Source organism: Arcobacter suis CECT 7833, assembly GCF_003544815.1.
GTDB classification, from domain to species: Bacteria; Campylobacterota; Campylobacteria; order Campylobacterales; family Arcobacteraceae; genus Aliarcobacter; species Aliarcobacter suis.
Window position 1 is genome coordinate 2,476,665 of the sequence record NZ_CP032100.1, and the last position, 57,671, is coordinate 2,534,335.

The following is a 57,671-nucleotide window of genomic DNA, read 5'->3' on the forward strand; positions in this document are numbered from 1 at the left end:
GAACCTTTTAAAAAATAGTAATGATTGATGAAGCAAAAAATGCGTGCATATAACAAGTTTATAGTAGTTGCCCTATTTTCTTTAGTGCTAACTATTTATCTTTCATATCACGCAACTAATGTTCTTTTTGGGGATAACTCTTTACAAGTTTATAATTCTTTGAAATATAAAAAAGAGTATCTCGAAGAAGAGATTTTGAGATTGCAAAAAGAAAATGCTTATTTACAAAAAGAGTATTTTGAATTAAAAAACTTGGAGCCAGAAGAATGAAAACTTTATTTTTATTTGTATTAACAGTTATTTTAGCCTTAAATCTAAATGCTAGAGAGAATCCATTTGAACCAACTGATGCTTTTGAAGATGAAGTTGGAAAGATTGTGGGAATGGATGAAAATGCAGTAAGAAAATCTATGGAAGAAACTCCTTACATTAAAGAAATGCAAGAAAAAATGTCTAATGTTTCTGGGCAAGGTGAGAGTAAAAATAAAGTTGAAGAGAATATAAATAAAACTGTTCCAACAACTGGTTATTCAAAAAAAGAAGTTGATTCTTTAATTCAAAAAACACAAAAACAAACTGAACAAAAAGCAAAAGAATTAGTTAAAAAAGAAGTTCAAAAAACAACAGAACCAACTCAGGTTGTTTATGTGAAACCAAGAGCTGATGTTACAGATGAAGAATCTTTATTAACTAAAAATATTTTACCTTACTTGAAAGTTGAATACAATGATAATAAATTTATAATACATTCTGAGCATAAAGTTTCAAAAAAGTTTTCTGTTGATAAAGAAAATAAAATTATTATTGATTATAAGGGAATTGTCGAATTTAATACAAAAAAAGAGAATTTAGAATCTCAAACTTTTAAAAAGATTGCCGTTGGAAATCATAAAAAAGAGGGATATTATAGAATTGCAATTGAGTTAATTGATAAACCTTCAAAATTTGAAGTTGATTACAAAGATGATCTAATCACTATTACGAAAAAAAACTAATTTAAAAAAGATAGATTAAAAAAATATAATCTATCTTTTTATTTAAAAACTACTATCTACTTTTACAATCAAGTGCAATTGTGTAACCTAAAGCTTCAATAGCATCAATATCTTCTTGTGCAGTTTTTCCAGCTGTTGTTAAATAATCTCCAACAACTAAAGCATTTGCTCCATATTTAAATACATCATACTCTTGCTCTTTAAACATCAATTCCCTACCACCAGCAATCATAATCATTTGATTTGGTAAATACTCTCGTGAAAGCTTGATTAAGTCAAATGCTTCTTCTCTTGTAATTGAATTTTTAACTATAGGAAGTGCTTCATTTGGGTGGAAAAAGTTAATTGGAACTGACATTGGTTCAAGTGATGCGATTGATTTTAACATTGAAATTCTATTCTCTTGAGTTTCTCCAAGTCCAAAAATTCCACCAGTACATAATTGAAGACCAGCTTCTTTTGCATTTAGACAAGTTTGGTATCTATCTTCCCAAGGATGTGTTGTACAAATTTCATTATAAAACTCTTGAGCCGTTTCTAAATTGTGATTGTAGTTTTCAATTCCATGTTTTTTTAGCTCTTTTAATTGATCTAAAGTAGCAATTCCATTACATGCAATTAGTGATAACTCATCACCAAGTTCTTTTTTAATAGCACTTGCCGCTCGACAAACATAATCTAATCTTTTATCATCAAGTCCAGTTCCTGCTGTTACTAAACAAAAACCTATTGCTCTATTTTTTCTTGCAATTATTGCTTCTTTTACAATATCTTCAACTTCTTTTCTTCTGTATCTTTGAATATCTGCTTTATATTTAACACTTTGTGTACAGAATTTACAGTCTTCGTTACAAGTACCACTTTCTATATTTGATATTGCACATAAATAAATTTTATTTTCGCTCATATTTATACTCTTCTTTTTGGAATAATTTTTCATTAATATTTTTAAAAAAACGCGTGATTATATACTCATTTTCTTTAATCTCTAGTTGTAAACACTCTATTAGAGGTTTTTCTCTTGCACACACTTCTCCTGGATTTAAAAATAGAGTTTTATTTTTATAATCACACTCAAAAATATGTGTATGACCAAAAATAATTACATCACTATCGGGGGTTAAATGATAAGGTAAATGCATAAGTTTGAAAGTTATATCTTTGATTTTAAAATAATAAGGTTCTTGTTTGATATTGTATTTAGATGATAAATGAAGTAAGTTTCTATCATTATTTCCAAATACTGCAATATATTTTAATCCTGATTCTTCTAAATGTTCAAGATTTTTTTCAATACAAAAATCACCTGCATGCACTAAATATTCGCTATTGATTTCTTTTAAAAAATCAATAACTTCTTTCGTATAGTCACTTTTTAGGTGACTATCTGATAATATGCCAATTTTCATGATTTATTACTTAACACTCTTTTTTGTTGTAGTTTTTTTAGCTGTTGTTTTTTTTGCAACAGGTTCTTTTTTTGTAGTAGTTTTTTTAGAACTTCCTGCTTTGGGAGATTTTGAATCTTTTGCTATTATTTCTAAACATTGCTCAAGAGTTAAATCATTTGCTTCAGTTCCTTTTGGAATTTTAAAGTTTTTTCTACCTTGTTTAATATATGGTCCATATTGACCTATTAAAATTTGGATTTTTTCTTTATCAAACGATTTAATTGTTGATTTTTCTTTTACTTCATCTAAATCTTTTATAATCTCTAAGGCTCTATTTACATCTACAGTATATGGATCATCAGTTTTTAATGAATAATATTTTGTTTTAACTTGTAAATATGGTCCAAATCTTCCAATATTTGCTTTAATTTCATCACCATTTTGATCCATTCCAACAACCCTTGGAAGTGTAAATAAAAACATTGCTTCTTCAAATGTAATTGTGTCCATATTTAAGTGATCCGGAATTGCTACAAATTTCGGTTTTTCTTCATCATCTTTTGTTCCAATTTGAATAAATGGTCCAAATCTTCCAACTCTTGCACTTACAGGTTTTCCTGATTTTGGATCAGTTCCAATTTCTCGCACTTGCAAATAATCTTCTTTATTTACGCTAGTCTCTTTTTCATCAATAGTTTTTTTGAAATTTCCATAAAAATCTCTCATCACTTCTTCCCAAGCAATTTTTCCAAGGGCAATTTCATCAAACTCTTCTTCGATTTTTGCTGTAAATCCTAAATCTACAATATCAGAAAAATGATCAACTAAAAAACTATTTACAACTTCACCTGTTGGTGTTGGAATCAGTTTTTTATCTTCTGTTTTTGTTACATATTCTCTTGCTTGAATTGTTGAAATTGTTGGAGCATAAGTTGATGGACGTCCAATTCCTTCACTTTCAAGTTTTTTTACAAGTGATGCTTCTGTATAACGAGCAGGTGGTTTTGTAAAATTTTGTTCTGATTCTAAGTTTTCTAACTCTAAAATTGTTCCAACTTCTACATTTGGTAAGATTTTTTCAGTACTATCAAGTGCAGCTTCTGGATTATCACTACCTTCTGTATATGCTTTCATAAATCCAGCAAAAATAATTCTTTGACCTTTTACTTGAAATTCAAACTCTTTATTTTTTCCTGCTTCAATTTTGTATGTTGTATTTGCAATTTTTGCAACTGCCATTTGAGTAGCTAATGTTCTTTTCCAAATTAAACTATAAAGTTTATATTGAATATTTTCAACATAAGATTTAATCATACTTGGTCTTAAAGCTAAATTTACAGGTCTTATTGCTTCATGGGCTTCTTGTGCACCTTTTGCTTTTGATTTGTAAACTCTTGGTTTTGGAAGAGAATATTCTTTTCCATATTCTTCTTCAATTACTGCTTTTGCAGCACTTGTAGCAACTGTTGAAAGGTTTAATGAGTCAGTTCTCATATAAGTAATCAAACCACCCGTATGACCTGGGATATTTCCTACATTTCCTTCATAAAGTTGTTGAGCTACAATCATTGTTTGTTTTACTGAAAGTCCAAGTTTTCTACTTGCTTCTTGTTGCAGTGTTGAAGTTGTAAATGGAGCAGCTGGATTTCTAGTGCTATCTTTTTCTTCAATATCTATAAGTTTGTAAATACCTTGGTTTAATGAAGCTTCAATTTTTAAAGCTTGTTCTTCATTTGAAACTTTTGATGTTTTTCCGTCTATTTTTGCAAGTTCTGATTTTAATTCAGGATTCATAAAATCAGCTTTTACTCTCCAATACTCTTCTGGAATAAAAGCTCTTATTTCATTTTCTCTGTCAACTATGATTCGAACAGCCACAGATTGAACTCGACCTGCGCTTAAACCATATCTTACTTTTTTCCACAAAAGTGGTGAAAGTTCATATCCAACGGCTCTATCTAAAATACGTCTTGCTTGTTGAGCATCAACTAAATGTTGATCCACATCTCTTGGATGAGCAAGTGCTTCTAAAATTGCATCTTTTGTAATTTCATGAAATACAATTCTTTTTATAGGATTTTTTTCGATTTTTAGTGCAGGAATTAAGTGCCAAGCAATTGCTTCCCCTTCCCTATCCTCATCGGCCGCTAGGTAAATGGTTGTATCTTTATTTATATGTTTTCTTAAATCACTTATTACTTTTTTCTTATCTGTTGATACTAAATATTTTGGTTTAAAGTTATCATTTGGATCAAACCCTAATTGAGATTTTGGTAAGTCTCTTACATGACCCATTGAGGCCATTACTGTATAATCACTACCTAAAAATTTCGATATTGTTTTCGCTTTTGCTGGGGACTCCACTATTACTAAATTCTTCACTAAAAAACCTTACATTATTTTTAAAGCCTGCATTCTAACATAAATAAATTAATTTTACTTGTAAATAATAATCTCTTCTTCTATATCTATACTAAACTCTTCTTTTATTTTTTTCTTTGCTTCTGCTATCAGATATATCGCATCTTCAAAAGTTCCATCACCATAATTTACTAAAAAATTTGCATGTTGTTCTGAAAAACTCATATCACCTTGTTTTATACCTTTAAAACCAATTGCTTCAATTAATCTTCCTGCAAAATCGCCTTTTGGATTTTTAAAACAAGACCCAGCACTTGGAACATGAGGTTGATTATCTCTCATTTTATTGAACTCTTTTAGCATCTCTTTAGAAAATCCATATTCAATATTAAAAACAACTTCATAAACTATTGTTTCTATTTTTGTTTCTCTATATGAGAAAGTTACATCTTCTTTTTTTATATATCCATCTTTTGTTTTTATACTATTTATATAATTAAACATTTCCCAAGATTTAAGTCCCGCATTCATTTTTACTAAACCACCCAAATTTCCAGGTAATTTTGCTAAAAACTCTAAGTTCGCGATATTATTATTTCTTGTGTATGTAAGAAGTTTACCTGAAGTTGTAGCACATCCAACATAAAGTAAATTTCCCTCTTGTTTTATATAATCAAAGGCTTCACCTAAAACTGCAAACTTTTTATTTGTATTTGGTGAAATTAATAAATTATTTGCTCGACCAATGATTTCATATTCACTATAATTGCCTATTTCATTTATTTCTAAAACTTCTAAAACAGGTCCTATTTTTATTGAAGAATATTTTTTAAAATCTATTGTTTTTATATTATTTAACATAAATTATTTTGCTCTTAACTCTTCATATTCAGATGGAATTAAAAAATCTTGCGATTTTACAAGATTTTCATAAAAACCATTTTTGTATCCTAATTCATATAACTTATCTAAAGCTTTATACTGAATATCACTCATTTTTACTGAATCATCATTTGCATATAAATCTAAATATTTATCTAAAGTTTCAGCATTTACTCTTATTAGTCCTTTTTCAAGAAGCATTTTTGATAGAACTTTTCTATTTTTATTTGCAACATCAACAGCTTTTATTAAAGTATTTTCATAATCTATTGCATCATGAAGTGGAATTGAACGACGTAAACACATTCCACCAAGGGGAAGTGGTAAATCTGCGCCACTTAATTCAACCCAAATATCCCACATTTCCCTTTCAACTTCTAACTCTTGATTATATGTCAGAATTGATTCATGGATTAAAACACCTGCATCAACTGTTCCATTTAAAACAGCCTCTTCAATTTCTAAAAAATTCAAATAAGTAATTCTTGCATCTGGATAAGCGATTTTAAATAATAAAGCATTTGTTGTGAACTCTCCACTAAGAGCTACTTTAAAGTTTTTCTTTAAAACTGTCCCTTTTTTCTTTATCAGTTTTGGACCATATCCTTGGCCAAAAGAAACAGCTGTTTTTAATAGTGCATAATCATCTTTAACAAATGGGTATAAAGCAAAAGAGATTGCACAAATGTCATATTGACCTTTTAAAGTTGCTTGATTTAAACTCTCTATATCATCGGCTATATTTTCAAATTTAGCATCTTTAGCAGTTACCCAACCAAACTTAATGGCGTAATACATAAAAATATCATCAGCATCTGGTGAATGAGCAACACTTATAGTTTTCAATTTTTTTCCTTCATTTTTTCTTGGTGGATTGTAACAAGTTATGGTTTATTTTATGGTTATATTGAATTTCAATTCAATAGGAATTCTAATCATTTTTAATTAATGATTAGAATTCTTATAAATTAAAACCCTGAGTTTGATACAAGAGTAGAAATTATATTTAAAAGTGGGTCTATTAATAAAACAGAAATTATTATTAAAAAAACTGCAAATCCAACTATAGATTTTGTTGGTGTTGTAGCATTTTGCATAAAATTAGGATTTGCTCCTTTTTCTACATCCCTTAAAAACATATATGAAATTGGTCTTAAATAATAATAAGCTGCAATTACAGAATTTAATACAATAATAATAGCTAAAGCAATATGCCCAGCATTAACAGCACTTGATATTAAATACATTTTCCCCCAAAATAAAGCAAAAGGAGGAAGCCCTGTTAGAGCAAATAAAAACATGGCTAAAATAGTTGCAGTAAATGGTGAGATTTGTGCAAGTCCTGAAAACTTATTAAAAGTATAAGGTGATTCATAATCTTTAAACTCTTTTCCTCTATTAAGCCATAAGATACCAAAAGCACCAAAATTTGTAATTGTAAATAAAATCCAATATAAAAATAGTGCATTTGTTGATTGTTGTGTTCCAATTACAATTGCAGCCATTGCCATACCTGCATTTGATATAGATGAATATGCAAGCATTCTTTTAATATCTTTTTGCTGTAGTGCAATTAAGTTTGGTATAGTCATAGTTAAAATTACTGTAACATATAGTATTGTTTGAATTATAATATCATTAGCATGGATAAATATCTCAAAAAATCTTAAAGCAACTACAAATCCAGCCATTTTAGGAATAACCGATATAAATCCAGCCATCGCAGAAGTTGATCCTTGATAAACATCTGGAACCCAAACATGATATGGAAATAAAGATAATTTAAATCCAATTGCCGCAAACATAAATACAAAACCAACTAATACTAAAACATAATTAGAGTAGTTTTCCCTTGATAAAAATCCATCTTGCGACAAAATTTGAGCCATTTGACCTAATTCTACAGTTCCTGTAATTGCGTAAAAAATCATTGAACCAAATACAAAAAATGCAGCTGCTAATGCACCCATTGTAAAATATTTAATAGCAGCTTCAATTGATACCATTCTATTATGCATTGCTATCATGGTATATAATGCAAGTGATGATGTTTCAAGTCCTACAAATATTAAAATTAAAGAGTCAGAACTAACCATAAATTGAAATCCTGCCACAGTAAATAAATAAAGTGCAAAATATTCAGCATATCTAAATTCTTGAAGTCTTAATTTTGATAGGCTTAATAAAATAAATAATATAGAACCTCCAATAATAATACATTGAGATAAAATTGAAATTCCATCAAGTAACATCAAATCAAATAAGCCTCTTGGCTCTCCATTAAATGCTAAAAGAGTAAATAAGTCAAAAATCAGAAATAAAACAACTAAAATTACATAAAGCGATTTATGTTTATTTTTGTTAAATATATCTGTTAATAAAATTCCTAAAGCTCCAATAATTGCTATTGATACTGGTGCAATTGTTCCTAAATTTAAACTATCTAAACTTATGTTTATAGGCTCAAGCATTATTTAACCTCCCCAATAGAGTTTAAAGCTCTTAATTTTTCTTTTGTATCTTCATTAACTGCTTTTATTTCCATTACTTTAGTAAGTTGAGTTACAGTTGTATTTAAAGGGTCTAATAATACTTTTGGATAAATTCCAAGAGCTATGATTAAAACTACTAATGATCCAAGAGCTACTACTTCTCTTCCAAAAATATCTTTCATACTTTTATTTTCTAGTTTTACTAATTTTCCAAAAAAAGTTCTTTTATACATGGCCAACATATAAACTGCACTTAAAACAATAGTTAATGCACCAAGGAATGTTAAAAATGGTGAGTATTTAAAGAATCCTAATAATGATAAAAATTCACCAATAAATCCAATAGTTAAAGGTAATCCAATAGAAGCCATTAAAACAATTCCATAAACAAGGGCAAACACTGGCATATTATTAGCTAAACCACCAAACTCTTTTATCATTTTGGTTTTTCTTCTATCATATAACACTCCAACACACATAAAAAGTGCTCCTGAAACAATACCATGACCAATCATTAAATAAACAGCACCAGAAATTCCCTCAACATTTAAAGCAAATACTCCAAGAGTGATAACTCCCATATGTGAAATTGATGAATATGCAACCATTTGTTTCATATCTTCTTGGGCATAAGCAATCATTGCGGTATAAATAATCGCAATTAATCCTAAGGTTGCCATGAATCCCACAAAATAAACACTAGCATCGGGAAATAAAGGAAGTGAAAATCTAATAAATCCATAAGTTTCCATTTTTAATAAAACAGCTGCAAGAATAATAGAACCAATTGTTGGCGCTTGACCATGTGCTAAAGGCAACCATGTATGAAATGGAAACATTGGAACTTTTACAGCAAAAGCAATAAAGAATGCTATAAATAACCAAAGCTGTAAATCAAATGGAAGAATTATACTATTCCAATCTAGGAAACTAAAACTCCAAACACCTGTTGCTTGATTAAAAATATATCCAAAATATAAAATTCCAATAAGCATTATTAAAGAACCTGTAAAGGTGTATAAAAAGTATTTAATTGCCGCATAAAATCTTTTTTCTGCTCCCCAAAATCCAACAACATAAAACATTGGAATAAGAGTAAATTCCCAAAATACATAAAATAAAATTAAATCTAAAGAAACAAAAACTCCAACCATTGTCATTTCTAAAAATAACATTGTGATAATCAAGTTCTTTACACCTTTTTTTTCTGTTAAACCTATAACTGCAATCATTGTCATAAAAGTAATCATTACTATTAAAAATAAACTTACTCCATCAACTCCAACTAAATAATTAATTCCATAAGTACTTATAAGAGGAAGACTTTGAACAAACTGCATACCAGCAATACTTGGGTCAAAATAGTACCAAAGAAGTAATGATAAAACAAATTCAACTACAGTAACAACAACTCCAAATTGTCTCATAGAATCTTTATCTATTAAAAACCCAACAATCGCTGCTGCTGCAGGGAAAAATATCAACATTGATAAAATATGTTCCATTTACATAACCCCTTAAAGTACTGATAAAACTAAAGCAAAAATTAATCCGAAGATTAATCCAACTGCCATAAGTCTTAAAGATGATGATAAATTTCCAGATTGAATTGGTCTTGCTTTTACACCTAATTTATTAAAATAGTGAGCTAAACTATCAACTGTTGCATCAATTAATTTTATTTCAATTGTTTTCCACATCCAAACAGAAACTGCATAATATGGTTTTGAAATAAATTTTTCATAAATTTTTGGAATAAAATATTGGTTAATTAACAATTTATAAATTGCTTTATCTTCCCAAGATTTACTAAATCCACCTTTTTTGTATTTAAATACTGCAACTAAAATTCCGCCAATTGCAACAGCACTTGTTACAAGAATTAATATCCATGCTGTTGAATGATTAAGATTAGAAGCTTCCCATGTTGGTAGAGTTTTTGTTACAAACTCAACAAATGAGTGTTCAAACCAACCAGCAATAACAGCTAATACGGCAAGTGGAATCATTGCTGCGATTACAAAATTTTTAGCTTCATGTGGATGAAACTCTTCATTTGAATAATTTTGTGGTCCAAAGAAAATTTTCATTACAAGTCTAAATGAATAAAATGCTGTTAACCCAGCTGTTAGCCATAATATTGCCCATAAAACAACTGCATCAGCATTAAATGCGGCTTCTAAAATTTTATCTTTTGAAAAGAATCCAGCTAATGGGAAAATTCCAGCTAGTGCTAAAGATGCAATAGTCATAATAATTGAAGTTGCTTTCATTTTATTATGTAATGCTCCCATTTTTCTAATATCTAATTCATCATCCATTGCATGCATAACATTTCCAGCACCTAAAAATAAAACTGATTTAAAAAATGCGTGAGCAGCTAAGTGAAAAAGTGCGACCCAATAAGCTCCAAGACCAGCGGCAACAAACATATATCCAAGTTGTGACAATGTTGAATAAGCAATAATTCTTTTCATATCATTGTTTACTAATGCCATAGAAGCTGCAAAAATTGCTACAAATGCTCCAAGAGCAGCTATTGCATATCCAACTTCTGGAACTAATGTATAAAGTTCATTTACTCGTACAACTAAATAAACTCCTGCTGTTACCATCGTTGCAGCATGAATTAATGCAGAAACTGGTGTTGGTCCTTCCATCGCATCAGCAAGCCAAGTATGAAGTGGGAATTGTGCTGATTTTCCCATTGCACCTAAAAATAATAAAGCAGCTATCCAAACTAAAGTGCTATTTTCTAAAGTAGAAATTTGAGCAAATACAATTTCATATTGTAAACTTCCAATATGCCAATAAAGTAAGAACATTCCAAGAAGTAAACCTAAATCTCCAACTCTATTCATAATAAATGCTTCATTTGCTGCCCAAGTTGCAGACTCTTTGTGATACCAAAAACCAATTAGCAACCAAGAACAAACTCCAACACCTTCCCATCCTATAAATAAAACAGCAAAATTATCAGCCATTACAAGAACTAACATTGAAAACACAAACGCAGATAAATATGAAAAATATCTGTTAAATCCCTTATCGTGTTCCATATAACCAATTGAATGAATATGTACCATTGTTGAAACAACTGTTACAACACTCATCATTACAACACTAACTTCATCAACAATAAAACCAAAAGGAATATCTAAATTTCCAACTACAATCCAATCAAATAGATTTACATGTAATATTAAATCTGACGTGTAAACAAAATATAATAAATATAAAGATGCATACATAGAAACAGCTAACATAAAAGATGTAAATACCCCAGTAAATAAAGTCTTTTTTTGCATTGAAAATAAAGCAGCAACTAAAGAACCTACTAGTGGGGCAAAAAGTGCAATATATATATATTTTTCCATACTTACCCTTTCATCCTAGCTATATCATCCAAATTAATAGAACCTGTTCTTTTGTACCATAAAATAAGTAATCCAAGCCCAATTGCAACTTCACTTGCGGCAACAGCAATAATAAAAAATGCAAACATTTGTCCAGTTAGATCTCCATGAAATTTTGAGATAGCTGCAAATCCAATATTTACAGCATTTAACATGATTTCTGTTGAAAAAAACAACATTAATACATTCTTTCTTCTAATCGCACCTATTAAACCAATACAAAACAGGATTGTTGAAAGTATTAAATAAGCATTAAGAGTCATTTAACATCCTTTGAAGATGCTTCATCAAGTCTAATTTTTTCATCTATTTCTTCTTCTTTCATTTCTGAATATGATTCATTCATTTTTTTCCCTGCAAGTACAATTCCACCAACCATTGCAACAAGAAGCATAATAGCAGCTAGTTCAAATGCAATTAAATATTTTGTAAAGAGTATAAGTCCAACATCAGCAGAGTTTCCGTATTCAGGATGAATTGGATATTCAGCTTCAATATTTTGTCCAATAATTGGAGCAATTAAAACTATAACTACAATTAAAGCAATCATTCCAGAAAGTAAAAATACTAATCTTGGGTTTTTTATTTTCTCTTTTACTTCTGATAATGAGTCAAAAAACATCATTCCAAAAGCATATAAAGCCATAACTGCACCTGTGTAAACCACAATTTGAACGGCTCCAAGGAAATCAGCATTTAATAAAAAGAAAAATGCTGAGATAAAAATCATTCCAGCAGCAAGTGAACTTAATGCATATAAAGCATTATTTGTTAAAACTGTAATACTAAACATACTAATAGTTAATACTGAAAATATTATAAAAGCTATAACTTCAAACATCTAGACTCCTCTTAGTATGATAATGGTGTTTTTTTAATTTTTTTGTCTGCATCTGGTGACACCGAACCATATCCATCAAATTCAAGTTGTACACCTAACCCATTTGCTGATGTTAAAATATCTTCTTTTAGTGAAAAATGTGCTCTTTGTTCACTTGAATTTTCATATCTTCCACCATGAACGATTGCAAGTTCAGGACAAACTTCTGCACAATATCCACAGAAAATACATCTTCCCATATTTATCGTATATTGCATCACTTCTTTTCTTGAATTTTCATCAATTCTTGTTTCCATTCTAATACAATTTGATATACAAATCTTTTCACAAAGTCCACAACCAATACATCTCTCTTCTCCTGACTCTAAAAGTCTTAGAAGTTTATGTACTGCTCTATATCTTGGACCAATAGGAAGTTTTTCTTTTGGGTATTGAACTGTTGCCATTTCACCTTTGAATAAAGCTCTATACATTATTCCAAAAGTGATTTTCATACCAACAAAAAGTTCCCCTTTTATTGACCTAGCTAAAACTTGTTTGAACATATCCCAAGAAGTTTTAGGGTAATCATCTTCTTGAACTGTTACATATCCATCTGATACATTTCTATTTTTAAAATCTTTTAGTTCCATCTTAACTCCTAAAACATCATCACAAAACCAGTAACTAAAATATTTAGTACTGCAAGTGGCATTAATATTTTCCAACATAACCACATCAATTGATCAGGTCTAATATGAGGCCAAGAAGCTCTTGTCCATAAGAAAACAAAAATCAAACACATAACTTTTAATACAATAGCAAATCCACCTGGGATAAACCATAAATCGTTAAATCCACCTAAGAAGATAAGTGTAATTAAAAATGAAATTGTAAAAAGGTTCGCATACTCTCCAATAAAAAACATCCCCCATCTCATACCTGAATACTCCGTTGCATAACCAGCAACTAATTCAGCTTCATGCTCAAGTAAGTCAAATGGAGTTCTATTTGTTTCAGCAAATCCAGCAATTGTGAATAAAATAAATGCTAATGGTTGAGACCAAATAATCCAATCACTAACGCCTCCTGATTGATAGTTATTAATATCAATTAAAGATAAACTTCCTACCATCATAAGTGGTGCTAAAAGTGAAAGTCCTGATACAACTTCATAAGATAAAAGTTGGATTGCAGTTCTTGCACCTCCTAGTAATGCCCATTTATTAGCACTACTCATACCACCAAGTAACGGTCCATAAAGTCCAACTGCTCCAACTGACATTACAAATAAAACACCCACATTAATATCAGAAATAATTGGTCTTACTGTATATCCAAACATTTCAAATTCAGGTAAAAAAGGAACGGCACTCATTGCTATAAATGCAGTTGCAGCTGTAATTAGAGGCGCAACCATAAAAATTGGTTTACATGCATTTGCAGGAATAAAATCTTCTTTTGTAAATAGTTTAATTCCATCTGCTGCAATTTGAAGTAATCCATAAGGACCAACATTTGTTGGCCCCAATCTTCTTTGCATAAATGCTAAAACTTTTCTTTCAATATAAGTTGTAAATCCAGCAAGCGCTGAAAAAACTGCAAGAACAACTACTACTTTTATTATTGTTTCAATTATAATACTTGTTTCCATTTTATGCCTTTACCACTTTTGCTTTATTAAATCTATAAGTATTAAATAAAACATTTGATGCACTGTTTTTCATAAAAGTTGATACATAAGGAATATTTCCTTCAATTTGAATATCAACAAAAGCATTTAATACTAACTCTTGATTATTAGCATTTACTTTAACTTTATCACCCTCAGATAATTCAAGTTTTTCAAAAGTTAATTTTGAGAAGAAAATTCCATCTTGAAAATTCTCTTTAAATTCATGTGAAATTGATGTAAACTCATTAAATTGATTAATTGGATTTGCTTTATAAATCAAAATTTCATCTTCTTCTAAAGTGATTTTTTCAACATTATTTTGTTTTATTGTATCTTGAGTCGTCATTTCACTAGAAGTTAATTCATAACCTCTATATTCAACTTGGTCATTTCCAAATCTATTTGGCAAATCATCAAATGCAACTGATTTATAACCTTTTTCACTTGGAAGTTTTGCTGTATATTCTATTGTATATTCAACATCTTCATTTAAAAGTTCATTTGCAATTTCATTTAATGTGTAACCATTAAATCCTATTGCTGCATTTGTAGGAATTACTTTTTTATCAATATTTGTAAAAGTTCCCTCTTGTTGATTAAGTGCTGGAATATCTAAATCTCCATCACCTAAAGCTGATAATTCAAAATCTGCTTTTACATTATAACCCACACTATATCCAGAAACTTCACCAGACAATGTACAGATTTGAGAAACACCTAAAGTGTTTGTTTGTGATGGAATAATTACAACATCAAAAGCTGTACACTTATCAATCAAACCGCAAAGTTTTGCTAAATTTTCAGCATTTGGATGAGTTATTAAATCTTCTCCAATAATTAAAGAAAATGTATCTTTTTTAACTAACATCTCATCAATTAAATCAATAAATTTTTCATCTTTTCCAAAATCAGCCAATAAAGAAATGTATTCATAAGAAACTTCTTTAGAAACATTTTTTGAAATGATTTTTTTAACTTCTTTTTCTTCGCCAGTTGCTTCATCAACAACTATTTCTACAATATTTTCTTTTACAACTTCAATTAAAGTTTTTGTTTTTGTTTCTTTTAAAGAATCAATATATGCTTGAATATCAGTAGGTAAATCTTTCCCAAATTTATATAATATAAAATATAAAATTGATTCTTCAACCATCGCATCATGATAGATAAACTCTGTTGTTTTTCCTTTTTTCCCGATTTTTTCCATAATTGGATCTGCTAGAGGATGAAAATATAAACCCGAACCTTTATTTATAGAAACTGAGTTATTAAAGGCATATCTAGCATTTGGTAAATCAGATTTTAAATAAGAACCCACAGAAATTACAAAGTTTGCATTATGAACATCTGATAATTTTGAAGAATAAAGTGATTTTCCAGATATTTTAGAATAATTCTTTAAAAATTCTTGGTATCTTCTGGCATCTTCATTTACAAGATTAGCTCCCATTTTTTGAGCAATTTTTTGTAAAATAAATGCTTCTTCATTTGTAATATACGAGTTGAATTTAATATTTTTAGCTTTTTTGAAAGCTTCTAGTGCTTTTGAAAAAGCAATTTTATCTTTTGATTGAACTTTATTTTCAAAATCATAAGCAAATCTTCCTGCTCCATTTACAGTTGAATAATGAGGTTCACTATTTACTCTATAAATCTTTTTAGTTGCATGATTGTCTATTGATTCATGTTTAATTTCATAATACATAAATGCACAATCAGATGAGTGAGGATTTGCTGCTGGTATTTTTTTAAGTTCCCAAGCATTTGAAGTATATTGGAAATCATGTGATACTAAAGCTCCAACGGGACAGGCAGATATACACTCTCCACAATTTGTACAGGCATCTGCATCATATCCAATAAGTGATTTATTAAGTTTATTCCACATAGCATAAGCATCTTTTGGCATCTCATCTTTAAATACTTTTTCAATATTATCAGAATCTCTTTTTACAGTGCTAAGAGCATTTGAACCCACCATATCTTCACATACAGTTACACATCTTTCACAAACGATACATAAAGCTGGGTCATAATTCATAACTCCCCAATGTTGAACGGGTCTATGAATATCTTTGATAGTATAGTTTTGAGAATCAACTTTCATATACAAAGAGTAATTTTGCAGTTCACACTCTCCACTTTGATCACAAACACCACATTGTAAAGGATGATTTACATCGTAAACTTCCATCATCGCACGTCGTTCTTTTGATATATTTTCTGTAATAGTTGAAATATTCATATCAGCTTTTACTTTTGTATTACAGCCATAAACTTGTTTTCCATCTGCTTCTACTAAACATAATCTACAGGCAAGTGTTGGGGAACATCTTGTTAAGTAACATATAGCTGGTACAAATACATCATTTGCTCTTGCCACATTTAAAATAGATTCACCATCTTTGGCTTGAACTTCTTTACCATCAATTGTTAGTGTAATCATATCGCTCATTATGCTTCAACCTTTTCAATTTTTACTTGTTTATAAATATATCCATTAAAAATATCTTCATCGATTTTTGTTTTTAATATAGCAATAGTTCCATGTAAATTTTCATCGATTTTTAATACTCTTTTGATTTTTTCATTTTTTGATATTACAAAAATTTCATTACCATTTGATACTTTTGCTATATTTGCAAAAGTTTGGCTTGCTATTAACTCATCATTTTTTTCATCTATTAATTTATAAACTAAAGTTCCATTAAATGATTTTAATTCTTCTAACTCTTCTAAATCAAAATCTATGCAAGAATCGATTTTTTGTTCTAATTGTTCATTTAAAACAACTAGATTTAAATCTGAATATTTTTTTATTAAAGCAATTAATTGAATGATATTTTCTACTCTTTCGTGATTTATTAAGTCGTTTCCAATAATTAATGTTTTAACTTTTGCTTCTTGTGAGTTTTCAAAAGCCTCATCAAACTCTTCTTCCCCTGCACTACTTTCAGCACTTATATAACCTAAATCTAAATCATCTAGATAGTTTTTAGTTTTTTCATCACAATTTGAAGCAAAAGTATTTAATAATAATGCACAAATTCCTTCTTCACTTCCAACTTCATATTTAATAAGTTGAGAATAAAAAGATTTTAAATTTGCATTATCAACTGGATGCATATAAATAAATTTTGCATCGTTATTTTTTACAGCTTTTAAAATAGAATTTTTAATTTTTTCATCTTCAATAAAAGTTGCAAAAGAGATAATAAAATCGCTATTTGAAATTTGTTCTGTTTTATTCATCGTCATCATCTATTTCACTTTTTTTAGTTTCAATAATTTTTTCTTCTGCTTCTATTTTTGGTTCAGGTTTTACTTTTTTTATTACTAATGTCCAATCAACTTCATTAAATTTAATTGAGTTCATTAAAGTATAACCCGCTTCATAAATCACATCTGCACTTTTTTGGATATTGCTAAAATCTCCAATTTCAAACATAATAATTGCTGTTTCTTCAGGAGCAATTTGTTTATCAAGTAGTTCTAACATTCTTGTATAGAAGTCGTTTTTCAAATGTCTTAAATCAAATCTTTTCATAACTTCTCCTATCTATCTATTTCGCCAAAAACGATGTTTAAATTACCAATAATAGTAACAACATCGGCTAACTGGCATCCAACTAATAACTCTTCTAAAATCGCTGTATGTTGGAAACTTGGAGTTCTAAGTTTCATTCTATAAGCATAAGGGCTTCCATCACTTACAACAAAATATCCCAACTCACCTTTTGGTGATTCAGTTGCCACATAAACTTCTCCAACAGGTGGTCTCATACCTTGAGTTACTAAAACAAAATGTTGCATTAAAGAGTAGTTTTGAGTCATTATTTGCTCTTTAGCAGCTGAGATATAATTTGGAGCATGAGCCATAAGTTGAGTATCTGACTCTTCATACATAGGAACTAACTGTTTTAAAATTTTTGAAGATTCTCTCATTTCAGCAATACAGATTTTATATCTTCCATAAGAGTCATTAGTATGTGAAATAGGAATATCAAAATCAAGTTCAGGATAGATTCCATACGCCATCTCTTTTCTTAAATCCCATTTGATTCCAGAACCTCTTAAAATAATTCCTGAACAGCCCCAATCTTTTGCCATTTCTTGTGTAATAACTCCAACATTTTCAAGTCTCATTTTCCAGATTCTATTTTCTGTCAATAATCCCTCATAAGTTTTAAGTTCTGTTTCTAATACATCTAAAAATGATAAACAATCTGCTGTCCAATTAGCTGGTAAATCCAAAGGAACTCCACCAATTCTAACAGCACTGTGTGTAAGTCTTGCGCCACAATAGTCTTCAATTAAGTCCATTGCATATTCTCTTTCTCTAAAACAGTAAAGGAACATAGACATTGCTCCTACATCAAGAGCGTGAGTTGCAAGCCAAAAAAGATGTGAAGTAATTCTATTTAGTTCTAAAAGCATAGTTCTAATAATTTCAGCTCGTCTTGGAGCAACAATGCCTAAAAGTTGCTCAATTGCTAAGGCATAACCGTAGTTATTTGAAGTTGCAGCGATATAATCCATTCTATCTGTTGTTGGTAAGAATTCATTATAAATCATATTCTCAGCCATTTTTTCCATACCTCTATGAAGGTATCCAATCATTGGTCTTGATTTTACAACTTCTTCACCTTGAAGTTCTAAAATAAGTCTTAATTGACCATGAGCCGATGGATGTTGAGGACCAAAATTTACCATCATAGTATTATCTTCACGCTCGAAGTGAATATTTTCAAAAAAAGGTTTTAGTCTATTTGGTTGTTGCATATTCTTACCTTCTTCTTTTTAAAACAACTGATTCTTCAGGTTTTAATTTTTTCATGATTTTTGAAGTATTCTCTTCTTGATAAGAAATATTAGTTTCTGGTTCAAACTCAGAAATATCTGTATCAAATGGAACTTCATGTCCAAGTCTTGCAAATCTAGTTGTATCGTATCTGTCAATTGCAGCGGAATCTCGTTGTTCTGGTCCAATAATACTTCTTGCTTCTTTTCCAAAAATTTTATCAACTTCATACCAAGAAGCTGTTTCATCACCTTGAAGTGGGTACGTTTTTTTCAATGGATGGTCATACCAATCATCTGGCATAATAAGTCTTTTTAAATTAAAATGATTAACAACTTTTACCCCTAACATATCATACATTTCTCGCTCAGACCAGTTTGCTGATTTAAAAATTGAAGTTACAGAATCTATTGATTCATCTTTTTGAACAAAACATTTAACTCTTAATCTTTTATGTTTTGAAATTGATAACATCTCATAAAAAACTTCATAACCATCTTTTAAAGCTAAATAATCAATTGCCGAAAGCTCTATTAACATATCATATTCAAGTTCATTTTTTAAATATTTCATAGTTTCAACAATGACATTTTTATTGATATTTAGAACTAAGTGAGTATGTTCAATATAAGCTTCTTTGATTTCTATTATTTTAGAAATATTTTCAAAATCACTTAAAAATATTTCATCTGAATTTATTTCAAATCTAGGAACCGATGGAGATACAAAAAATCTATCAGAAAAATATGCTTGTTTTTGAACATTATCTTTTGGCGTATATTTTCTCATTATACTAACCTCTTCTTTTTAGTAGCTCTAAAAATTGATTCTTTTCGGATTTTTTGTTGAAGTGTCATAAGGGCATATTGTAAAGTTTCAGGTCTTGGTGCACATCCTGGAAGATAAATATCAACAGGAATTATTCTATCAGCCCCTTGAACTGTTGCGTAAGTATTAAACATTCCGCCTGTATTTGCACATGATCCCATAGAAATTACCCATTTAGGATCTGGCATTTGGTCATATAATCTTCTCATAAATTCAGCATGTTTTTTTGTAAGAGTTCCAGCAATTATTAAAACATCTGATTGTCTTGGACTTGCCCTAAAAATTGTACCAAACCTATCAAAATCGTATCGAGATGCGCCGGTTGCCATCATCTCGATAGCACAACAGGCTAATCCATAAGTCATAGGCCACAAAGAGTTAGAACGACCAAAATTAACCAACTTATCAATAGTTGTTAATTTAACAGCAGCCCCATTATCTTGTAAATAATTTATTTTATGCTGTGCCATTCAAGCGCTCCTTTTTTCCATGCGTATAAAAATCCGATTGCTAATAAAGTAATAAATAAAATCATCTCCACAAAACCAAACCAACCTAAAATTTTGAAGTTAATTGCCCATGGAAACATAAATATAATTTCAACATCAAATAAAATAAATAATAATGCTGTTAAATAAAACTGAGTAGAGATACTATTAGGTTGTTTAGTAACTTCAGGTCCACACTCATACAGAGTTGTTTTTAGTTTTTCAGTATCTAGTCTTGCTATTTTTCTACTAATATATCTTGAAAGCCATACTGTTGCACCAAATGCACCAAATGTTACAACAAACATTACAAATGCACCAAAATAGGGATGTGCAAATTCCATATGCGTCATTTAATTTATCCTTTTAAAAGCTAAAAAGTTTATTTCAATCTACAAATATAATATCTAATTTGTGATAAATAGCCAATTATTAATAATGTAAGCAATAATATTGTAACCTAATAAAATTCAGCTTATTATTTAATCTTTATCTAAGGATTAAAAGCAAACTGGTACAAAAAGAAACATTAATAAAAAGTTAACCATTTCTAAAAAAATCCAACTTTTGTTTCACTATCAAATTGACCTTTTTGCTCTTTTGTAATTTGCTCTTTAAAATTCTCAACTTTGAATAATGGTTCATCACTAACAGCAATTTTGTATGCTGTATTTTTAATTACTAACTCAATTTGTCCACCAGTTAATTCATATTTTGCTAATTCTTCAATATCAAAATTTGTTTCAAGTGGTAAATTTGTTGGTAATAGTTTTTTCCAAAGTTCGATTCTTTGGGCTTTATTTGGTTTTACAAACTCAATTTTGTAATTAAACCTTCTTGAAAATGCTTTATCTAAATTTTCAAGTAAATTTGTAGTTGCAATTAGGATTCCGTCGAACCGTTCTATCTGCTCTAAAAATATATTTTGCATTTGATTATGCATTTTATCACTACTACTTACACCACCTGAAGATCTTGCACTTAAAAATTGATCTGCTTCATTTAAAAGCAAAACTGGTTCTGATTTTGTTTGAGTTCTTAGTTCATAATATTTATCAAAAATGCTTCTAACATTTTTTTCACTCTCACCAATGTACATTGATAAAATTTTTGAACAGTCAAAACTTAAAACATCTTTTTTAAGTGATTTTGCCAAAGCAAGTGCTGTTAAAGTTTTCCCAGTTCCAGCAACCCCATAAAAAATTATTTTTGCTTCAATTCCTCTTTTTTTATCTTTTATTCCCCATTGTTTTAAACGATTTATTACATTTTTATCAACTTGTTTTAAAAGTGCATCTAATGTCTCTTTTGTTTTTTCATTTAAAATAACATCATCTAAAGATTTTGTAGTTGAAATTAATTCAAACATATCTTGTTCTTTTATAACCGTATCAAGCTTGATTTTTCCAACATTTGTACTTTTTTTAGTTGGATGTGAAATTTTATATAAAACCTCATCAGGAATATAAAAATTTCTATTAATCCCACCAAAGGGAGTTAAAACTTCATCATAATCAATCAAAGCTTTTGAAACTAACGTTGAACTCTCTTCAAGTAAACTTCTATATTTGATTTTTTCATAATCATCACTTGAAATTAATTCAATCAAAGAATTCATATCCCTTAAACTACCATCTCCACCTGAATATTCCTCTTTTAAAAGGGCTAAAAATAGAGTTTGTTCTTGTTCATTTAAATCATTGTCTTTGAAAAAATCTTCAAGCATAATAGAATTAGATGTAACTTTGATTCTTTCTTTAATTCTATTTTCCAATAAAATAAGTTTTGATTTTAATCTATTTGAACTAGGACTATTTACATCAAAGTTTTTTCTAACTACATTTAATTGTTGAGCTAAATCTATTCTAAAAAATTGGTCTTGTAAGTATTCTAAGTGGTCAGAATAGTTTTTAATTTCAGGAAGTACAAAATCATTACTTCCATTTTCTAACATTTTTAAATAAGCACTTGATAATGAAACACTTGAATTTATAAGTTCAAGTTTTGAAACTTCACTTAATTTTACTTGATCAAAAGATACTTGAACTAACCAACCAAATTCTAAAAGAGATTTAATTAAGTCAAGTTTTTCTAAATGTTTATAAGTTTTTAAATCATAAAACTCTCCTAAAACATCAATAACACCTAAAGTATCTCTGCCATTCACATACTCTTTTGACATATATTGTAAGATTTTTGCCTCTTCAGCTGAACATTTTAATTGTCCAAAAAAGTTTGTTTTTTCAACATTTTGTGCTTTTATAAAATTAATTACTTCTTTCATTCTTCTTTGATTATCCTACTTATTTATTTTTTCTTTTAATTTTTCATAAAGTTTATCTAAATCTTCTTTTTCTTTAAAAGCTATTTTATGAGTGTTATTGATTATTAGATTAAGTTGATTTATTTCTAAATTATTTATATCTTTATATTTAAAAATAGTTGAATTTTCATCAAAATTTACAATAAAACTATTTTTTATTTCAATAAAATAATCACCACAAAAAGCTTTATATGAACCCTTTGAATATGCATATTCTTGACAGTTATTTTTTTGTAAATAATCTTCAATATGAGCCAAATTTGTGTGGTTATAAACATTTAACGAAATCACTGCAAATGCAATAAATAAAAATAGTGCTATAAAAATCATTTAATCTCCCATTAAGAACAATATGATACAGCAATCTGTCTTAACTACTTATGAATAAAAAACTTGCTAGAATTAAGCAAATTTAAAAGTAACTAAAAAAAGGAATAATATGCTTAAGACAATTTCTTCTTCATTTGCCTTAACAACTCTTTGCCTACTTGCATTAATTGGCTGTTCTAATCATAACGAATTTTTAAAAGCTTCATCAAATGAACTTGCAATTGCCGATGATTGTCGAAATACAAATAAACATTTAGAAATGGATTGTTATGATTTAATTTCTTATAAAAATTCTTTTGCACAACTAAGATTGGCTTTAAATGCTCAATTAAAGGGGAATTTTGAGGAAGCAATTCAAAGATTAAATGTTTCAAAACAAAAAGGTAATTTTTATGCAAATGCACCTTTATCTGATATTTATAGAAATGGATTTGGTGTTACAATTAACCATGACTTAGCTATTAAACTTTTAGAAGAAACAAAAGAAATTGATCCAATAGCTTCATACAAATTGTATTTTTATTACTTAGATAAAAATAAAATAGAAGATGCCTTTGAACTTCTAAATTATGCAGCAACAAATGATGTTAAAGCTGCACAATTAGAACTATCAAAACTATATTTAAATGGTGAATTTATCGAAAGAGATACAGATAAATCAAGCTATTGGGCAGAACAATATCAAGATAAAACTGAAAGTTTTACAAATAAAATTTATGGACTATAAATGTTAAAAAAAATCGCTCTACCAATCTTATCAATCTTTTTATTTACAGCTTGTTCTTTGAAAATGCCAGAGTTTTCAATGCCATCATTTTTGTCATTTTCAGATGATAAAGATGCTATTGCTTTAGAAAAAGCAAATGTTTGTCAAAAAATAGAAGAACAAGATAATAAACTATTTTGTTATAGAAAAATTCTAAATGAAAACTCTTATGCCCAACTTAGAATGGGAACATATAGTGTTGAAAAAAAAGATTATAAAAAAGCAGTTGAATATTTAAATCAATCAATTAATAATGAAAATGCCTATGCTAACTTAGCTTTAGCCTTTTTATATTATAAAGGAGATGGAGTTGAAAAAGATATAGATAAAGCTTTTAAACTTCTAAATGATTCAAGTGATGTTGACCCAAATGCTGCTTATCAATTATCAAGATTTTATTTACAAGGTATAAATACAAAAGTTGATGTGGATAAAGGAATAGATTTATTAGAATTTGCAGCTTCTAAAAACATGTTAACTGCTCAAAAAATGCTTGTTAATATATATAAAGATGGCTTATTTTCACAAGATAAAGATACTAAAAAAGTTAAATATTGGGAAGACATAATCAAAAAAGATATAAAAGACACAAATTTTGAGATTTATAAACTCTAAAGTATAAGCATAATTACTTTTTTTCTAGATAATAAAATAAACTCTTAGAGGAAATCTAAAATGAGAAAAAAATGAAAAACAATATTTTATCTGGTTTAACAGTTGGAATAATAGCTCTTCCATTATCTATGGCATTAGCAATTGCTACAGGAGTTCCTCCTCAACTTGGGCTTTATACAGCTATTATTGCAGGAACATTTGCCGCTATTTTTGGAAGTAGTAAAGTAAATATTTCAGGTCCAACGGCTGCTTTTATAGTTATTCTTATTCCTATTGTTCATGAATTTGGAGTTTCTGGATTACTTATTTGTGGTTTATTATCTGGTTTTATTTTGGTAATTGCTGGATTTTTAAAATTGGGAACTTTAATAGAAATAGTTCCATATCCTGTAACTGTTGGATTTACTTCAGGAATTGCCGTTGTAATTGCCACTTATCAAATCAAAGATTTTTTTGGATTAACCATTGAAAATTTTGAAGGTCACTACTTAGATAAAATATTTCTAATTTTTAATAGTTTTCATACTTTCAGACCAGCGGAATTAGCAGTTGGAGTTGTAACTTTATTTATTCTTATTTTTTGGCAAAAAACAAAAAGCAAAATTCCATCAGCACTTATTGCTCTTGGATTTGTAACAGTTGTTGTTTATATTGCAAATATCTATTTCCCCCAACTAAATATTTCAACAATATATTCAACCTTTGATTATAAAATTGGAAACTTAGAAGGACAAGGAATTCCCCCTATTCCTTTACAATTTGAATTACCTTGGAGTTATTTAAATATTGACCAAATAAATTTAGCTTTATTTTATAAACTTCTTCCACATAGTATTGCAATAGCAATTTTAGGAGCTTTAGAGTCACTTTTATGTGCTGTCATTGCAGATGGAATGACAGGAGGGAAAACCGATCCAAATAAAGAATTAATTGGACAAGGAATTACAAATATTATAGTTCCATTTTTTGGAGGAATTCCTGCAACTGCTGCAATCGCTCGAACAGTAGTAAATATAAAATCAGGTGCAACTTCAAAAATATCTTCGATTATTCATTCTTTATTTATTTTAGTTTCAATTTCATTTTTAGCAACTTATTTATCATTTTTACCAATGGCATCATTATCAGCACTTTTATTAATGGTTGCTTGGAATATGTCTGAAATTAAACATTTTATTAATATCGTAAAAGTAGCCCCAGGAAATGATATTTTAGTTCTTTTAACCTGTTTTATTTTAACTGTTTTAATAGATATGCAAGTGGCTGTTGCTATTGGAATGGGACTTGCGTCAATTTTATTTATCAAAAAAACTATAGATTTAAATTCTATTGAATTATTAAACAATAAAAATAATACTGTTCATCCAGATATTCCAGATAATATTTCTATTTACGATATCAACGGTCCTATGTTTTTTGGAGCTGCACAAAGTGCACTAAAAACTCTTTTAAATGTAAACGAAAATACAAATATTGTAATTTTAAATATGAAAAATGTTCCAATGATTGATATGACAGGAATAATAACCCTTGAATCTATTGTTGAGAATTTTGAAAGTAAAAATAAAAAATTGGTTTTTTGTGGATTAAGTGAAAGAATTCTAAAAAAATTAGAAAAAGCACACTTTCATTTTGATGGTATGACTTTAAAAACTTTTGATAATTTACACGATTCTATAAATTATTCAAAATCTATAATATAAAAGTAAAATTTTACTTTTATATTACAGCGTCAACTTCAAAGTCAAAATAATCTTCAATATTACTTGAAAAGAAATCCTTATAATCCTTTGAAAAAATCTCATAATTCAAAGGAATTATCTCATTTGCCAAACTCACTTTTTTATAATCTAAATCCAAAAGATGAGGAAATTTTTTTGTTAACTCTTTAACTGTGATTGAAGTATCAAAGTCATCAGGATTAAATGGAACTTTTGTTTTGTTTTTCACGGAATTACCTTAAAGAGTTTTTTATACTCTATACATTAATCATTCCCTTAAAAATTATTTCTCTACATAAAGTAATAATAAGAATTAAATTCTTTCTATAATAAAAAAGTTTTTAAATCCTCAAAAACCTCTTTTTGTTCTTTATCAGATAAGTTTATATATTTTAAAGTCATTAAAGTGAACATTGCTTCTGAAAATAAAAAAGCTAATCTTAATTTTTTACCTTCTTCCGTATTTGTATCAATAGATTTTAAAGAGCTACAGTACCAATCTTGTAAATTTTCTAAAACAAACTTTTCTTGTAAAAGAGTAGTAATTACTTTAGATATTTTATCAAATTCTTCAGTATTATTGTAATTTGATATATACTCAATATGTGCTTTTAACTGAGAATATTTTGAACTATCATCTTTTGATAAAATTTTTATTTGCTTATTATAATCTTCTTCATTCTTTTCTAAAACAGCCTTTATCATATCTTCTTTATTCCCAAAAATATACTGAACCCCACCTATTGAAATATTTGCTTTTGCGGCAACTTTTCTAATACTTAAACCAGAAAGTCCATCACTCAAAAGAATATCTTCAATAATGTTTATCAAATGATTTTTATCTATTTTATTTTTTGTATTCAATTTATAACTCCTATGTAATTTGCATAATATTTAATTAAAATTTAATATTACTTTAAATACTATTCTAGACATTCAATACATACGTATGTATTATAAAGGTTAAATAATGTATTTTTACTTAAAAAAGATATTTTTATTGTTATTTACTATTTTATTGCTTGGATGCAATGATGAAGGAAATAGTAATTTATTGATTGAAACACAAGAAATTGAAGTTGGATATATAACACTAAAAAAAGAAGAAGTTCCATTGCAACAAGAGTTATCAGGAAGGATAAAAGCTATTTATAAATCAGAGGTTAGACCTCAAATTGATGGAATCATAAAAGAACAACTTTTCAAAGAGGGAAGTTTTGTAAGAAAAAGTGATATTTTATATGTAATTGATTCAGATTCATATCAAGCTATTTATGAAGAAGCTTTAGCAACATTAAAAAGTTCAGAAGCAAACTTAATTACACTAAAACTAAAAAATGAAAGATATGAAGAATCTGTAAAGTTTGATGTCATATCAAAACAAGATGCTGATGATGCCAAAGCTGCTTATTTACAAGCAATTGCTTTAGTTGAACAAAATAAAGCTCTAGTAAAAAGTGCTAAAATCAATTTAGATAGAACAAAAATAAAAGCACAAGTTCCGGGATTCATTGGAATATCAAATTATACTGTTGGAGCATTAGTCTCTCAAAATCAAACAAATGCATTAACTACAATAAGAGATACAACTAAAGTTTATGTAGATTTAAGTCAGTCTAATAATCAATTATTTAAATTAAAAAAATTAAATAAAGATAGTATGAAAGAAAATGATATAGATGTAAATATTATTTTACCTGATGATACTGTATATAAACATACTGGAAAACTTAAACTTCAAGAAATATCAGTTGATGAAGATACTGGATATGTAACTTTAAGAGCAGAATTTCCAAATCCAGATGGAGAATTATTAGATAATATGTTCGTAAATACGATAATTGAAAGTGGTAATTCTAATGCTTTTTTAGTTCCTCAACAAGCGGTTACTTTAGATGCAAAATCAAATTATATTGTTACAACTATTCAAAAAGACAATACCATTCAAACAAAAATAATAACAGTAATAAGAGCAATAGACAATAATTGGCTGGTAACAGACGGGATTTTAGAAACAGATAAAATTATAATTGAAGGTTTAAGTAAAATCAATGAAAAAAGTATTGTTATTCCAAAAGATGTTAACAATTTATATGAAAACAACTTAAAAGAAGAAATGAAATGATAGCTCGTTTTTTTATTAATCACCCTATTTTTGCTTGGGTTATATCATTGATTATAATGCTATTAGGAATACTTTCTATAAAAAATTTAGCAGTAGAACAATATCCTGATATTGCTCCTCCAACTATTGAAATAAGAGCTACTTACTCAGGAGCAACAGCTAAGGCTATTGAAAATAGTATTACTCAAATTATAGAACAAGAGTTAAGAGGATTAGATGGTTTATTATATTTTTCTTCAACAAGTGGTTCAAGTACTTCAACTATAAATGTTGTATTTGAAAAAGGCATTGATCCTGATATTGCTCAAGTTCAAGTAAATAATAAAGTACAACAAATTTTACCAAGGCTTCCAGAAGATGTTAGAAAAGAGGGAGTTAGTGTTGTAAAAGCTCAAACTGATTATCTAATGATACTTTCTATTCATGATGAACTAGGAAAATCTAGCGAAAATGATATTTCAGATTACATGATTAGTAATTTAAAAGATGGACTTGCAAGAGTAGATGGTGTTGGAGGAGTTGAACTTTTTGGTGCAGAATATGCGATGAGAATTTGGCTAGATCCTAAAAAATTAAAATCATATAATTTAATGCCATCTGATATAAATAAAGAAGTTACAATACAAAACACCCAAGCATCTGGAGGAAGTATTGGAGCAAGACCATACTTAAATAATCAAGAGTTAAATGCAGATGTTGTATCAAGAACAAAATTAGAAAATGTAAGAGAGTTCGAAAATATTGTTATAAAAAGTAATAATGCTGGATCTAATGTATTTTTATCTGATGTTGCAAAGGTAGAGATTGGAAGTCAAGATTATTCATTTATATCAAAAGTAAATGGCTATCAAGCAAGTGGTATAGGTATAAAGTTATCAGCGGGTACAAATGCTATACAAACAGCTAAAAAAGTCAAAGAGTACATATCTACATTTGAAAATTCTTTACCAAGTGGCTACAAAATTTCATACCCGTATGATACAACTGTTTTTATTGAAGAATCTATAAAAGAAGTAGTAAAAACACTTTTTGAGGCAATATTTTTAGTAGTTATTGTAATGTTTGTTTTTTTAAATAGTTGGAGAGCAACTATAATTCCTGCTATTGCTGTGCCTGTTGTATTGCTTGGAACATTTGCTATTTTAAACTTTTTAGGATTTTCTATAAACTCTTTGACAATGTTTGCTATGGTATTATCCATTGGTTTATTAGTTGATGATGCTATTGTTGTTGTCGAAAATGTTGAAAGAACTATGAAAGAAAAGAATCTTTGTGCAAAAGAAGCAACTATTGTCGCTATGAGTGAAATAACAAGTGCTTTAATTGGTATTGCTACTGTTCTTTCTGTTGTATTTTTGCCAATGATATTTTTTAGTGGTTCAACTGGAATTATATATAAACAATTCGCTGTTACAATTATATCTTCAATGTTATTATCAGTTATCGTAGCAATCACTTTATCTCCTGCAATTTGTGCAACATTTTTAAAACCTCACAATTCTAGTCAAAAACAAAGTGGTCCTATTGTATGGTTCAATAATAAGTTTGATAGTTTGACAAGAAAATATAAAATGAGTATTTTTAATTTTATAAATAAACCTCTAAAATGGATAACTGCCTATGTTGTAATAATAGCTGTAACAATTTTATTTTTTCTAAAGTTACCAACAGGATTTGTACCATCAGAAGATCAAGGTAATTTGATGATTCAATTTACTCTTCCAGTTGGAGCTAGTACAACTCGTTCTGAAAATGTTGAAAAAATAATAAGAGATTATTTTTTAAAAGAAGAGAAAAATAATGTTAATTCTATTTTTACTATTGTTGGATTTACATTCACTGGAAATGGACAAAATGGTGGTTTAGGTTTCATTGAGTTAAAAAATTGGGAAGAAAGAGCTGGCAAAGAAAACAAAGCAGATGAAATCGCCCAAAGAGCAATGATAGTTTTTTCTGATAGCAGTTCAAAATATTTTATCAGGGATGCTGAAGTTTATGTGATGAATCCGTCTTCTATTCCAGGTCTTGGAAATTCAGATGGTTTTGAGTTTCAATTACAAGCTGGGGCAAAAATGTCAAGAGAAGAACTGCTTAAAGCAAAAGATTCTTTGTTAGAAACATTAAACTCAAATGAAATAATAGTTGGAGCTAGAGTAGAAGGAACAGAAGAAACACCTCAAATAAAACTTAATTATGATAAAAAGAAGATATATTCCTTAGGTTTATCTTATGAAGATATTGATAATACATTAAGTTCTGCTTGGGCAGGAACTTACGTAAATGATTTTATTGATAGATCAAGAGTAAAAAGAGTTTATATCCAAGCTGATGCACAATATAGAGCAAAACCAGAAGATTTGTATTTATGGAATGTTAGAAATAAAGAAAATAAAATGGTCTCTTTTGAGGAGTTTACTAAGATATCTTGGGAACCAGCTGAAAAATCACTGACAAGATACAATGGGTTAGCTTCATATTTATTTCAAGGGCAAGCGGGTTATGGGATAAGTTCTGGAACTGCAATGGAAGAAATGGAAAAATTAGCTAAAACTAACAATCAAGATACTAATTACTCTTGGAGTGGATTATCTTATCAAGAAAAATTATCAGGAGGACAAGCAATTTATTTATATAGCTTATCTTTGATAGTGATATTTTTGTGTTTAGCCGCGTTATATGAAAGTTGGACTATTCCAATATCTGTACTATTAGCTGTTCCATTAGGAATTATTGGTGCAGTTTTATCTGTTTATTTTAGGGAATTAAACAATGATGTATATTTTCAAGTCGCACTTTTAACCACAGTTGGTCTTGTATCTAAAAATGCAATTTTAATTGTAGAATTTATTGAAAATGCTCATAAAAATGGAAAGCCATTAGTTAAATCAGCAATCCAAGGAGCAAGTTTAAGATTTAGACCAATAATTATGACTTCATTGGCTTTTATTGCTGGAGTTATTCCTTTAGCAATTTCAACGGGAGCTGGAGCAAATAGTAGAATTTCAATAGGTACTGGAATTATTGGAGGAACTTTAACAGCAACTGTTTTAGCAATATTTTATGTGCCACTTTTATTTATTTTGATTAAAAAAATATTTACACCCCAAAGCGAACAAGCGAAGCTTGTAAGAGAAAAAGAGCAAAAAGGTATAAAAAATGTTTAAATTTTTATTTATATTAATAAATATTTTTATCTTTTCAGGTTGCAGTTTAAAGCCAGAAATTGAATATAATGATTCAATAATACCAACCGAACTAAAAAATAGTTTAGACAAAAATAGTAATTTAGAATATATACAACCAAGTTGGGAAAATTTTGTAAAAAATGATAAGTTAAAAGAGTTGATTAAAATAGCACTTGAAAATAATAGAGACTTAAAAATAGCAATTTTAAATATAGAATCAGCAAGAGCCACGTATAGAATAGAAAAAGCAAAATATTTTCCATCAATTGATGCAAAAGCAAGTAATACAAACTCTAAAGATATAGTTAATGGTAATAATACAGAAATTACTCGTTCATATTCAACAAAATTTGGAGCTTCTTATGAACTTGATTTATTTGGAAAAACAAGAAGTTTAAATGACTCTGCATTACAGAACTATTTAGCTACAAAATATGCAGCAACTTCAACAAAGATTAGTCTAATATCAGAAGTTATTAATATTTGGAATACTCTTTGTGCAAATACTGAACATTTAAAAATATTAGAAGATAGTATTAATAATCTAAAATTATCATATGAATTAACACAAAAGAAATTTGATATGGGAATTATTTTAATTGATGATGTTCTTAGTGCAAAAACGAGTTTAAAAGAAGCAGAAGTTAATTTATTAAACTATAAAACAGTTGTTGAAAAAAATAAAAATATCTTAGAGTTATTAGTATCAACAACTATTCCTGAAGATTTATTACCAACTAATTTTAAAGATACTGAAAATAATTTAATGTTAATACAAGCTGGTATTTCATCAAAAGTGTTATTTTCACGTCCTGATATTATACAAGCAGAATATAATTTAAAAGCAAAAAATGCAAATATAGGAGCAGCACGAGCTGCATTTTTCCCTTCAATTACTTTAACAACTGATTATGGTTTAGCTAGTAACTCTTTGAGTTCATTATTTAATGGAAATTCACAAACTGTGTGGTCTTTTATTCCAAGTATAAATTTACCTATTTTTAAAGGTGGAGAAAATATAGCAAATTTAGATTATGCAAATGCACAACAAAAAATAGCTCTTGCTCAATATGAGAAAACCATACAAACAGCATTTAAAGATGTATCAGATGCTTTAGCTGAAAGAGCAAATATAAGTGAACAATTAAATGCACAAGAGGATTTAGTAAATACAGCAAAAAAAAGTTATGAAGTATCATTAAACTCTTACAAATATGGGATAGGAAATTATTTAAATGTATTAATTTCTCAAAAAAAGTTTTTTGATTCACAAAGGGTTTTAGTAGATACAAAACTAAGTGAATTAATAAATAGGGTAAGTTTATATACTTCTTTAGGAGGTAAAGAGAAAATAGATTAAATCTATTTTCTTCACTATTTAACAAAACTGTATAAAGTCTCTATTTCTTGCGCCCAAATCTCTTCATTTATAGTTTCTAAAACAAGTGGAATATCATCCATTCTTTCATCATTCATAATAAATCTAAAAGCATCCCAACCAATTTTCCCAACACCTAAAGAGTCATGTCTATCAACTTTACTACCTAAGTCTGGTTTTGAGTCATTAATATGCATTCCCATTAGATAATTTCTACCAACAATTTCATCAAACTCTTTCCAAGTTTTATCATAATCTTCTCTTGTTCTTATGTCATAACCAGCTGTAAACATATGACATGTATCAATACAAACACCAACCCTACTTTTATCTTCAATTTTATCAATTATGTAAGCTAAATGTTCAAATTTATATCCAAGGTTACTTCCTTGACCTGCTGTATTTTCAATTACAAGTTTTACATCTTTTGTAATATCAATTGCTCTATTCATAGACTCAGCTATATTATTTAAACACTCTTCTTCGCTTATTTTCCGCAAATGTGACCCTGGGTGAAAATTTAATCTATCAAGTTTTAAAATCTCACATCTTTGAATTTCATGAACAAAACCATCAAATGATTTAGCTCGTGCATCAGTTTCAGGATGACCTAAATTTATTAAATAACTATCGTGTGGCAAAATATGTTTTGTTTGAATTTTTGATTTTTCAAGTTCTTTAAACCATCTATCTATATCTTTTGTTTCTAAAGGTTTTGCAGTCCATTGTCTTTGATTTTTTGTAAAAAGTGCAAAAGCTTTTGCTCCAATTGCCATAGCATTTATTGGTGCATTAAAAACTCCACCGCTAGCACTTACATGTGCTCCAACATATTTCATATTTATTCCTATTTATCTTAATATTTGTATTCTACAAAAATAGTACTTTAGAATATATCTAGACCAACATTAGTTATAGTTAATTTATTAAGTGTCATTTATATACACATAAGAATTAAAATATAAAATATTTTAGAAAATTTAATCTATTCTTTAAAGCTTAGTATAGAATATGCAAATAAATTTAAATATATGCAATATGCAAATATAATTAATAAAATAATAAATATTTTGATTAGTAAAAAAGGATTAAGCCTTATGATGAAGAAAGTTGTAATAATTGGTGGGGGATATGCAGGAATATATGCATTAAGGGAGTTGGTGAAGAACAAAAACATAAAAATTACATTGATAGACAAACATACCTATCATAATCTTCAACCTGAAGTTTATGATTTAATTGCAAATAAATCTAACTTTGCAGATGTAACTATTGATTTAACTACTTTATGTATGGGATTTAATCATAATTATTTAGAATTTAAAAATTTAAAAGTTAGAAAAATTGATCAAGCTGCAAAAAAGATTTACACAGAAGAACAAGAAATAGTAGAATTTGACTACTTAATAATGGCAGCTGGAACAAGAACATTTTTCCCACCAAGTATTCCAGGTCTTAATAATGCAGATGATATTAAAAAACTTCACAGAGCAATTACATTTAAACAAAGCTTTGAACAACAATTATTTGAAAAAATCAAAAATGAATCTAAACAGTGTGCTGATACAAGAATTGTTGTAGTTGGAGCTGGTTTATCAGGAGTTGAAATTGCCGCTGAAATGGCTTATTATTCAAATAAATTTTTTGAAAGAGGAAATTTTTCTTGTGATAATCTAAAAATTTCTCTTATTAGTAGTTCTGTTGCAATTCTTCCAGGACTTTCAAGACAACTTGTAAACATCTCTCAAGAAAGACTAAAATCACTTGGTATTAATATTATTACTAATACGAAACTTGTAAAAGTTGAAGATGGCTTTTGTTATTTTTCAAATGGAACAAAAATAAATCACTCTTTTGTAATCTTTACAGGTGGGGTTGAAGCTTCTACTATAACATCTGAATTAGATGATGTTGAAAAAAATGGAAGAGGTCAAATTGTAGTTAATGAATATCTACAAACTGACAAATATGAAAATATTTTTGCAATTGGAGATATCGCAGAAATCAGAAACAGAAATGGCGAAATAATGCCTCCTAATGTTACAATTGCAAGAATTAGTGGAACAGATGCTGGTAAAAATGTTTTAAATATGATTGCAGGAAAATCAATGGTTAAATCTAATCCAAAATTAGATGGAATTTTAATTGCTCTTGGTGGGAAATACGCAGCTGGAGATATTTTTGGTTTATTAACTGTAAAAGGAAGAATTGCATATGAAATTAAAAAATATGTATTTAGTTCATACAGAAAACCTTTACTAAAATTAATTAAAATAGGTTATAACAAACTAAAAAGATTGTAGAAAAACCTTAACTCTTTCTATATTGTTTATTCATTTTTTTAGATCTTTAATTATATTATTTTGTAATTAAAGGTTTAAAATATTACTTTAAAGCTAATATTATATATAATCCTTCAATCTATTTGATTATTTTTATAAAATGAGTGCTTATGAAGAAAACAACCTACAATAAACTTATATTAAAAATAATCCTCATAACTCTTACTTTTTCACTTACTATTGCCTTTGTTTACACCCATTATATGAAAAAAGAAGCTATTGAAAAATTATCAAAAGTTGATGCTAAAAAAACTACTGAACTTATATTTCAATCTTTATATTCAGCAATGGAGAGAGGTTGGACAAGAGATGATTTAGAAAATATCATAGCAAGACTAAATTCTGTTGACAAAAATATGGCTGTTAATGTTTATAGAGGAGAAGAAGTTGCAAAACAATTTGGTGATATTCTAAAAGATTCAAATACTAGAAAAACTGATCTTTTTGTGCAATCAGCTTTTAAAAACAATGATGTTTTAAATGTTATTGATGATTCCATGATAGAATATTATTATCCAATAATTGCAAAACAAGAGTGTTTAAAATGCCATACACAAGCCCAAGTAGGAAATGTTTTAGGTGTAATAAATATTATGTATCCAATAGATGATTTGAAAATTTCTCTTTCATCAATTATTAATTTTTTTATTTTATTTATAATTTTATTTTCTATTGTAATTTTTATAGCTTTATTTGTAGAATTTGAGAGACATTTAGTAAAACCCATTAAAAATTTTATTACAAACATAAATTATATTTCAAATCACAAAGATATTACAAAAAGAGTTGGAACAAACAATAAAATAACAGAAATAGATTCAATGCAAAGTGTTTTTAACAATATGTTAGATTCCCTTGAATATCAATTTTATCATGATGAACTAACAACTCTTCCAAATAGAAAAAAACTTATTGAAACCCTATCTTTTGAAGATGATTCTATTTTAATGATTATAAATATTGATAAATTTCAACATATAAATGATTTATATGGAGATAAAATTGGAAATGATATTATCAAAAATACTGCAAATATCATAAAAGAAAATGTTTCAAAAGATGCCATATTGTTTAAACTTCATGCGGATGAATATGCTTTATATTTACCAACAGCAGGAGTTTATGAAGAAATTAAAACATTAGCTTTACATCTTGCTAATTGCATTGAAAATCATACTTTTACTATCAATGAAAATGAAATTTACGTAAATGCAACAATTGGAGTAGCTTATGGAACTTCAAATCTACTAAATAATGCAGATATGGCTTTAAAATTAGCGAAGAAAAAAAGAAAAAAATACCTAATTTATGAAACTTCTATGAATATAGAACATGAATATGAACAAAATTTAAAATGGGCTAAAAGAATAAAAGATGCCATAGAAAACAATAGAATAGAACCTTTATTTCAACCAATTGTTGATACGAAAACTTCAAAGATTGTTAAATATGAAGCACTAATGAGAATGATTGATGAAAAAGGAGAATACCTTTCTCCAATACATTTTTTAGAGTTAGCTAAAAAAAATAAACTTTATCCTAAACTTACAAAAATTATTATCGAAAAAACTTTTGAGATTTTTAAAAATATTGATGCGCAAGTATCAATAAATTTATCAGTTTATGATGTTTTAAATGAAGATGTTTATTCTACAATTATTGAAAAATTAAATGAATACAAATTAGGAGATAAAATAGTTTTTGAACTTATAGAATCAGATGGAATTGAAAATTATAAAGAAGTAATTGAATTTATAAATGAAGTAAAAAAAACAGGTGCAAAAATTTCAATTGATGATTTTGGAACTGGTTACTCAAATTTTGAATATATTATGAAATTAAAAGTTGACTACATAAAAATTGATGCTTCAATGATAAAAGATATAGATAAAAATATAAATTCTCAAATGGTTACAGAAACTATTATAGATTTTGCTAAAAAAATGAATATACAAACTATTGCAGAGTTTGTTCACTCACAAAGTGTTTTTGATGTAGTTAGAGAAATGGGTATTGATTTTGCGCAAGGTTATTATTTTGGAAAACCTCAAAAATTAAATTAAAAAAACAAGGAGAAAAATGCATAAAAATCGTTTTACTAGAGTTGGGTTTATTTTAGCAGCTGCAGGAAGTGCCGTTGGACTTGGAAATATTTGGAAATTTCCATATATTACAGGGGATAATGGAGGTGGAGTTTTTGTATTAGTTTATCTTGCAACTGTTTTTTTAATTGGTATGTCAATCTTTATTGGAGAAGTTTTATTAGGTAGCCAAGTTCACAAAGATGGTGTATCAACCTTTGAAATACTTGCTCCAAAAAATAAAAAATATTGGAAGTATTCTGGATTTACATTTTTAACTGGTTTTTTAATTTTAACTTTTTATTCTGTTGTTATTGGTTGGATTTTTAACTATATTGTTCTTTCGTTAACTGCATTACCAACTAGTTTTAAAGATTCAGAAAATCTATTTTCAGGTTTTTTAAAAAATGATATTTATACTCAACTTATTTATTACACATTAACTTTTATACTTATTGCATTAACTATCGCAAATGGTGTAAAAAAAGGTATAGAAAGACTAAACAATATATTAATGCCCGCACTTATATTAATTTTAATTGCTTTACTTATTTATGCTATTCAACTTGATGGATTTATGAAAGCTGTTGATTTTATGTTTTATCCAAATTTTGAGAAATTCAAATCAGGTTCAATAATTGTAGCAGTTGGTCATGCCTTTTTTACATTATCAATTGGTATGGTTACTATTTTAACTTATGCTGCTTCATTAGATAAAAATGTAAATATTGTAAAAGCATCTATTTGGGTTGTTGTAATGGATACTTTAATTGCTATTGTTGCTGGTTTAATTATCTTTTCTATTACATTTACAGCAGGTCAAGAACCAAGTAAAGGTGCTGGATTAGTATTTATTACTCTTCCTGCAATTTTTTATGAAATGGGAACTATTGGTATATTTTTATCATTTTTATTTTTTGTTGCCCTTGCTTTTGCAGCAATTACATCTGCTGTTTCAGTTTTAGAACCAACTGTTATGTACTTAATTGAAAGAAAAAATATTGGAAGGGAAAAAGCTACTTATGGAACAGCATTTTTTGCTTATCTTATTGGAATAGTAGTTTTATTATCAAATACAACTGCCTTTTCAGAAAGTTTAACAATAGGAAGTAAAAATCTTTTTGATTGGTTTGATTTTATAAGTGCTGCTATATTATTACCTCTAGGTGGAATGGTAATGTCTATTTTTATTGGATTTGTTCTTGATAAAGAAGTTTCAAGAAATGCAATTGTTCCTTATATTGGAGAAGCTTATTATAAAGTTTGGCTATTTATAATCAGATTCATTGCACCAATTTCAATATTTTTTATCATGTTAAATGAGTTAGGACTTATAAATATAGAATAAGAGACTAGGTATCTAGTCTCTTATTATTTTAATTAAAATATCATTTGCTTTATCTCTATGAATAACCTCTTTTTGATTTCGCTCAAATAACTCTTTTAAGAAATTATTTGGATATGTTGATGATAAATTCTCTTTGTTAAAAGTTGCTAAATCTTGACATTTAAAAGTAGTTCTACAAACCTTGTCTTCATATATTTTCATATCCAAAACAGCCGTTCCAGCAGAAAAGATTTGAACTTGCGTGTAATCTTTGTACTTATAAATAAACCCTTTATCGTAAAATTTCATTTGTGGTGTTTTGATTAAAATGGTTGCACTATTTGAGCTAATTTGTGGTTCATTTGTACTAAAACATCCAGTAAAAATGAATATCGTGAAAACTATAAGTAATAAATTTTTTATGGCTAATCCTTTGTTTTAAAAACTTTTACTATAATTATATCAAATTATATAATTAAAGGCTTTTTATTGTTAGTTCATATTTGTTGTGCAGTTGATAGTCACTATTTTTTAGAAAGAATTAAAGAAGAATTTCCAAGTGAAGAATTAGTAGGTTATTTTTATGACCCAAATATTCATCCTTATAGTGAATATAGACTTAGATATTTAGATGTAGAGTATTCATGCCAAAAATTAGGCATAAAATTAATTGAAGGTGCTTATAACCTAGAAGAGTGGTTAAAAAAAGTAAAAGGGATGGAACATTTACCTGAAAAAGGTGATAGATGTACAGTTTGTTATGATGATAGACTTGATACTACTGTCCAAAAAGCTATTGAGTTAGGGCATAATAAATTTACAACAACCCTTTTAATTTCACCAAAAAAATCCCAAGAAAAACTTGAAAAGATTGGAAATAATCTTTCATCACTTACAGGGTTAGAGTTTATTTATAGGGATTATAAAGCAGGAAATGGTGCTGAAATTCAAGGGCAAAAAGTAAAAGAAAATTCACTTTATAGACAAAATTATTGTGGTTGTTTATTTGGACTTAGTGCGCAAAGGGAAGCTCAAAAAAAGATTATGGATGAGATGTTTAATCCACTTTCAAATCAAATATTACCAGAGTCAATAGAAGAAAGACTTGAACTTTATAAAAAAAGAAATGAGCTTGAAAGTAGTGGTGCAGAGTATAAAATCATAAAACAAAGATTTTTGAATTATAGACTTCTATCTGCGCGCGTAAAAGTTGCTAAAAACATAGTTCCATCATATATTTTTTGTTATTCAACAATAAATAGGAATAACACAAATGGGCGAATTGAATATGAAAAAGATGGAATAAATTATTTAAATCGAGATGAAGTTAAAATCATAGATATTAATACTTTTAATTCATTTGCAAACAGTTCATACACAAGTGTAAAAGAGCTTATGTACAATCCTCAAACTTTTGAAAAAGAGTTAGAAACAAGAAATAAAATACTAAAAAATCCTTATGATTTAAGTGCTTTAATAGTTCTTGATGAAATCAAAAATGAAAAATATGAGATAGAAATAAACTCAGAAACTTACGAAGATATAAAAGAAGAGTTAGTATGAAATTACTAGTTTGTGCCATGGAAGCATCATCAAATATTCATTTAAAAGAGTTAAAAAAATATTTATCGCATGATGTAAAACTTGTTGGAGTTTTTGATAAAGAACTTGGAAATCCTTTGTATGATTTAACAGCATTAGCAATTATGGGAATTGTTGATGCCTTAAAAAAATTGAGATTTTTTTTCAAATTAAGGGATGAATTAGTAGAACTTGCACGTGATTGTGACAAAGTTTTATTGATGGATAGTTCAGGATTTAATCTGCCACTTGCAAAAAAACTAAGAGAAACTTATCCAAACAAAGAGATTATTTATTATATTTTGCCACAAGCTTGGGCTTGGAAAAAAGGCAGAGTTAAAAAACTTGAAGCTTATTGTTCAAAACTTTGCTCAATCATTCCATTTGAAAGTGAAATTTACAATGATAAAAATAAAATCACTTATGTTGGACATCCCCTTTTAGATGAAATACAAGTTTTCAAAGAAGAGTTAGTAAATACAAATAAAATTGCTTTTATGCCAGGAAGTAGAAAAACTGAAATTACAAATCTTATGCCAATTTTTAGAGAATTAATCAAGAAAATTCCAAATAAAGAGTATATTTTGATAATTCCAGCAAAATTTGATGATGATTATATAAAAAAAATCTATGGAGATATTTCAAATTTCACTATTTCAAAAAACACCCATAAAACTCTACAAGAAGCAGAATATGCTTTTATTTGTTCAGGAACAGCAACCCTTGAAGCAGCGCTTATTGGAACTCCATTTACCCTTTCATATATTGCAAAGAAATTTGATTTTTTCATAGGAAAAATGTTTGTAAAACTAAATTACGTAGGTCTTGCAAATATCTTTTTTGAAAAAATGGGAAAACAACCACTTCATAGTGAATTTTTACAAGATGATGTTACAGTTGAAAATCTATTTTATGATTATAAAAATATGAATAAAAAATTATTTTTTGATAATTCTAAAGTATTAAGAGAGTATCTAAGAAATGGAAGTTCGCAAAATGTTGCAAAGATAATTCAAAACTAATTATTTTTTGGATATAATATTTGCCATTCAATAAAAAAATCAGGATATTATATGTTAGATATTATGCAAATTCAAGAAATTCTTCCTCATAGATACCCAATGTTACTTGTAGATAGAATTACTGATATGGAACTTAAACAATCTATTAAAGGTTTCAAAAACGTTTCTATTTCAGAACCAGCTTTTCAAGGACATTTCCCAGGTCATCCAATTTATCCAGGTGTATTAATTTTAGAAGGTATGGCTCAATGTGGTGGTGTTTTAGCTCTTAAAAGCTCTGATTTAACAGATGAAGAGATGAAAAACAAAGTAATCTATTTTATGAGTATTGACAAAGCAAAATTTAGAATTCCAGTACGTCCAGGTGATAGGTTAGATTATGAATTAGAAGTTGTTAGAATGAAAAGTTCTTTAATGACACTAATAGGAAAAGCCTATGTTGATGGAAAATTAGCAGCAGAAGCTGAATTAAAAGCTATGATAGTTGACAAATAACAAATAGGCAAATAAATGAATAATATTCACAAAACAGCAATAATTGAAGAAGGTGCAATTTTAGGTGATAATATCACTATTGGAGCTTTTACAATTATTGGTAAAAATGTAAAAATTGGTGATGGAACAATTGTAGATTCTCACACTTTGATTGATGGAAAAACTACTATTGGTAAAAATAATCATATCTTTTCTCATGCATCAATTGGAACAATTCCTCAAGATTTAAAATTCAACGGTGAAGATGTTGAATTAATTATTGGAGACAATAATAAAATAAGAGAGTATACTCTTTTCAACCCAGGAACAATTGGTGGGGGCTCTATTACAAAAATTGGTAGCAATAATCTATTTATGGGTTATGTTCATGTTGCCCATGATTGTATCATTGGAGATAATTGTATTTTTGCAAATGGTGCAACACTTGCAGGTCACGTTGAATGTGATGATTTTGTTGTAGTTGGTGGATTAACTCCAATTCATCAATTTTGTAAAATTGGAACTCAAGTAATGATAGGTGGAGCATCAGCAGTTGCTCAAGATATTCCTCCATTTTGTTTAGCAGAGGGGAATAAAGCAGTTCTAAGAGGATTAAATCTAACTGGATTAAGAAGAAGATTTGATAATAGAGAAGATATTGACGCAATAAAACATGCTTACAAAGAACTTTTTGAATTAGGAAAACCTCTTCAAGAAGTAGCACGAGAATTATTTGAAACAGATGAAAATAAACATGTAAAAGAATTAGCAAGTTTTGTATTAAATACAAAACGAGGTATTCCTTTTAACAGAAAGTAAATAGGTATAAAATGAGTAAGATTATATGTGATTTTTGTGGTGCAACAGACACAAAAGATAATCCTGTAATTGCGGGAGATAACGCTTGTATTTGTAAAGCTTGTGTAACAGCTGCAAATGAAATAATGAATGGAAATCTTCCAGTAGAAGATTTAAATAATAAAATTACTCCAGCGGAAACAAAAGAGATTAAAATTAAAACTCCTGCTGAACTTAAAAAAATATTAGATGAATATGTAATAGGACAAGATAGAGCTAAAAAAGTTCTTTCAGTTGCTGTTTATAATCACTATAAAAGAATTTTTAGACATAATGAAATTGATGATGATACAGAACTAAATAAATCTAATGTACTTTTAATAGGACCAACAGGTTCAGGGAAAACTCTACTTGCCCAAACTATTTCTAAATATCTTGATGTTCCTTTAGCAATAGCTGATGCAACAAGTTTAACAGAAGCTGGTTATGTTGGTGATGATGTTGAAAATGTAGTAACTAGACTTGTTCAAGCCGCAGATGGTGATATTAAAAAAGCTGAACGAGGAATAATATTTATTGATGAAGTTGATAAAGTTGCTCGTATGAGTGAAAACAGATCAATTACGAGAGATGTTTCAGGAGAGGGTGTTCAACAAGCTTTATTAAAAATTGTTGAGGGTGCTGTTGTAAATGTTCCACCAAAAGGTGGAAGAAAACATCCTGGTCAAGATGCACTTCAAGTTGATACTACAAATATTTTATTCATTTGTGGTGGAGCTTTTGATGGGTTAGAAGATATTATCAAGAAAAAGCATGGTGGAAATATACTAGGTTTCAATCAAGATAAAAAAGGTAAAAATGACCACGATAAAGTTTTATCAAAAGTTGAAGCGGATGATTTAGTAAAATATGGTTTAATTCCTGAATTAATAGGAAGACTTCATATGGTTGCAACTTTAAATGAAATTACAGAAGACGATATGGTTCATATTTTAACTGAACCAAAAAATGCGCTAATCAAACAATATATCAAACTATTTCAAATGGATGATGTTAAACTTGAATTTGAAAAAGATGCGTTAAAAGAATTAGCAAAACTTGCAATTATTAGAAAAACTGGGGCAAGAGGATTACGTTCAATCTTAGAAGATATTATGTTAGATATAATGTTTGATCTACCAAAATATAAAAATAAAACAATAACTATTTCAAAAGATGTTGTTCTTAAAATAAAAGAACCAAAAGTAGCATAGAAAGGATAAAAAAGTGTTTTTAGATAAATTAATAGGTCTTTTTTCAAGTGATATGGCAATTGACTTGGGAACAGCAAATACGATTGTTTCAGTAAGAGGTAAAGGTATAATTATAAATGAACCATCAGTTGTTGCGGTTCAAAGTGATAAACATGGAAAAGATAGAATTTTAGCAGTTGGTCAAGAAGCTAAACAAATGATTGGAAAAACTCCTTTAAATATTCAAGCTGTTCGTCCTATGCAAGATGGTGTAATTGCCGATTTTGAGATGACTGAAAGAATGATTAGATATTTTATTGAAAAAGCACACTCTAGAAAATCATTTATTCGTCCAAGAATTATTATTTGTATTCCTTATGGAATTACTCAAGTTGAAAAAAAAGCAGTTGAAGAATCAGCTATGAGCGCAGGAGCAAGAGAAGTATTCCTAGTAGAAGAACCAATGGCAGCTGCAATTGGTGCTGGAATTCCAGTATCTGATCCAGCTGGATATATTGTTGTAGATATTGGTGGAGGAACAACTGAAATTGGTGTTACATCACTTGGAGGTTTAGTACTTTGTAAATCTATAAAAGTTGCTGGTGATAAATTTGATAAATCTATTATTGAACACGTAAGACAAAATTACAACTTATTTATTGGTGAAAGAACTGCTGAAAACATCAAAATAGAAATTGGAACGGCAATTAAACTTGATACTGAATTAAAAATGAAAGTAAAAGGAAGAGATAATTCTGGATTACTTTCAACTATTGAATTAGGAAGTGAAGGTGTAAGAATTGCAATAAAAGAACCATTAAAAGAGATTGTTTCATCAATTAAAAGTGTTCTTGAAAATATGCCTCCAGATTTAGCAAGTGATATTGTTGATAATGGAGTAATCATCACAGGTGGTGGAGCATTAATAAGAGGATTAGATGTATATCTAAGTGATATTATTAGACTTCCAGTTAAAATTGCAAATGAGCCTTTATTATCAGTTGCATATGGAACAAGTCAAGTTCTTGACGAACCAGAGTTACTTAAACTAATTACTAATGCGTAAATTCATTTTTGCATTACTTTTTATAATTGCAGGTTTATCTTATCTTTTTGAGATAGATGAACTGCTAATTAAAAAATTCACTTTTCTAAATGACTTTAAGAATTTATATATTAGTAAAGTTATTAATTTTTCTACATCTTTTGAGAAGCATTTTAATCAAGCGGAAACAATTGAGAAGTTAAAAGTTGAAAATACAGAATTAAAAGAATACAAAATATTGTACACAAACGTACAAAATCAACTACATACTTTAAAAGAATTTTTAGTAAATATTGATGTTCCAGAAAACAAATCTAAAATTGAAATTGTAAAAGTTCTTTCTTACATAAATTATAATGATTTTACAAAAGTTTGGTTAGATAAAGAAATAGAAAATGACACAATTTTAGGTCTTATTACAGATAACTATTCAGCTGGAATTGTTGTAAATAAAAATGGTCACGCAGTTGGATTATTAAATGGAAATAAAGAGTGCTCTTATGCTGTTTTTGTTGGCGAAGAAAAAGCTCCTGGAATTATTACTTCATCTAAAAATCAAGATGAATTAGAAATAAAATTTATACCTGTTTGGGCTGAAATAAAAAAAGGTGATGAAGTTATAACATCAGGTATGGATAATATCTTTTTTGAAGGTTTAAAAGTTGGAAGAGTTATTCAAGTTACAGACCTAGCAGACATGAAAATTGCAACCGTAAAACCTTATGTAAATGTTCTAAAGAAAAAGTATTTTTACACTTATAAAAGCACTGGTGAGTTTACAAACTATAATGTAGTAAAAAAAGAAACTCCTAAAAATGAAGTGCCAGTAGAAAATAAAAAATCTTCTAATAACTAGCCATAACCTTATCAACATCATCCCAAGATAAAGTTTTTTCACTTCTTTTGAACATATTGTAAATATATCTAGCAAACATATCCGTTTCAAGATTTACTTTTGTTCCCACTTTGTATCTTTTAAATAAAGTATTTTGTATTGTATGAGGAATAATCGTAAGTCTAAAAGAATCTTTTAAAACTTCATTTACAGTTAATGAAACTCCATCAATAGTAACACTTCCTTTTGGAATTATAAATTTTAAATATTCATTTGGTAATGAGATAAAAAAATCCGTTGAATTTCCATTTGATTTAATAGATTTAACTGTTCCTAAACAATCAACATGCCCTTGAACAATATGCCCTTCAAATCTATCACCCATCATCATCGCAGGTTCCATATGAACTTCATCTTTATAGTTTTCCATTGCAAGGATTTTTTGAGATTCTGGTGATAGTTCAACACTAAATGTACCACTTGTTACTTTTACAACTGTTAAACAAGCTCCATTAATAGCAATTGAATCCCCTATTTTTGGCTGATATTTAGCTTTTAGTGTCAAATAATTGTTTTGAAAACTAACAACCTTTGCCATCTCTCTTATAAGTCCTGTAAACACTTAAAAAACCTTTTGATAAATTTTAGGTATAATATCTAAAAATTGTTAAGAAGCTAATTTTAACTACTTTTCGTAAATTTCTTAGATAAGTGGAAGAAAACATTTATCTAAGAAATTTCCCAAATATAAAATCACAAAAAAACATATAAGGAATAATATGGATTATGACGTAATCGTTGTTGGTGGTGGTCATGCAGGAATTGAAGCATCACTAGCAAGTGCAAGAATGGGTAAAAAAACTCTTTTAATAACTATGTTAGTAGAACAAATTGGAGCAGCTAGTTGTAATCCAGCTGTTGGTGGACTTGCTAAAGGGCATTTAGTTCGAGAACTTGATGCGATTGGTGGAGAAATGGGACTTTGTACAGATACTGCAGGTATTCAATTTAGAATACTAAATGCTAGTAAAGGTGCAGCAGTTCAAGGAAGTCGAGCGCAAATTGATATGGATAAATATAGAGAGTATATGAGAAAAGTTTGTCATAATACTCCTAATTTAGAAGTTTATCAAGATGAAGTATCTTCACTTTTAGTAAATGATAAAAACGAAGTTTATGGAGTTAAAACAAAATTAACTGAACAATTCACTTCTAAAAAAGTTATCATAACAACTGGTACTTTTATGAGAGGACTTATTCACATTGGTGAAAATAGATATGATGCAGGAAGAGCTTGGGAATTACCATCAAGTACTTTATCAATTCAATTAAAAGAGTTAGGATTAAATGTTGGAAGACTAAAAACAGGAACTCCATCAAGAATTGATGCAAACTCTATTGATTTTTCAGTTATGGATATGCACGGTGGTGATGTAAATCCATCTCCATTTTCATTTAGAACTGATAAATCAAAATTTGCTCCAACACAATTTCCATGTTATATCACATACACAAATCTAAATACACATGAAAAAATCTCTTCAAACTTTTATCGAGCGCCACTTTTTACAGGGCAAATTGAGGGATTAGGACCAAGATATTGTCCAAGTATTGAAGATAAAGTAAATAGATTTTCAGAACGTGATAGACACCAACTATTTTTAGAACCTCAAACTGCTATGTGTACAGAGTATTATATAAATGGTCTTAGTACTTCTTTACCAATTGATGTTCAAAAAGATATGATTCACTCAATAAAAGGTCTTGAAAATGCAAAGATTGTTAGATATGGATATGCAATTGAGTATGATTATATTGATCCAACTGAGTTAAAACATACCCTTGAAACTAAGAAAATCAAAAATCTTTATAATGCTGGGCAAATAAATGCAACAACAGGTTATGAAGAAGCAGCAGCGCAAGGATTAATGGCGGGAATTAATGCAGCACTTGCAATTGATGGAAAAGAACCATTCATTCTTAGACGTGATGAAGCATATATTGGAGTTTTAATTGATGATTTAGTTACAAAAGGAACTAATGAACCATATAGAATGTTTACATCACGTGCTGAATATAGACTTCTTTTAAGAGAAGAAAATGCTGATTTAAGACTAAGTCAATATGGTCATAATCTTGGATTAATAGATGATATTACAATGGCAAAAGTTGAAAACAAAAGAAAAGTTTTAAATGATGCAATTGAATTTATGGCAAATGAATGGCTAACTTCTAAAAAAGAGACTTTAGAACTTCTTGAGTCAATTGATGAAGAAAAAATCAATGATAAAGTTTTACTTGTAGATTTAATAGGAAGAAGCACTATTGATGCTCCTAAATTTGATAAATTAGTTCCAAGTTTAGCGCATATTGATGAGTATTTAAAAGAACAAATCATTATTGAAGCAAAATATTATAGATATATTCAAAAACAACAAAAACAAATTGAAAAAATGAAAAAGATGTTGAAAACAACTATCCCTGAAAACTTCTCTTTCAAAGGATTAGCTGGATTATCGAATGAAGTTATTGAGAAGCTAGAAAAGCACAAACCGCCAACACTTTTTAATGCAAGTTTAATTTCTGGAATTACACCTGCAGCTTTGGATATTATTCATTTAAATATAAATATTAAGCAAAAAGAAGCTTAATATGCAAGTTTATTTATATGCTAAAAGTGGCCATACAATCGGACTTGAAGCTACAAAAAGATGTGCTGTAGTTGCAAATGCATTAAAAGAATTTGAGCCAATTTTGTGTACAAGTGATTTTAGAGCAGGAGCATTTGCTAAAGATAATTTAGGTGTTAAAAAATATGTAAATATTGATGTTGCAAGAAATCTTCATAATATGATGAATAGAGGTGATATTTTAGTTTATGATACACCAGAAGTAAATGAAAATATGAAAGAAGAGATGAAAGAATTTTCTTCTTTACTTTATGAAATTGGTGAAGAATTAAATGGGATCATTGTTGATGAATCTATTTATACAAAAATCTCGAATCCAACACTTGAAAAAACTATTTTTTTTGGAGATGATGATTATAATAACCTTTTTTTAGATGTGGCAAAAGAATCTGAGAAGTTTGACATTAATCTGCTAATGGGACACTATTTCTTTTTAGGAAATGAAAAAATACTTGTTAATCATTTTTCAAATGTAATTGATGAAGAAGAGTATGTTCAAACTATTCAAAACTCAAAATATCTTCTAACAGCTTCACTTCAAACTGCACTTGAATCACTTAGCTGTGGTAATAAACCTGTATTATTTAAAAGAGTTGATAAAAGTTATGATGAAATATTAATTTCAGAATTAAATCTTCCAGTTGTAGAATTTACAAATTTAAAAGAATTAATTAATCAATTTGAAAGTGTAATAAAAAACTATCCAACTATTAACAATTTTAAAATTGCAAACTTAGATAAAATAGTTTTAGAAATAAAAGAAAAAATAGATTTATACAAAAAATTAACACAAATATAACTATCACAAATATCTTTATATAACTAAATCTTATAATTTATTATGCAAATTATAAGGTTGCTTTATATAAAATTGTAAAAAATTATAAAGGTTTTATAATGAACGAGAAAAATGAGTTTTTAGAAAAAACTCCTTACAGATACAGAAGATATATTGGTTATATGATAGCTAGTATTGTTGCGTTAAGTTTGCCCTTTATTAGAATTGATGGGAATCATGTTTTCTTACTCTCTTTTGATAAAAAACAGTTGCATTTACTTGGGACAGCATTTGATATGCAAGAACTTTATTTAATGCCATTTTTATTAATGCTCCTATTTTTAGGGATTTTTGCAGCAACTTCGCTAGGTGGAAGAGCTTGGTGTGGTTGGGCATGTCCACAAACTATTTTTAGGGTAATTTATAGAGATTTAATTGAATCTACACTTTTAGGTTTAAGAAGAATTAAAAATAAACAAAAAGAACCTGATTTATCAAAAGCTGAAAATAAAACAAAAAAAGTTATAGGGCTTATAATTTGGTCATGTTTAGCTCTTGTTGCTGCAGCTGACTTTATGTGGTTTTTTGTTCCGCCTGAAGATTTCTTTGAATATTTACAAAATCCAGCAGAACATCTATTTTTAATTGGTTTTGTTTTAGCAATTGCCGCATTTTTAGTTTATGATGTTGTATTTTTAAAAGAAGATTTTTGTGTTTATATCTGCCCTTATTCAAGAGTTCAATCTGTTTTATACGATAATGATACATATCAAGCCATTTACTCTACAAATAGAGGTGGAACAATTTATAATGAGCATAAAGAAAAAATCATTTTTAAAGCAAAAGATTTACCTGAAAGTACAAATGAATGTACAACATGTGAATCATGTGTAACAGTTTGTCCAACACATATTGATATTAGAAAAGGTTTACAACTTGAATGTATAAACTGTTTAGAATGTGTTGATGCCTGTACAAGTGTTATGGGGAAATTAGGAAAACCATCTCTTGTTCAATGGTCTAGTACAAATGCAATAAAAAATAATATTCCTACACAAATGGTTAGAAAATCAACTGTTATGTATTTTGTAGCTTTAGTTGTTGTAATTGGGCTTTTATTTGTAATGGGTGGAGAAAAAGAGCATATGCTTTTAAATATTAATAAAACTACTCAACTTTACAAAGTTAAAGAAAACAATGTTGTAAGTAATAGTTTAGTTCTTCTATTCCAAAATACGGAATCACAACCGATGACTTATGATTTAGAAATTGTAGATAATCCAGATATTAAAATAACTAGATTTGAACCATTTACTTTAAGTCCAGGAAAACTTGCAAAAAAAGTAGTTATTTTAGAAACTGATAAAATCTTAGTAAATGATAATACTAAAGATACACCTATAACAGTTACTCTTAAAGCCTTTGCAAAAGAAGATCCAACAAAAGTTGTAGTACTCAGAAAAGCCGTATTTATCTACCCTAGACTAGATAAATTAAAACAATAAAACCTAGATAAGAGAAATCTCTTATCTAGCCTAACTTAACTTACTTATCAACAAAACTTAGATACAATCGCGATTATATATTTATTAACTATTTCATGGAGTATTTTTAATGACAAAATTCATTTTTGTAACAGGTGGAGTTCTTAGTTCACTAGGAAAAGGTATAACTTCTGCTTCTATTGCAACAATATTAAAACAATCAGGCTTTAAAGTGAGTATGCTTAAAATCGACCCTTACTTAAATGTAGACCCAGGAACAATGAGTCCTTTAGAACATGGGGAAGTTTTTGTTACAGCAGATGGTGCTGAAACAGACTTAGATTTAGGAAACTACGAAAGATTTATTGATAAAACTTTAACTAAAAAAAATAGTTTTACAACAGGACAAGTTTACCAAAGTGTAATTAAAAGAGAAAGAGAAGGTGGATATTTAGGTAAAACTATTCAAGTTATTCCACATGTTGTTGATGAAATAAAAGAAAGAATTTACGCAGCAGCAGATGATAATGAATTTTTAATAATAGAACTTGGTGGAACAGTAGGAGATATTGAAGGCTTACCTTTTATGGAGGCTATCAGATCTATTAGACATGAACTTCCAAAAACTAATACAATGAATATTCACTTAAGTTTAGTGCCTTATATCAAAGCAGCGGGTGAACTTAAAACTAAACCAACTCAACATTCAGTTCAAGAGTTAAGAAGAATTGGTATTACTCCTCATATGTTAGTTTGTAGAACGGAAAGAGAATTACCAAAAAATTTAAAAGATAAATTAGCATTAGCTTGTGATATTGATAGAAATGCAGTTATTGAAGCTGGTGATGCACAATCTATTTATCAAGTTCCATTACAATTTATTAAAGAAGGAATTTTAACTCCTTTATCTGAACATTTTAATATAAAAATCAAACCAAATATGGAAAAATGGGATACTTTAGTTAAAAATATTTTAATTCCTCAAAGTGAAGTAACAATCGCTTTTGTTGGAAAATATTTAGATTTAAAAGAATCTTATAAATCACTAATTGAAGCACTTATTCACGCAGGTGCTCATTTAAGTACTAAAGTAAATATTCATTGGTGTGATAGTGAAAGAATTGAAGATGTTGGAGCTTATGATATTATTGGAAATTCTGATGCTATCTTAGTTGCTGGTGGATTTGGACACAGAGGTGTTGAAGGAAAACTAGCAGCTATTAAATATGCAAGAGAGAATAAAATTCCATATCTTGGAATTTGTCTTGGAATGCAATTAGCAATTCTTGAATTTGCAAAAAATGTATTAGGAATTGAAGATGCAAACTCAATTGAATTTGATCCAGATACAAAAAATCCTTTAATTTATTTAATTGATGAATTTATTGACCAAAGTGGAAATAAACAATTAAGAACTCATGAATCGCCAATGGGTGGAACAATGAGATTAGGTGAATATCCATTTGAGCCATTAAAAGGTACTCATTTACAAAAAGCATATGGAAATGAAGATGTTTATTATGAAAGACACAGACACAGATATGAAGCTAATCCTAAATATAAAGAAGTATTAGAAAATGCGGGAATGATTATTTCAGGTCAATCAAATGGATTAATTGAAGCGGTGGAAATAAAAGATCATCCTTGGTTTGTTGGAGTTCAATTCCATCCAGAATTTACATCACATTTAGAGACACCAAATCCTATTATTTTAGAGTTTGTAAAACAAGCAACTAAAAGAAAATAATGTCGAAAATCACAAAAAGTAGACTTTTTGAACTACTATCTGCAAGACACTTGAATAATCCTTATTCAAAGCTTGCAGACCTTCCCTCTCCTGAAAAATTCAAAGATATAGATATTGCTTGTAAAAGAATCAAAAAAGCTATTTTAGAAAAAGAAACCATTACTATTGTTGGTGATTACGATGTTGATGGAGTTATTTCAACTACAATTATGCTTGATTTTTTTAATACAATTGGAGTTAAAGTAAATCATATTATTCCAAATAGGTTTGAACATGGATATGGTTTATCTACTAAAATTGTTGATTTAATTAATGAAGGTTTAGTAATCACTGTTGATAATGGAATTTCTGCATATGATGCTTCTGTTAAATTAAAAGAAAAAAATATTGATTTAATAATCACTGATCATCATACAGTTGGAGCTAAAATTCCAATTGCACTTGCAATAGTAAATCCTAAGCAGCATGATTGTAACTTTGAATTCAAAGATATTTGTGGCGCTCAAGTTGCTTGGTATTTATGTGCAGCCATTAAAAAAGAGATGAATTTAGATGTAAATATGTCAAACTTCCTTGATTTACTTTGTGTTGCTATAATTGCTGATATTATGCCTATGACCGCGCTCAATTACACCATTGTAAAACAAGGTCTTAAAAAAATAAAAACCTCATCAAGGGAAGCTTTCAAGAAACTAAATGAAATTATGTCAAAAGAGATTTTTGTATCTGATGATGTGGGATTTTTTATTGCTCCAAAACTAAATAGTGCAGGAAGAATGGATGATGCTAGTGTTGCCTTATCATTTTTACTTTCAAAGAGCTCAAATGCTGCAAATGAATCATTATCACTTTTAGACGAATTAAACAATTATAGAAAAACTCTACAAGAAGAGATTTCAAAAAAAGCAGAAGCAAAAACTGATAAAAAAGATAATGCAGTTATTGTTTGGGGTGAGAATTGGCATGAGGGAGTAATTGGAATAGTTGCTTCAAAGTTATCGAATTCCCACAAAAAACCAGCTTTTATATTTTCAATTCATAATGGAATTGCAAAAGGAAGTGCAAGGGCAAATGCAAATATAAATTTATATGACATTATTACTAAAGCAGCTCATTTATTACTAGGATATGGCGGGCATAAAAATGCGGCAGGATTATCTTTAAAAGCAGAAAACTTAGAAGAGTTTAAAAGTATTATAAATAAAGAATTAGAAAACTCAAAAGAAGATTTGCATATAGAACCTATTACTTTAGGTGAACTTGATGTATCAAGTGTTGATTTAGAATTTTTATCAATTATAGAAAATTTTGAACCTTATGGTTTAGAAAATCATAGACCAATTTTTAAAATTTCAAATACAACTTTAGTAAAATATGATTTAATTGGTCGTGATAAAAATCATTTAAAATTAACTTTAAATAGTGATGGAGTTATATTTGAAGCTTTAAAATTTAATGACTCAAATATAAATATAGCTTCAAATTTAGATTTAATTGTAAGTGTGAGTAAAAATGAGTTTAGAGGAGAAATAACTCCTCAGTTTTTAATTCAAGATATTTTATAAAACAACATGTGGACGATAACTTGGAGTTGGTTTTTTATTCTCTTGTTGTTTTTCACTTTGTAATCGCTCACCTTCTAAATCTAAAATTTCATCATCAATTTCAGTTCTTTCATAAGACGAAGATAAAATATTTCCATTTCTAATATCAATTAATTTAATAAACACATTTAAACTTTTACTAGTTAATGAATACGTCCCAACAACAGCATACTTCTCTTTTGTAATTTTATTTGATGCAATATTATCTTTATTTCGTGTTAACAAATTAAAACCATTTGCCCCAAACTCAAACTCTTTGCCAAGTTCTATCTCTCTTACAATAATATTTTGAGATACTAAACTATCTTTTAACATACTAGAAAGTAAAAATCCTAATTGAGATTTATTTTTTAATTTATCTAAATTAACAAAATCAGATACTAAAACAACTTCTTGTGGTGAAATATTTCTTTTAATTTTACTTGCAGATTCATCAACAAGTTTTGAGACTAAAGAGTGAAAATTATTTGATCCATTTATAGGATTTTTGTATGCGCAAGAAGTTAAAGAAAGGGCTAAGAAAATTGAAAATATTACAAATTTCAATTTTCCTAAAAATTCAAATATCATTTTGATGATCGTTCTTTTACTATATTTATAGTTCTAGCAGGTGCACAATCTTTAAAAATTATACAATCATTTGTAATACCATGCTCGTATGTTGCTCTCGCACTTGTAATAATTTTACCTGTAATATTATCAATTACTCTAGCATTTAACATGATTTTACCTGATAATCTTGAGTAAGTTCCTACTACAACATAAGTGTTAGGTATTTTATTTTTTAACTCATGGGGTTTTCTTGAGATAAAATATTCACCTTCATCGTTTACAGAAACAGCCATTTGACCTCTAAATTCAGTAATATCGAAACCTCTATTTGAAAGTTCATTTATCAAACTTTCACTCACAACTCTTCCAAATTCAGTAGTTTTTTTGAACTCATCTAATCTAACAAAAGAAGTAATTAATATCGGTTTATTCGTATCCATCTTTTTATTTTGTAGCATTTGAGCAGCTAAAGATGCTATTGTTGATTCTAATGTATTTTGAGTAGTTACATTTTTTTGCATATCAGCAGCAACTTCTAAATGTTGTTTAGTAGTTTGTACTTTATCATATTCTTTTGCAATAGGATCACTACTTCTACTTACTGTACATCCTGTTACAAAAAATAAAAATGTACCTGCTAATATACTTGTCTTAAGAATACTTTTGAACATTAAAAACCCCTTTTCATAATTATTTAAATTCTATTTAAAGTTTGCTTAGATATTCTTGAATGATTGTTTACTACTTTAAAATAATGATTATATCCTAGATTATGCAAGTTTAGAATTTAAATTTTAATAATATGTAATCAATTAAATTTATAAGGAAAATATATGCCAAACATTTTAATAACTATATCAAATGGATTTGAAGAGATAGAAGCTATTTCAATAATTGATATTTGCAGACGTGCAAATATAAAAGTAACTATTGCAGGAGTTGAAGGATTAGAAATTAGTGGAGCACATGGTATAAAAATAATTTCAGATGAAAAAATAGAAAATATTTCTAGTGATGATTTTGATATGATAGTTTTACCAGGTGGATTACCAAATGCTTTTACTTTGGCAGAAAATAAAAAAGTTCAATCATTATTAAAAGAGTTTAAAAACAAAAATAAAAAGATTGGTGCTATTTGTGCTGCTCCTTATGCTTTACATAAAGCAGATGTATTAAATGAAAATTATACTTGTTACCCTAGTTTTGAAAAAAAGATTAAAGAAAATGGTTATCATGCAGATGATAATGTTGTTATTGATAGTAATGTAATTACTTCAAGAGGACCTGCAACTGCAATGATTTTTGCACTTGAAATAGTAAATCTACTTTGTGATAAAGAAATTTACAATGGTGTAAAAGATGGTTTATTAGCAAAAGATTATTAATTTTTGTCGATAAATTGTAACCAAAAAAATTTAAAATGCTTGGATGAAATACAAAAGCATTTTTATATCAGATATTCATTTGGGAACTCGTTTTTCAAAGGCAAAAGTTCTTCTAAATTTTTTGAAACACAATAATTGTGAAGAGTTATTTTTAGTGGGAGACATCGTCGATGGTTGGGCAATAAAAAGAAAATTAATCTGGCCTCAATCACACTCTGACGTAATTCAAAGAATATTAAAAAAAGCAAAAAAAGGTACAAAAGTAACTTTTATTACTGGTAACCATGATGAGTTTTTAAGACCCTTTGTACCTTTACTTTTAGGAAATTCTTTAAATATTACAAATGATTTAGAATATATGGGAATAAATGGGAAAAAATATTATGTAACCCACGGTGATTTTTTTGACTCAATTACAATGACTAAAAAATGGTTAGCTGTTTTAGGTGACTATGGATATGACTTACTTTTACATCTAAATGCAATACTAAATTTTATTCGAAAAACTATAGGTATTAAAAAATATTGGTCCCTTTCAAAATACATAAAAGATAGTGTAAAATCTTCTGTTTCATTCATCAATGACTTTGAAACAGTTTTATCAAATCATGCAAAAAACAAAGGATATGATGGTATTATTTGTGGACATATTCACAAAGCTGAAATTAGAGATATAAATAAAATAGAATATTTAAATTGTGGAGATTGGGTTGAATCTTGTACGGCAATTGTTGAAACTTTTGATGGAGAATTTATGATAATTAATTGGTTAGAAAAAGATACAACAAATGAAAATTCCAACAAATAACCTAGCTTTAGTTCTTGGTGGTGGAGCTGCTCGTGGTGCTTTTCATTTGGGTGTGTTAGATTTTTGTGAACAACATAATATTGAAATCCAAGCTTATAGTGGCTCATCTATTGGAGCAATTATAAGTGCTTCCCATGCAAGTGGAATAAAAGCAAAAGAACAACTAAAAATCTTTGGCTCAAAAGAGTTAAGACAAGCCCTGAAATTTAACTATTTCAGAAATGGTTTACTAAGAATTGATGCCTCAAATAAAATCATAAAAGAACTTCTTCCAATAGAAAAACTTGAAGATATTCCAAAACCTGTTTGGATAAATGCTTATGATTTAAAAAAGAAAAAATTACACTATTTTAATAGTGGGAATACAATTACTTTATGTATAGCATCAAGTGCTTTAGTTCCTATTTTTAAACCAGTTAGTTATGAAGGAATGTATCTTATTGATGGTGGATTATTTGATAATATTCCAATTAAACCTCTTCAAGACAAAAATTATGATATTTATGCAATAGATTTATTTGCAAAAGAGCATAAAACAATAGTTAAAAAATCAAATCCTCTAAAAGAGATAAAAAAATCCCTTTTTAAACAACTCCACGAAAACCATAAATACTCAATGGAAAATACAAACTACTATTTAGGAAGTCAGCATATAAGAAACTTCTCATTATTTACTTTTCAAGAACTTGAAGAGTGTTTTAAATTAGGTATTAAAGAAGCTCAAAATCATTTTTTAGATACACTATAAATAAAAACTAAAAAGATTTATATTATGTCTGATACACCAAAATTTACCCATCTACATTTACATACAGAGTATTCACTACTTGATGGTGCAAACAAAATAAAACCCCTTGCTAAAAAAGTAAAAAAAATGGGAATGACAAGCGTTGCTATGACTGACCATGGAAATATGTTTGGAGCAATTGACTTTTATAATGCAATGAGAGCTGAGGGAATTAAACCAATTATTGGGATGGAAGCCTATATTCACAATAGTGAAGATATTGGCGATAAAACAAATAGACAAAGATTTCACCTTTGTTTATATGCAAAAAATGATATTGGTTACAAAAATCTAATGTTTTTAAGTTCTCAAGCTTATATGCATGGTTTTTATTATTATCCTCGAATTAATAAACAACTTCTAAAAGATAATGCAGAAGGTTTAGTTTGCAGTGCTGCTTGTTTACAAGGTGAAGTAAACTGGCATCTAAATACTCAAAGTGAAAGAAATGTAAAAAATGGTGCAAAAGGTTATGAAGAAGCAAAAAAAATAGCTTTAGAATATAAA

56 protein-coding genes (2 of these 56 cut by a window edge) are annotated in these 57,671 nt (G+C 28.2%); 28 read left to right on the forward strand and 28 right to left on the reverse strand.

Annotated features, from left to right (window positions below; translation table 11 throughout):
• The 3 genes in view from eno to ASUIS_RS12725 are tightly spaced (at most 9 nt apart) and all read left to right on the forward strand, a layout consistent with a single transcriptional unit that may run on beyond the window.
• Nucleotides 1–18, forward strand: the 3' portion of a protein-coding gene (gene eno, locus ASUIS_RS12715; RefSeq protein WP_118887452.1) for a phosphopyruvate hydratase. 1,257 nt of this gene lie to the left of the window's left edge; 18 of the gene's 1,275 nt are visible here — the last part of the coding sequence; the start codon falls outside the window, past its left edge; it ends in the stop codon at nucleotides 16–18.
• Nucleotides 19–27: 9 nt separating this feature from the next.
• The gene (locus ASUIS_RS12720; RefSeq protein WP_118887453.1) at nucleotides 28–270 is read left to right on the forward strand and encodes an FtsB family cell division protein; all 243 of its coding nucleotides are present in this window, start codon (nucleotides 28–30) and stop codon (nucleotides 268–270) included.
• Entirely contained in the window at nucleotides 267–995 is a 729-nt protein-coding gene (locus ASUIS_RS12725) for an AMIN domain-containing protein (protein ID WP_118887454.1), read from the forward strand. The genes ASUIS_RS12720 and ASUIS_RS12725 overlap by 4 nt, the downstream gene beginning before the upstream one ends.
• 52 nt (nucleotides 996–1,047) lie before the next feature.
• Here ASUIS_RS12725 and ASUIS_RS12730 read toward each other — a convergent pair whose 3' ends face one another.
• The 21 genes from ASUIS_RS12730 to ASUIS_RS12830 all read right to left on the reverse strand — a co-directional run bounded on the left by ASUIS_RS12730 (nucleotide 1,048) and on the right by ASUIS_RS12830 (nucleotide 22,802).
• Nucleotides 1,048–1,902 (reverse strand): biotin synthase, encoded by an 855-nt coding sequence (locus ASUIS_RS12730; protein WP_118887455.1) that lies wholly within the window; start codon nucleotides 1,900–1,902, stop codon nucleotides 1,048–1,050.
• Complete coding sequence (locus ASUIS_RS12735; protein WP_118887456.1) at nucleotides 1,889–2,404, reverse strand: YfcE family phosphodiesterase; 516 nt, start codon at nucleotides 2,402–2,404, stop codon at nucleotides 1,889–1,891. Before ASUIS_RS12735 ends, ASUIS_RS12730 begins: the two co-directional genes overlap by 14 nt.
• A gap of 6 nt (nucleotides 2,405–2,410) precedes the next feature.
• Nucleotides 2,411–4,768, reverse strand: a complete 2,358-nt coding sequence (topA, locus tag ASUIS_RS12740) for a type I DNA topoisomerase (protein WP_118887457.1) — start codon at nucleotides 4,766–4,768, stop codon at nucleotides 2,411–2,413.
• 54 nt (nucleotides 4,769–4,822) lie between these two features.
• Complete coding sequence (locus ASUIS_RS12745; RefSeq protein ID WP_118887458.1) at nucleotides 4,823–5,608, reverse strand: UDP-N-acetylmuramate dehydrogenase; 786 nt, start codon at nucleotides 5,606–5,608, stop codon at nucleotides 4,823–4,825.
• Nucleotides 5,609–5,611: 3 nt separating this feature from the next.
• A complete protein-coding gene (locus ASUIS_RS12750) occupies nucleotides 5,612–6,475 on the reverse strand; it encodes a menaquinone biosynthesis family protein (protein ID WP_118887459.1) in 864 nt (287 codons plus the stop codon).
• 122 nt (nucleotides 6,476–6,597) lie between these two features.
• Nucleotides 6,598–8,100, reverse strand: a complete 1,503-nt coding sequence (gene nuoN / locus ASUIS_RS12755) for an NADH-quinone oxidoreductase subunit NuoN (protein WP_118887460.1) — start codon at nucleotides 8,098–8,100, stop codon at nucleotides 6,598–6,600.
• On the reverse strand, nucleotides 8,100–9,626 hold the full coding sequence (locus ASUIS_RS12760) for an NADH-quinone oxidoreductase subunit M (protein ID WP_118887461.1): 1,527 nt from the start codon (nucleotides 9,624–9,626) through the stop codon (nucleotides 8,100–8,102). Before ASUIS_RS12760 ends, nuoN begins: the two co-directional genes overlap by 1 nt.
• Before the next feature lie 12 nt (nucleotides 9,627–9,638).
• Nucleotides 9,639–11,498, reverse strand: a complete 1,860-nt coding sequence (gene nuoL, locus ASUIS_RS12765; protein WP_118887462.1) for an NADH-quinone oxidoreductase subunit L — start codon at nucleotides 11,496–11,498, stop codon at nucleotides 9,639–9,641.
• Nucleotides 11,499–11,500: 2 nt separating this feature from the next.
• Nucleotides 11,501–11,800 carry an NADH-quinone oxidoreductase subunit NuoK gene (gene nuoK / locus ASUIS_RS12770; RefSeq protein ID WP_118887463.1) on the reverse strand — a complete coding sequence of 100 codons (300 nt, stop codon included), beginning with the start codon at nucleotides 11,798–11,800 and terminating at the stop codon, nucleotides 11,501–11,503.
• Nucleotides 11,797–12,378 (reverse strand): NADH-quinone oxidoreductase subunit J, encoded by a 582-nt coding sequence (locus ASUIS_RS12775; protein WP_118887464.1) that lies wholly within the window; start codon nucleotides 12,376–12,378, stop codon nucleotides 11,797–11,799. Before ASUIS_RS12775 ends, nuoK begins: the two co-directional genes overlap by 4 nt.
• Nucleotides 12,379–12,389: 11 nt before the next feature.
• Nucleotides 12,390–13,010, reverse strand: coding sequence for an NADH-quinone oxidoreductase subunit NuoI (gene nuoI / locus ASUIS_RS12780; RefSeq protein WP_118887465.1), 621 nt, complete (start codon nucleotides 13,008–13,010; stop codon nucleotides 12,390–12,392).
• A gap of 8 nt (nucleotides 13,011–13,018) precedes the next feature.
• The gene (gene nuoH / locus ASUIS_RS12785) at nucleotides 13,019–14,011 is read right to left on the reverse strand and encodes an NADH-quinone oxidoreductase subunit NuoH (RefSeq protein WP_118887466.1); all 993 of its coding nucleotides are present in this window, start codon (nucleotides 14,009–14,011) and stop codon (nucleotides 13,019–13,021) included.
• Between the two features lies 1 nt (nucleotide 14,012).
• On the reverse strand, nucleotides 14,013–16,487 hold the full coding sequence (locus ASUIS_RS12790) for an NADH-quinone oxidoreductase subunit G (protein WP_118887467.1): 2,475 nt from the start codon (nucleotides 16,485–16,487) through the stop codon (nucleotides 14,013–14,015).
• On the reverse strand, nucleotides 16,487–17,284 hold the full coding sequence (locus ASUIS_RS12795; RefSeq protein ID WP_226799923.1) for a hypothetical protein: 798 nt from the start codon (nucleotides 17,282–17,284) through the stop codon (nucleotides 16,487–16,489). The genes ASUIS_RS12790 and ASUIS_RS12795 overlap by 1 nt, the downstream gene beginning before the upstream one ends.
• Nucleotides 17,277–17,579: an NADH-ubiquinone oxidoreductase subunit E family protein gene (locus ASUIS_RS12800; RefSeq protein ID WP_118887468.1), complete on the reverse strand. Its 303-nt coding sequence runs from the start codon at nucleotides 17,577–17,579 to the stop codon at nucleotides 17,277–17,279. The genes ASUIS_RS12795 and ASUIS_RS12800 overlap by 8 nt, the downstream gene beginning before the upstream one ends.
• 8 nt (nucleotides 17,580–17,587) lie before the next feature.
• Nucleotides 17,588–18,814, reverse strand: coding sequence for an NADH dehydrogenase (quinone) subunit D (nuoD, locus tag ASUIS_RS12805; protein WP_118887469.1), 1,227 nt, complete (start codon nucleotides 18,812–18,814; stop codon nucleotides 17,588–17,590).
• Nucleotides 18,815–18,818: 4 nt separating this feature from the next.
• Nucleotides 18,819–19,622 (reverse strand): NADH-quinone oxidoreductase subunit C, encoded by an 804-nt coding sequence (locus ASUIS_RS12810; protein ID WP_192894428.1) that lies wholly within the window; start codon nucleotides 19,620–19,622, stop codon nucleotides 18,819–18,821.
• Nucleotides 19,622–20,131 carry a NuoB/complex I 20 kDa subunit family protein gene (locus ASUIS_RS12815; protein WP_118887471.1) on the reverse strand — a complete coding sequence of 170 codons (510 nt, stop codon included), beginning with the start codon at nucleotides 20,129–20,131 and terminating at the stop codon, nucleotides 19,622–19,624. The genes ASUIS_RS12810 and ASUIS_RS12815 overlap by 1 nt, the downstream gene beginning before the upstream one ends.
• A complete protein-coding gene (locus ASUIS_RS12820) occupies nucleotides 20,113–20,502 on the reverse strand; it encodes an NAD(P)H-quinone oxidoreductase subunit 3 (RefSeq protein ID WP_118887472.1) in 390 nt (129 codons plus the stop codon). The genes ASUIS_RS12815 and ASUIS_RS12820 overlap by 19 nt, the downstream gene beginning before the upstream one ends.
• Before the next feature lie 197 nt (nucleotides 20,503–20,699).
• Complete coding sequence (locus ASUIS_RS12825; protein WP_118887473.1) at nucleotides 20,700–22,433, reverse strand: ATP-binding protein; 1,734 nt, start codon at nucleotides 22,431–22,433, stop codon at nucleotides 20,700–20,702.
• Between the two features lie 15 nt (nucleotides 22,434–22,448).
• On the reverse strand, nucleotides 22,449–22,802 hold the full coding sequence (locus ASUIS_RS12830) for a hypothetical protein (protein ID WP_118887474.1): 354 nt from the start codon (nucleotides 22,800–22,802) through the stop codon (nucleotides 22,449–22,451).
• 109 nt (nucleotides 22,803–22,911) lie between these two features.
• Here ASUIS_RS12830 and ASUIS_RS12835 point away from each other — a divergent pair, with 109 nt between their 5' ends.
• The 3 genes from ASUIS_RS12835 to dauA all read left to right on the forward strand — a co-directional run bounded on the left by ASUIS_RS12835 (nucleotide 22,912) and on the right by dauA (nucleotide 25,886).
• Nucleotides 22,912–23,529 carry an SEL1-like repeat protein gene (locus tag ASUIS_RS12835; RefSeq protein ID WP_118887475.1) on the forward strand — a complete coding sequence of 206 codons (618 nt, stop codon included), beginning with the start codon at nucleotides 22,912–22,914 and terminating at the stop codon, nucleotides 23,527–23,529.
• Nucleotides 23,530–24,183: a tetratricopeptide repeat protein gene (locus ASUIS_RS12840; protein ID WP_118887476.1), complete on the forward strand. Its 654-nt coding sequence runs from the start codon at nucleotides 23,530–23,532 to the stop codon at nucleotides 24,181–24,183.
• Between the two features lie 71 nt (nucleotides 24,184–24,254).
• Entirely contained in the window at nucleotides 24,255–25,886 is a 1,632-nt protein-coding gene (gene dauA / locus ASUIS_RS12845) for a C4-dicarboxylic acid transporter DauA (RefSeq protein ID WP_118887477.1), read from the forward strand.
• Between the two features lie 16 nt (nucleotides 25,887–25,902).
• On the opposite strand, the gene ASUIS_RS12850 is transcribed toward dauA, so the two are convergent.
• Both ASUIS_RS12850 and ASUIS_RS12855 read right to left on the reverse strand, forming a co-directional pair.
• Nucleotides 25,903–26,133, reverse strand: a complete 231-nt coding sequence (locus ASUIS_RS12850; RefSeq protein WP_118887478.1) for a hypothetical protein — start codon at nucleotides 26,131–26,133, stop codon at nucleotides 25,903–25,905.
• Nucleotides 26,134–26,228: 95 nt separating this feature from the next.
• Nucleotides 26,229–26,768, reverse strand: a complete 540-nt coding sequence (locus ASUIS_RS12855; RefSeq protein ID WP_118887479.1) for a TetR/AcrR family transcriptional regulator — start codon at nucleotides 26,766–26,768, stop codon at nucleotides 26,229–26,231.
• 106 nt (nucleotides 26,769–26,874) lie between these two features.
• Between ASUIS_RS12855 and ASUIS_RS12860 the strand changes: the two genes are divergently transcribed.
• Genes ASUIS_RS12860 through ASUIS_RS12870 form a run of 3 tightly spaced genes read left to right on the forward strand, consistent with a single transcriptional unit; the run spans nucleotide 26,875 to nucleotide 32,574 of the window.
• Entirely contained in the window at nucleotides 26,875–28,029 is a 1,155-nt protein-coding gene (locus tag ASUIS_RS12860) for an efflux RND transporter periplasmic adaptor subunit (RefSeq protein WP_118887480.1), read from the forward strand.
• Complete coding sequence (locus ASUIS_RS12865; protein WP_118887481.1) at nucleotides 28,026–31,193, forward strand: efflux RND transporter permease subunit; 3,168 nt, start codon at nucleotides 28,026–28,028, stop codon at nucleotides 31,191–31,193. The genes ASUIS_RS12860 and ASUIS_RS12865 overlap by 4 nt, the downstream gene beginning before the upstream one ends.
• On the forward strand, nucleotides 31,186–32,574 hold the full coding sequence (locus tag ASUIS_RS12870; RefSeq protein WP_118887482.1) for an efflux transporter outer membrane subunit: 1,389 nt from the start codon (nucleotides 31,186–31,188) through the stop codon (nucleotides 32,572–32,574). Before ASUIS_RS12865 ends, ASUIS_RS12870 begins: the two co-directional genes overlap by 8 nt.
• A 14-nt stretch (nucleotides 32,575–32,588) precedes the next feature.
• Here the strand turns inward: ASUIS_RS12870 and nfo are convergent, their stop codons facing one another.
• A complete protein-coding gene (gene nfo, locus ASUIS_RS12875; protein WP_118887483.1) occupies nucleotides 32,589–33,431 on the reverse strand; it encodes a deoxyribonuclease IV in 843 nt (280 codons plus the stop codon).
• A 258-nt stretch (nucleotides 33,432–33,689) separates the two neighbouring features.
• Here nfo and ASUIS_RS12880 point away from each other — a divergent pair, with 258 nt between their 5' ends.
• The 3 genes from ASUIS_RS12880 (at nucleotide 33,690) to ASUIS_RS12890 (ending at nucleotide 38,363) form a co-directional block, all read left to right on the forward strand.
• The gene (locus ASUIS_RS12880) at nucleotides 33,690–34,895 is read left to right on the forward strand and encodes an NAD(P)/FAD-dependent oxidoreductase (RefSeq protein ID WP_226799925.1); all 1,206 of its coding nucleotides are present in this window, start codon (nucleotides 33,690–33,692) and stop codon (nucleotides 34,893–34,895) included.
• A 149-nt stretch (nucleotides 34,896–35,044) separates the two neighbouring features.
• Nucleotides 35,045–36,997 (forward strand): EAL domain-containing protein, encoded by a 1,953-nt coding sequence (locus tag ASUIS_RS12885; protein ID WP_226799927.1) that lies wholly within the window; start codon nucleotides 35,045–35,047, stop codon nucleotides 36,995–36,997.
• A 16-nt stretch (nucleotides 36,998–37,013) separates the two neighbouring features.
• A complete protein-coding gene (locus ASUIS_RS12890; RefSeq protein WP_118887485.1) occupies nucleotides 37,014–38,363 on the forward strand; it encodes a sodium-dependent transporter in 1,350 nt (449 codons plus the stop codon).
• 12 nt (nucleotides 38,364–38,375) lie between these two features.
• On the opposite strand, the gene ASUIS_RS12895 is transcribed toward ASUIS_RS12890, so the two are convergent.
• Nucleotides 38,376–38,651, reverse strand: a complete 276-nt coding sequence (locus ASUIS_RS12895) for a hypothetical protein (RefSeq protein ID WP_118887486.1) — start codon at nucleotides 38,649–38,651, stop codon at nucleotides 38,376–38,378.
• Nucleotides 38,652–38,831: 180 nt separating this feature from the next.
• On the opposite strand from ASUIS_RS12895, the gene ASUIS_RS12900 reads away from it, so the two are divergent.
• Genes ASUIS_RS12900 through mreC form a run of 7 tightly spaced genes read left to right on the forward strand, consistent with a single transcriptional unit; the run spans nucleotide 38,832 to nucleotide 45,350 of the window.
• Entirely contained in the window at nucleotides 38,832–39,905 is a 1,074-nt protein-coding gene (locus ASUIS_RS12900) for an epoxyqueuosine reductase QueH (RefSeq protein WP_118887487.1), read from the forward strand.
• Nucleotides 39,902–40,945 carry a lipid-A-disaccharide synthase gene (gene lpxB, locus ASUIS_RS12905; protein WP_118887488.1) on the forward strand — a complete coding sequence of 348 codons (1,044 nt, stop codon included), beginning with the start codon at nucleotides 39,902–39,904 and terminating at the stop codon, nucleotides 40,943–40,945. The genes ASUIS_RS12900 and lpxB overlap by 4 nt, the downstream gene beginning before the upstream one ends.
• Nucleotides 40,946–40,996: 51 nt before the next feature.
• Nucleotides 40,997–41,440 (forward strand): 3-hydroxyacyl-ACP dehydratase FabZ, encoded by a 444-nt coding sequence (gene fabZ, locus ASUIS_RS12910; protein WP_118887489.1) that lies wholly within the window; start codon nucleotides 40,997–40,999, stop codon nucleotides 41,438–41,440.
• A gap of 15 nt (nucleotides 41,441–41,455) precedes the next feature.
• Nucleotides 41,456–42,238 (forward strand): acyl-ACP--UDP-N-acetylglucosamine O-acyltransferase, encoded by a 783-nt coding sequence (gene lpxA, locus ASUIS_RS12915; RefSeq protein WP_118887490.1) that lies wholly within the window; start codon nucleotides 41,456–41,458, stop codon nucleotides 42,236–42,238.
• An 11-nt stretch (nucleotides 42,239–42,249) separates the two neighbouring features.
• Nucleotides 42,250–43,470, forward strand: coding sequence for an ATP-dependent Clp protease ATP-binding subunit ClpX (gene clpX / locus ASUIS_RS12920; protein WP_118887491.1), 1,221 nt, complete (start codon nucleotides 42,250–42,252; stop codon nucleotides 43,468–43,470).
• Between the two features lie 13 nt (nucleotides 43,471–43,483).
• Nucleotides 43,484–44,515: a rod shape-determining protein gene (locus ASUIS_RS12925; protein ID WP_118887492.1), complete on the forward strand. Its 1,032-nt coding sequence runs from the start codon at nucleotides 43,484–43,486 to the stop codon at nucleotides 44,513–44,515.
• Nucleotides 44,508–45,350, forward strand: a complete 843-nt coding sequence (gene mreC, locus ASUIS_RS12930; protein WP_118887493.1) for a rod shape-determining protein MreC — start codon at nucleotides 44,508–44,510, stop codon at nucleotides 45,348–45,350. Before ASUIS_RS12925 ends, mreC begins: the two co-directional genes overlap by 8 nt.
• Here the strand turns inward: mreC and ribE are convergent.
• Complete coding sequence (gene ribE / locus ASUIS_RS12935; RefSeq protein WP_118887494.1) at nucleotides 45,340–45,951, reverse strand: riboflavin synthase; 612 nt, start codon at nucleotides 45,949–45,951, stop codon at nucleotides 45,340–45,342. The genes mreC and ribE overlap by 11 nt on opposite strands.
• 157 nt (nucleotides 45,952–46,108) lie before the next feature.
• Between ribE and mnmG the strand changes: the two genes are divergently transcribed.
• The 5 genes from mnmG to recJ all read left to right on the forward strand — a co-directional run bounded on the left by mnmG (nucleotide 46,109) and on the right by recJ (nucleotide 53,593).
• The gene (gene mnmG / locus ASUIS_RS12940; RefSeq protein WP_118887495.1) at nucleotides 46,109–47,980 is read left to right on the forward strand and encodes a tRNA uridine-5-carboxymethylaminomethyl(34) synthesis enzyme MnmG; all 1,872 of its coding nucleotides are present in this window, start codon (nucleotides 46,109–46,111) and stop codon (nucleotides 47,978–47,980) included.
• Nucleotide 47,981: 1 nt separating this feature from the next.
• On the forward strand, nucleotides 47,982–48,818 hold the full coding sequence (locus tag ASUIS_RS12945) for a hypothetical protein (protein ID WP_118887496.1): 837 nt from the start codon (nucleotides 47,982–47,984) through the stop codon (nucleotides 48,816–48,818).
• A 98-nt stretch (nucleotides 48,819–48,916) separates the two neighbouring features.
• Nucleotides 48,917–50,302 carry a cytochrome c oxidase accessory protein CcoG gene (gene ccoG, locus ASUIS_RS12950; RefSeq protein WP_118887497.1) on the forward strand — a complete coding sequence of 462 codons (1,386 nt, stop codon included), beginning with the start codon at nucleotides 48,917–48,919 and terminating at the stop codon, nucleotides 50,300–50,302.
• A gap of 109 nt (nucleotides 50,303–50,411) precedes the next feature.
• Entirely contained in the window at nucleotides 50,412–52,028 is a 1,617-nt protein-coding gene (locus ASUIS_RS12955) for a CTP synthase (protein ID WP_118887498.1), read from the forward strand.
• Nucleotides 52,028–53,593 carry a single-stranded-DNA-specific exonuclease RecJ gene (gene recJ / locus ASUIS_RS12960; RefSeq protein ID WP_118887499.1) on the forward strand — a complete coding sequence of 522 codons (1,566 nt, stop codon included), beginning with the start codon at nucleotides 52,028–52,030 and terminating at the stop codon, nucleotides 53,591–53,593. The genes ASUIS_RS12955 and recJ overlap by 1 nt, the downstream gene beginning before the upstream one ends.
• Here the strand turns inward: recJ and ASUIS_RS12965 are convergent.
• Nucleotides 53,588–54,178, reverse strand: a complete 591-nt coding sequence (locus ASUIS_RS12965; RefSeq protein WP_226799929.1) for a FlgO family outer membrane protein — start codon at nucleotides 54,176–54,178, stop codon at nucleotides 53,588–53,590. The genes recJ and ASUIS_RS12965 overlap by 6 nt on opposite strands.
• A 20-nt stretch (nucleotides 54,179–54,198) precedes the next feature.
• Complete coding sequence (locus ASUIS_RS12970) at nucleotides 54,199–54,855, reverse strand: FlgO family outer membrane protein (RefSeq protein ID WP_118887501.1); 657 nt, start codon at nucleotides 54,853–54,855, stop codon at nucleotides 54,199–54,201.
• Between the two features lie 162 nt (nucleotides 54,856–55,017).
• Here ASUIS_RS12970 and ASUIS_RS12975 point away from each other — a divergent pair, with 162 nt between their 5' ends.
• The 4 genes in view from ASUIS_RS12975 to dnaE are tightly spaced (at most 43 nt apart) and all read left to right on the forward strand, a layout consistent with a single transcriptional unit that may run on beyond the window.
• Nucleotides 55,018–55,569, forward strand: a complete 552-nt coding sequence (locus tag ASUIS_RS12975) for a DJ-1 family glyoxalase III (protein WP_118887502.1) — start codon at nucleotides 55,018–55,020, stop codon at nucleotides 55,567–55,569.
• A gap of 43 nt (nucleotides 55,570–55,612) precedes the next feature.
• Nucleotides 55,613–56,377 carry a UDP-2,3-diacylglucosamine diphosphatase gene (locus tag ASUIS_RS12980; protein WP_118887503.1) on the forward strand — a complete coding sequence of 255 codons (765 nt, stop codon included), beginning with the start codon at nucleotides 55,613–55,615 and terminating at the stop codon, nucleotides 56,375–56,377.
• Nucleotides 56,358–57,125 (forward strand): patatin-like phospholipase family protein, encoded by a 768-nt coding sequence (locus ASUIS_RS12985; RefSeq protein WP_192894427.1) that lies wholly within the window; start codon nucleotides 56,358–56,360, stop codon nucleotides 57,123–57,125. The genes ASUIS_RS12980 and ASUIS_RS12985 overlap by 20 nt, the downstream gene beginning before the upstream one ends.
• Before the next feature lie 24 nt (nucleotides 57,126–57,149).
• Nucleotides 57,150–57,671, forward strand: the 5' end (the start) of a protein-coding gene (dnaE, locus tag ASUIS_RS12990) for a DNA polymerase III subunit alpha (protein ID WP_118887504.1). Its footprint extends 3,024 nt past the window's final position; 522 of the gene's 3,546 nt are visible here — the first part of the coding sequence; it begins with the start codon at nucleotides 57,150–57,152; its stop codon lies beyond the right edge, outside the window.

Coding starts and splice junctions, on each gene's coding strand:
- ASUIS_RS12945 (WP_118887496.1), top strand. CDS start 47,982: ATGCAAGTTTATTTATATGCTAAAAGTGGCCATACAATCGGACTTGAA.
- nuoK (WP_118887463.1), bottom strand. CDS start 11,800: ATGACTCTTAATGCTTATTTAATACTTTCAACAATCCTGTTTTGTATT.
- ASUIS_RS12880 (WP_226799925.1), top strand. CDS start 33,690: ATGATGAAGAAAGTTGTAATAATTGGTGGGGGATATGCAGGAATATAT.
- ASUIS_RS12970 (WP_118887501.1), bottom strand. CDS start 54,855: ATGTTCAAAAGTATTCTTAAGACAAGTATATTAGCAGGTACATTTTTA.
- ASUIS_RS12885 (WP_226799927.1), top strand. CDS start 35,045: ATGAAGAAAACAACCTACAATAAACTTATATTAAAAATAATCCTCATA.
- nuoN (WP_118887460.1), bottom strand. CDS start 8,100: ATGCTTGAGCCTATAAACATAAGTTTAGATAGTTTAAATTTAGGAACA.
- ASUIS_RS12810 (WP_192894428.1), bottom strand. CDS start 19,622: ATGAGAAAATATACGCCAAAAGATAATGTTCAAAAACAAGCATATTTT.
- ASUIS_RS12895 (WP_118887486.1), bottom strand. CDS start 38,651: ATGAAATTTTACGATAAAGGGTTTATTTATAAGTACAAAGATTACACG.
- nuoI (WP_118887465.1), bottom strand. CDS start 13,010: ATGGAACTAAAAGATTTTAAAAATAGAAATGTATCAGATGGATATGTA.
- ASUIS_RS12865 (WP_118887481.1), top strand. CDS start 28,026: ATGATAGCTCGTTTTTTTATTAATCACCCTATTTTTGCTTGGGTTATA.
- ASUIS_RS12975 (WP_118887502.1), top strand. CDS start 55,018: ATGCCAAACATTTTAATAACTATATCAAATGGATTTGAAGAGATAGAA.
- ASUIS_RS12870 (WP_118887482.1), top strand. CDS start 31,186: ATGTTTAAATTTTTATTTATATTAATAAATATTTTTATCTTTTCAGGT.
- ASUIS_RS12835 (WP_118887475.1), top strand. CDS start 22,912: ATGCTTAAGACAATTTCTTCTTCATTTGCCTTAACAACTCTTTGCCTA.
- ASUIS_RS12725 (WP_118887454.1), top strand. CDS start 267: ATGAAAACTTTATTTTTATTTGTATTAACAGTTATTTTAGCCTTAAAT.
- fabZ (WP_118887489.1), top strand. CDS start 40,997: ATGTTAGATATTATGCAAATTCAAGAAATTCTTCCTCATAGATACCCA.
- ASUIS_RS12795 (WP_226799923.1), bottom strand. CDS start 17,284: ATGAATAAAACAGAACAAATTTCAAATAGCGATTTTATTATCTCTTTT.
- mreC (WP_118887493.1), top strand. CDS start 44,508: ATGCGTAAATTCATTTTTGCATTACTTTTTATAATTGCAGGTTTATCT.
- ASUIS_RS12775 (WP_118887464.1), bottom strand. CDS start 12,378: ATGTTTGAAGTTATAGCTTTTATAATATTTTCAGTATTAACTATTAGT.
- nuoD (WP_118887469.1), bottom strand. CDS start 18,814: ATGCAACAACCAAATAGACTAAAACCTTTTTTTGAAAATATTCACTTC.
- clpX (WP_118887491.1), top strand. CDS start 42,250: ATGAGTAAGATTATATGTGATTTTTGTGGTGCAACAGACACAAAAGAT.
- ASUIS_RS12815 (WP_118887471.1), bottom strand. CDS start 20,131: ATGGCACAGCATAAAATAAATTATTTACAAGATAATGGGGCTGCTGTT.
- ASUIS_RS12745 (WP_118887458.1), bottom strand. CDS start 5,608: ATGTTAAATAATATAAAAACAATAGATTTTAAAAAATATTCTTCAATA.
- ASUIS_RS12720 (WP_118887453.1), top strand. CDS start 28: ATGAAGCAAAAAATGCGTGCATATAACAAGTTTATAGTAGTTGCCCTA.
- mnmG (WP_118887495.1), top strand. CDS start 46,109: ATGGATTATGACGTAATCGTTGTTGGTGGTGGTCATGCAGGAATTGAA.
- lpxB (WP_118887488.1), top strand. CDS start 39,902: ATGAAATTACTAGTTTGTGCCATGGAAGCATCATCAAATATTCATTTA.
- ASUIS_RS12760 (WP_118887461.1), bottom strand. CDS start 9,626: ATGGAACATATTTTATCAATGTTGATATTTTTCCCTGCAGCAGCAGCG.
- ASUIS_RS12985 (WP_192894427.1), top strand. CDS start 56,358: ATGAAAATTCCAACAAATAACCTAGCTTTAGTTCTTGGTGGTGGAGCT.
- ASUIS_RS12955 (WP_118887498.1), top strand. CDS start 50,412: ATGACAAAATTCATTTTTGTAACAGGTGGAGTTCTTAGTTCACTAGGA.
- ASUIS_RS12730 (WP_118887455.1), bottom strand. CDS start 1,902: ATGAGCGAAAATAAAATTTATTTATGTGCAATATCAAATATAGAAAGT.
- nuoL (WP_118887462.1), bottom strand. CDS start 11,498: ATGGAAAAATATATATATATTGCACTTTTTGCCCCACTAGTAGGTTCT.
- nfo (WP_118887483.1), bottom strand. CDS start 33,431: ATGAAATATGTTGGAGCACATGTAAGTGCTAGCGGTGGAGTTTTTAAT.
- ASUIS_RS12820 (WP_118887472.1), bottom strand. CDS start 20,502: ATGACGCATATGGAATTTGCACATCCCTATTTTGGTGCATTTGTAATG.
- ASUIS_RS12860 (WP_118887480.1), top strand. CDS start 26,875: ATGTATTTTTACTTAAAAAAGATATTTTTATTGTTATTTACTATTTTA.
- dauA (WP_118887477.1), top strand. CDS start 24,255: ATGAAAAACAATATTTTATCTGGTTTAACAGTTGGAATAATAGCTCTT.
- ASUIS_RS12830 (WP_118887474.1), bottom strand. CDS start 22,802: ATGATTTTTATAGCACTATTTTTATTTATTGCATTTGCAGTGATTTCG.
- ASUIS_RS12825 (WP_118887473.1), bottom strand. CDS start 22,433: ATGAAAGAAGTAATTAATTTTATAAAAGCACAAAATGTTGAAAAAACA.
- recJ (WP_118887499.1), top strand. CDS start 52,028: ATGTCGAAAATCACAAAAAGTAGACTTTTTGAACTACTATCTGCAAGA.
- ASUIS_RS12790 (WP_118887467.1), bottom strand. CDS start 16,487: ATGAGCGATATGATTACACTAACAATTGATGGTAAAGAAGTTCAAGCC.
- ccoG (WP_118887497.1), top strand. CDS start 48,917: ATGAACGAGAAAAATGAGTTTTTAGAAAAAACTCCTTACAGATACAGA.
- ASUIS_RS12840 (WP_118887476.1), top strand. CDS start 23,530: ATGTTAAAAAAAATCGCTCTACCAATCTTATCAATCTTTTTATTTACA.
- ASUIS_RS12980 (WP_118887503.1), top strand. CDS start 55,613: ATGAAATACAAAAGCATTTTTATATCAGATATTCATTTGGGAACTCGT.
- ASUIS_RS12800 (WP_118887468.1), bottom strand. CDS start 17,579: ATGAAAAGATTTGATTTAAGACATTTGAAAAACGACTTCTATACAAGA.
- nuoH (WP_118887466.1), bottom strand. CDS start 14,011: ATGGAAACAAGTATTATAATTGAAACAATAATAAAAGTAGTAGTTGTT.
- ASUIS_RS12890 (WP_118887485.1), top strand. CDS start 37,014: ATGCATAAAAATCGTTTTACTAGAGTTGGGTTTATTTTAGCAGCTGCA.
- ASUIS_RS12735 (WP_118887456.1), bottom strand. CDS start 2,404: ATGAAAATTGGCATATTATCAGATAGTCACCTAAAAAGTGACTATACG.
- lpxA (WP_118887490.1), top strand. CDS start 41,456: ATGAATAATATTCACAAAACAGCAATAATTGAAGAAGGTGCAATTTTA.